Genomic DNA, 57,671 nt, shown 5'->3' with positions numbered 1-57,671 from the left:
GGCTAGTACCGCCTATACACGCAAGAGCGCGACGGGGTGGACCTACAACTTAGGGGGAACGGCCACTAACATGACCTTTGGGAAGAAGACCCATTACTTAAAAAATTATCCCAACACCACGTGGCACGCCACTAAAAAACGTTACATCATCAAAAAGAATGGGGTTAAATACCTCTACTACTATGTCACCAACGGCAGAAAGACTGCTGCTGGTTGGATCTGGCACGGGTATTTGCAAAAGAAGAGCTATGCCCACACGGCAACAACAACTTCATCTACAGGGACCGGAACCTATGATTCTATTTTAAAAGCTGCCAAGACACAACTAGGCAAACCTTATGCCTACGGCGGTAACGGACCAAGTGCCTTTGATTGCTCGGGCTTTACCAAATATGTCTTTAATCAAGCTATTGGGCAAACGCTGCCACGAACGGCGCAAGCACAATACGATAGCTACACCCACGTTAGTGCCGCTAATGCCAAGGCCGGCGACTTAATCTTCTTCGGTACCAGCGCTAGCAATATTACACACTGTGGGATCTACCTGGGTAACCACAAAATGATCGATGCCCAATTAAACGGTGTCATTACCGAAGCCACAAATGTTTCCTGGTGGCATACAGTCGGGTATTCCCGTCCGGCAACATTAAGCTAAATCCACTACAAAAAAGCCGTGCTACTACGTACGGCTTTTTTGTATACGTCTATATTTTCTCACGATTACGGCACAAAAAAACCGTGATCCACTGACCACGGTTAATCCTTAATCTTCTATTATGCTGGTGACACACCTAGACTGTTCTTGCTACCATTCAAAATCTTGAAGAAACTAGCCAATTCCTTTTTCCGGTAAGAAGCCGGCACGAATTCGCGAATCGTTTCGAGGTCGAAACCAGTGGCTAATTTGTTGCGATCAACCACAATCGGATTCTTCAAGATTCCGGGGTTCTTTTGCAGCAGATCAACCAATTCATTCATGCCCATGTCTTGCACAGAAGCTGGTAATGCTTTGTAGGCCTTAGAACGGGTCGAAATCAAGTCATCGGTTCCTTCTTCAGTTAAAGATAGCATGTACAGGATTTCATCCCGGGTTAATGGTTGTTTTTTAATATCACGAGCTGTAAATTTGGCATCATGGTTAGCCAACCATTTCATTGCCTTGGTAACAGCCGTCGTTTTTGCGTGAAAGTACATTTTAATCATAAAATCGCCCTCCATTTTAACTCTATTCGATGAGGTACTTGGTATTAGCACTCTTCTCTATGAGTGCTAACTATGGTAAGTATTGTACACCACAATCGGTAACGATGAAACCCATTACCCTCGATTTCAACCGACTTTTTAAAAAAACGCAAGCTTTCTCGTCTTTTTGTGGTCTAACCAACCCTGTAATCCTACTGTAACAAACGAATCCGAACGTTTTTCGCTGTAAATTTGAAGAAAACGTGAAATTATGCGCTTACATGACTTTATTTTACCAGAATTGTCGTTCTTTTTCTGCTTTGTGCATCTAATTTTCTTTTATATTTATCTAAATTGAAAGCCACCGCAACAATTACCAGACAAAAAGACACCGCCAACAGTCTGCTAGCGGTGTCTTTTTCAACTATTCATTATGAATCTAAATCAAACGCCAATGCTCGCGTCCATAACCCATTGTCCATTTGGTAATAGGTCGTTACCTGACCATTGGAATCGGTTCGTTTCGCTCGATGTGTAATCGTTACCCGCCGTTCCGAAATATCGGCGGTCGTTCCCTTAGCCTTGGCTAGTTGCGAATCATTAAATGGTAGGGAGTAGACCGGATAAACTTTCATCAAGTTTAAATCACGATTATATTCTTCAACCGTAATTTTATCAAAATCTAAAGCGCCCTTTCGAATCCAATACTTCGTTGTGGCATTCTTACTGAAGCGAATCCGGTACCATTGACCAGAATCAGCCGTCGCCCGCATATCAATGTAAACACGTTGACTCTTAATCTTCTTCCAGTCGAATTTCATAATGTTCCAGTTCTTATGACCGTGAATGTGATTATAGAGAGAATAAGTCTTGTAATTACTCTTCAACTGCGCGTGTTGCGTTGCCAAACCACTGACATACTTTTCCGTCTTATTGGTTTGTTTACGCTTCTTGAACTTTTGTGCATTTTTGTTAACCTTGGTCGTTGTAATCTTTTGCTTTGGCTTAACCGTAGTGGTCGTTGCCTTTTGCTTCTTAACTGAATTGCTGGCAATCTTGATACTATCGCCGGTCAAGTCAAAGTTACTATTAACAAATGGGACAATTGATCGCTGCGTTGTGGCTTTATTTCCATTAATTGTCACATCAGTCATCGGATTTTGCGCCGTACTGCTGTCCAGGTAAATATATTGTTTAGTCGGATTAACATTTGTAAATGTATTATTCGTGATGTTCAGGTTCGTCATTTGATAATCTGCTTCAGAATTGTATAAATAAATATAGTTTCCTGAACCTAAAACATGTTGGTTAATGAACTTGTTCCCCGTGATCCACAAGTTAGAAATTCCCTTGAAGTGGATCGTAGCCACACCATTCCCCAACAATGGTTTGGGATCAACAACCGTATTGTTCGTAAAGTGAACATCATGAATGATTCCAGCCGCACCATGCCCATAGATGACGTGCTCACCAATTGGGTTAGGGGCATATGATTGAACTTGACCAGACTTCTTAGAAACTGGTAAGAATTGGTTATTGTCAACCGTAACATCATAACTAGGTAAGTTATCGTACTGGTCGCCCGCGTTCTTGTAGGACATTGCCTTTTTATTCGAGTAATCTACTTGAATGGCTTCCTTATAGTCCTGTGAACCATTAAAGCCCGTGAATACTGAATTGGTAATGTTCACATTGTGGCTACCATCGATATCAATGTAGTGTCCAGTTGGTGATTCAGCATTATCGAACACACACTTATCAAAGTTGACGTTCTGGGCATGGTGAATGCTTTGTGTGAAGACACTTTGACCGGCACTGGTGTTATCACCTTGGAAGGTCGCATTTTGCCACGTCACATTACTAATTCCACCATCATAACCAGCTTCTGGACTTGGGTAAACAAAGTTAACCCGTTGACCGCCAGTGATCCGAAAAACGGCACCTTTATCAAACTTAAAGGTAATATTTGAATGTAATTTAATATTACCCGCATCAAATAAGTACGTCCCCTTAGGAACATGAATGGTCACATTATCTGACCACTTATCAATCATGGCCTGTAAGGCGGTATTATTACTGGTGGCACCATCACCCACCAAACCTTGATGCTTAGCATTAATCGTCGTCGCTGCATACGCAACACCAGTTGTTGATTGCTGCGATGTCACACTTATTGGATTCAGTCCCAACAGCGTTGCCCCCATAGCAACGGTTGCTATTAGACCTAGTTTAACCCGTAATTTCAAAAAATCCCCTCCACTTCCAAATTCTTCCTTCATAACCATTATAGCTAAGACATCTAACCGTTGGGTCGTCTTAACCTAATTGTTACACGATTGAAAGATTTCGGTTGTGGCGGGGCTTATTTTTTAAGAGTAACTTAAGTCGCTTTGCTTACATTAATTTGGCAATATCATCATGCAAGCCGTTCAACCGGTCAACCACTTGACCCCGAACTTGCGTGTATACTTTGACACCATCTGGCGTCAGCTTCAGGTTGTGTTGCCGACGATCAATCGTAGAAGCAATGCTTTCGATTAACCCTGCCCGCAACAACCGGGAAATTTGACCAGAGATCATTGATTTAGATACCCCAATTTGGCCAGCAAATTTAGTTGGCGTAAAATCATCCTTTTGGTCAGTGATTGCATGCAACAAGTTAAACTGTTCTAACGAGATCGTGATATCCTCCGTTTTGATAGTCGTCACTGGCCGCATAATCTTTTGAAGTTGGGAGAACCATTCTAAGGATTGATTCAAATCATTTGTTTGCGTCATTAAGTAAGTCTTCCTTTCTGCCTTATAATTACGGTTAAAGTTACTATTCTTACCCGCTAATCATTTATTATAGCCCTTATTTTCCGCCTGTATGTTACTGATTTATTAATAGTTTATAGCATACCAAATAAAAAAACCAGCAATTTGCAACTTTTTTGTCATATTTCTCATTAACTCCCCCATTGAATTCCCACTACGAAGCCTTTATCATTAATGTTAAGAAATTTTAAAACTAAGGGAGAACTTTATGACACGTATTAAATTGATTGCTACAGACGTCGATGGTACCTTTCTGAATCAACAACGCACCTACAATCACAATCGGTTCGCTGCTCAGCTGAATCGCCTATCGTCCGCCGGCATTCGCTTTGTCGTTGCCAGTGGCAACCACCTCGGCCATCTAAAAGATGTGTTTGCCCCGACACCCCAGGTGCAAACCTTTGTTGCCGAAAACGGTGGCTTGATCGTTGATCATAACCGTACCCTTGCCGAAGCCCAATTACCACTACCCGTGGTCCGCGAGGTGGTTCAGGCTATTTTAGCCGATCAGACGCTTCGTCCGCAACTTTTACGCCTCTCGGGTGCTCACGGCACCTACCTTAATCGCCAAGACCGCTCTCTCGACGAGGCTAGTCAGGACTATTTCTTTAATAATTTAGTCCGCGTTGACGATCTAACTCAGGTCAACGATACCATTTATAAAATTAACGGTGAGTGGCCCAACGACAGTATTCAGACTATCGCAGCCAAACTCAACGCCCACTTTCCTGGTTTAATCAATGCCACTGCCAGCGGATTTGGTAGCATCGATATCGTCGCCCCTCATATGAACAAAGCTGTGGGATTAACCCAACTAGCGGCCACTTGGCACATTACACCGGCGGAAATTGCGGCATTTGGTGATAACGACAACGATCGGGAAATGCTTGCCCACGTTGGTTTGGGCGTTGCCATGCGCAACGGGACTGACTCTGTTAAAGAAGTCGCCGACCTCATTACTCCCCATGATAACAACCACGAAGGTGTATTAGACATCATTGATACTATCTTAGCAGATCAAGGTTAACGTTAATTAAAACCCTGATCTGGTGACCACAATAGATGGGCAATCAATTGCCACATTTGTGGGGCCGAATGCAAACGACCATGGCCAATTCCTGGCACTGGATGTTCGCGGTACTGCAAGGGACTATCGCGGACAACGGCACGTAATGCTGTAATCTGGTGAACCGGTACTTCCCCATCCGTTAATCGACCAGCTAATAGGCCATACACGTTGTGGATGATGCCCGGTGTAATGGCTGTCAGATTTTGTTTAGTTGCCGTTAGACGCTCGTACATGGCATCTGGCTTGGTCGGTGTGGCTTCGTTAACCGGTGCCCCCAGCAAGACCAGTCGATTCAAACGCGGTAAATCTGTTGTGCTCCCTTGCCGAACCAATTGATTAACTGCTGCACTGCCACCCCAAGAGTGGGCGACCATATTATAAGTCGCCACTTGGGTGTGGCTTTTTAATTCTCGTAAAACAGTCGTCAACCACGCAATCTGCTGTTGATAGTCCCGCGTGAACGGGTGCGCAAATAGAACTTGAATCAACGGATTGTCAGCTTGCATTGACCAATCCCCTTGAACCCGCAATTGGCCCCGCCGGTCAACCACTATGGTCATGACCTGATGACCATAGCCGTGACGGGCTAACCAACGTAAAAGACCATTGTAGGTCCAAGCATTACCACCCCATCCGGGAATAAATAAGGTCGGGGTAGTTGTATAAGGTACGTCAGTCCGTCGATGATTTAGGGGAACCTTGACGGCAGTTCGTTGACTTAGCCACCGATAGCTCCACCATGCACCCACACCAATCAAACCACTTTTCAGCAAAAACTTTCTCATTACGCCGCCTTCTTTAACTTATTCATTATGCCAGTTTCCTCAATTGTACACAAGTGAAATTATCTTCACCGTTGCATTTGTTATTTCACTATCAATATGTTATTAAATTCATCCGAATAATTTTTAGGTCTTAAAATAGCTTGTATCAAAGCAAATATAAAACTTCTCTATTTAATTTGCTAGAATTAAAGTTGACAATTGTCCGGATGAAAATATATGATAGAACTAAATTGAAAACGCTTTAAATTAAAAGAATCGAGGATTATTCTATGCAAACGACAACAAATCATTGGGATACTTATCAGGACCAGGCTGTCACTGAATACACGATTGAAAATGACAACGGTGTTAAATTATCCATTCTCAGTTGGGGCGCCACCCTTCATAAATTAACGGTACCGACGGGAAACGGCGACCATAATTTGGTGCTATCTTACCACAAAATGGCTGATTACCTCGACAATCCGTTTTACGTTTGCATGGGCATCGGTCGGACTGGCGGCCGAATTACTCGAGGGCAAGTCACTTTAGATGGAACGACGACACAATTAGATACCAATGAAGGCCACAATACGTTGCATGGTGGCCCGCATGGATTCAACACGGTCAACTGGGCTGGTGCGCTCGACACAAGCGATCCCCAGCAAGCTAAGATCATCCTAACCCATACGTTTAAGCATACTGATGACTCATTTCCTGGCGATTTAACCGCCAAAATGATCTATGCTTTAGACAACCAGGATCGTGTTACCTTAACGTTTGAAGCTAATTCAACGGCCCTCACGCTCTTCAATCCAACGCTTCACGTTTACTTCAACCTCAGCGACGACCAGCTGATCTCGGGGCAGACGTTGCAAGTCAACAGCCAAGAACATTTAGCACTTGATGATGAAAAACTACCAACTGGTAAAATGATTGCCAATGCAGGAACTCCCTATGATTTCGCTGATGGGCAAAATCTTGGGCAAGCCATCCGGGGCCTACAAGACATCCCCGAAAAAGGATTTGATGATGTCTACCACGTTGTTCCTGGTACTGATGGCACAATTGCCAAGCTAAGTGATCCCCAAACCAACCGCGCTGTAACAATTAAATCACAACGCGATGGTCTGGTGGTCTTCACGGCTAATTCCTTTACGTCAGATATGAAATTAACCACTGGTGCTGGTCAGCCCTACATGGGAATCGCTCTAGAAGCCCAAAGTCTCCCTGATTCACCCAATCACCCTGAATTCGGTGACGTCTCACTTCCAGCTGGTGAAACCAAACGTTATGACATCACTTATGAATTAACCTATTAAGCGTCGATTTAGTGAGTCCTGGACAGGTGTTCAGGACTTTTTGTAACTCTTGAAACGTGTCTCAACGGAAGGCTAGCAACACACACGCGTTATTGAAGACACATTAATTGACTGGACAAATCAGCTATGCTAAATTGGTAAAGCGTAATAATTACTATCAAAGGAGATTCATTTATTGGCTAAGAAATCCAAGATTGCGAAAGCAAAACGTATTGAAGCAACTGTTGAGAAGTTTGCCGATCGTCGTGCAGAGTTAAAGGCCGCTGGTGACTACGCCGCGTTAGCCCTTTTACCACGCGATGCTTCCCCTACTCGTATCCATCGCCGTGACCATCTTGATGGCCGACCACACGCGTACATGCGGAAGTTTGGCCTCTCACGGTTGAACTTCCGGCAACTTGCCCACGAGGGTAAAATCCCCGGGGTTCAAAAGGCCAGCTGGTAATCTAACGTTAAACCAAACTCAGCCACATCAGTCGCTTAACCGCGTTTGACGTGGCTTTTTTCATGCCGTACACTAACACTAATTAACAGCAGCACGGCTGCGAAAAACAAAGGACTGATCATCAATGACCGAAGTTTATACCATTCTCCGTGAATTTCCAATTTTTGGTTACGCCAAAAACACCCCTGAAAGCTTGGACGAGCCGACAATCAATGCCCAATTTGTTGGAGTTGCAAGTGCCATCGCCTTTGACGCCAACAATCAACCCAAGTTGACGCGCCAGCACGAACGTCAGCTTAAAGCGATTGAACATGCGATTCGTGAACAATTTGAAGATGAGCTTATGGACTTAGGTGGCGACAACTTGCAGGCTAACTTAACAATTATTGGTGACCTGTTAGCGGCATTTAAGCACCGCCTCGAAAGTGACCTTTTGATTCAAGATCAGCTGGATCTCGAAAGCTTAACCATTTCCGGGGAATGGCTTACTTACTGGCAAGCGGATGCGCCGCTACCTCGGGCTAAAGCTTTCCAACAAGATGTTTTGCCTAATGACTTCTAAATACCACACAAAAAGGACGACCGAGATTAATTTCTCAGTCGTCCCTTTTTTAGATTAAGCTGTCACGTTTTGGGTTAATTCAACCTTTTCACCAGCCACGTCAATCGTCAGTGGTTCGCCACTGAGTAGCTTGAAGTGAGGGCCATCTGCGTGAACGCTGACTTCAATCAGCCGATCACGGAAGACTTGCCGGAAGGTGTAGCTTGTCCACGTCTTTGGCAAGAATGGGGCATAATGCAACTGCCCATCGCGAACCCGCATGCCCGCGAAGCCTTGAACTACCGCAATCCAGCCACCAGTCATGGCCGTAATGTGTAAGCCATCTGTCGTGTCATTATTGTAGTTATCCAAATCCAGTCGTGCCGTCCGTGAGTACAATTCTACGGCCTTATCCTCGTAATGCAAGTCAGCAGCTAATACCGAGTGGATTGCTGGGGACAAACTAGATTCGTGCACCGTCAGTGGTTCGTAGAAGTCAAAGTTGGCCTTCTTTTGTTCTGGCGTGTAATCATCAATAAAGTCCCAGATTCCTTGCAAGACATCCCCTTGCTTAATGTAAGGCGACCGCAAGATCTTATCCCACGACCAGTTTTGGTTAATTGGCCGTTGGTCAGCTGGAATCGAGCTGACGGGTTCGATATCCTTATCCAAGAACCCATCGTGTTGAACAAAAATGTTCAGATCCTTATCGTAAGGCAGATACATCCGATCGACAATGTCTTGCCACTTCGTCTTTTCCTCATTGGAAACATTCAATTGCTTGGCGGTATCCTGATCAACCTTACCCAAGATTTCTAGTGTGTACTTCAACGTCCACTGAGCCAACATGTTGGTATCCCAGTTGTTATCAACGTTGTTTTCATACTCATCAGCGCCCGTAACCCCATGAATCATATACTGGTTATTACGCTTACTGAAGTGAACCCGGTCGGCCCAGAACCGAGAAATTTCGGTCAGCACCTTGGCCCCTTCATGCAAGACATAACTGTCGTCACCGGTGTAACGTGTGTAGTTGTAGATGGCAAAGGCAATGTCACCATTTCGGTGAATTTCTTCGAAGGTGATTTCCCATTCATTATGGCATTCAATCCCATCGAAGGTCACCATTGGGAACAAGGCCCCTTTGAGCCCTTGTTCTTGTGCGTTGATGTAAGCACCATCTAATTGCTTGTAACGGTACATCAAGAGGTTACGCGTGACCTTAGGATCAGTAATCCCAAGATAAACAGGGAAAGCAAAGGCTTCGGTATCCCAGTAAGTTGCACCACCATACTTCTCGCCCGTAAAGCCTTTAGGTCCGATATTCAAGCGTGCATCGTCACCGTAGTACGTGGAGAACAACTGGAACAGGTTAAAGCGAATCCCTTGTTGTGACTCATCGTCACCTTGGATCACAACGTCAGATTTTTCCCACCGTTGGGCCCAGATGGCCGTATGTGCGTTCAACAAGTCTTCATATGAAGATTGGGCCACTTTGTCGCTCAACTGATGCATGGCTGCCGTTAAGCTTTCTTGTGTGTCGTAATCCCGTGACGTTACCACAATCACGCGCTTTTCTAATTCAGCGCTTGCCTGTGGGGCCAGCTTACCGGTATACGCCGTCGTAACTTCTTTTTCATTTGGTTGCGTGATGACAACGTTCTTTAAGTCCGTTACCAACCGCATTTCCATCCCGGAAGTAAACCGGGGTGTCCCAAATGGATTAGGCGTGGTCTTGGCAACGATGCTCCCCCGATCTGCCTGTTGGTCAGTGGCCAAGACATCCCAGAAGCGTTCATCGTAATTAGCTTCTTCGTTCATCACAGCGGCATCGATACTTGGCTTTAGGGTCACGTCAACCTCAGCATCGCTCAGGTTCTTGACCGTTACTTTTTGTACGGACAATTCTGGCTGAGCAACACTTAAGAAACGTTGGAAATTCAAGGCTACGCGAACAGCACCGCGTTCAACGACAAAAGACCGGTTCAAGACACCCTGATGCATATCAAGGTCTAAGGTAAAGTCACTAATCTTATCTTTTGCCAAATCAACGGGTTCACCGTTAATTTCAATCGGTAACTTGATAAAGTTGACGGCATTGACGACCTTACCAAAGTACTTCGGATAGCCATTCTTCCACCAACCAACCCGGGTTTTGTCTGGATACCAGACACCACCCAAGTAAATGCCTTGGAGGGAATCGCCACTATAGCCTTCTTCAAAGTCACCCCGCATCCCCATGTAGCCATTACCTAAACTGGTCATGGATTCTTGGAGACGTTTGTCTTTGGGGTCAAAAGTATGCGTAATTACGTTCCATGGTTGGACCTCAAAAATTCGTTTCATGGTTGACATTACTCCTTTTCATTCATTTCTAATTGTTCAATCAATACTCAGACTAAGCACGGAATGTTTCTTTAATCGTTCCAACGGACAAGGCACCGATTGCCATGATGATCCCAGCTAACAAGAACATGTTGGCTTGAGCACCGCCCAATAATGGGAACAAAGCAAAGCTGGCCAGGGAAGCCACAATCTGTGGTAAGCAGATAGAACCGTTGAACAGCCCTAAGTAAGTCCCCATGTGGGCACCTGACAAGGCGTTGGTTACCATCGTCAATGGGTAAGTGTTCATCGCAGCCCAAGCAATACCGACTAAGATAAAGGAAACAATCAAGGCGTATTGGTTGTGTAAGAAGAAGACGGATAAGAACCCAAGAGCACCTAAACCAAGACTCCCAGCATAACCCAACTTGTGCATGCTGTTTGGCAACTTAGCCAAAACGTAAGACCAAACCACCGCGGCAATTGATTGAACGGCAGCTAAGACACCGTACCAGTTACCAGCTGCTTGGTAGCCAGCTGAAGCAGCGTTGGTCGTGTGCCAAACGTTGGCCGCAATCGCACCAGCAGAGTAAGTCCACAAGTACTGGAAAGCAACCCAGCAGAAGAATTGAACCAAGGTTACCGTCCAGAAGACCTTTGGTGCGGACTTCAACAATGTCCACCAGTTACCACCTTGGGCGTTATCTTCTTTGGTAATCCCATGGTATTTGGCATAAGTATCTGGATCATATTCTTTAACACGGAAAATCGTAAACAAACTTGTAATAACTAACAGTGCGGCACCAACATAAAAGGCTACCTTAACTGTTGCCGGGACAACCCCTTTAGCAGCAGTGTTGGCAATCCCAATCATTGCAAACAGGAATGGGAGGATCGCAGCAACCACAGCACCCGTGTTGGATAAGAAACTTTGGATCCCGTAAGCATAACTCTTTTGGTCATCATTGACCATGTCCCCAACCATCATCTTGAAGGGTTGCATGGCGACATTGGAAGAAAGGTCCAAGAACGCCACTGTAATTGCACCAAATAACAGCGCTGCTAATGACGCATAACCAAAGCCTAGACTCCCAGAGTTAGGCAACAGACACATAACAATCACCGCAACAATCGTTCCTAGTAACAGGTACGGTAACCGGCGACCTCCTAATTTAGGCGCCCATGTTCGATCAGAGTAATATCCAACAATCGGTTGGACAATCAAGCCAGCTAATGGTGGCAAAATGAAGAACCACCCCAAGCTATTCGGATCGGCCCCAATGGTTTGGAAGATCCGGCTCATTTGTGAACTTTGCAGGGTAAAGGCGGTTTGCACCCCTAAGAACCCAAAGTTAATCATCCAAATGGTGCTGGCAGGAAGCGTCGGCAACCCGTTTTTCTTTTTGGCTGCTGCCGCAGACGTATCTTCAGTCACAACATCTGACATACGAAAACCTCCTCAAGGTTTATAAATAATTGCTAATATAAAGTACCCCACTATTATGGCACCGCTTTCATTTCAATGCAACCGCTTGCGCAAACTTTTTTTAAAATTTATTGGATCGTTCCAGTTCAAAATAAGAACCACTGACAATTAAAAAAGCCCACCACCGGCGATTGGCGTCGATGATATGGGCTGTTAATAACCTATTTAATTTCAAATGGAATTTTTATTTGTCCCGGTGTCGGTGTCTCTAACGGCTCCTTGTCACTAAATAATAGGGCCACTGTCGCCGATCCCATCTTCTCAGGAAATAAGTTCACGGAATGTAGATCCGCATCCGTTAGCCCATTGGGTAACGACTGGTTGAAACTAACCATTGGAAAATGATTAATTCCATACTGTTCGCGCATCAATCGATAGAATTCGATACCGTTAAAATCGTCAGTCGCCATAATCCCATCAATCTCAGGGTGCCGCTTGATAAATGCCCGCACGCGGTTCAACTCGCCTAGCCGACACGTCAACGGTTCGACATTAAAGGTTGCCGCCACCCGTTCATATCCCTGTCGCCGTTGTTGCTCGTAAGCCCAATCATGGGCTGATTCGACAAATACGGGATGCTTCACCTGCAATTGATTGAGTAGAAAGGTCGCCCCACCAATCCCCGCTTCTAAGTTGTCATTATCTACAAAATAGTCATTGGCATTGTCATCCGGCTGACCAATCGTTACGAAGCGGAGATGATGCTGCCGTAAAAAAGCTGCGATCGGATCATCCTGGTGGGCATATAACAACACAAACCGCTTAATTTTCCCCTGAGCAACCATGGCCTTAACATTCTTCAAAAGTTCATCAGCCGTTTTGCTAATGGCAACTGACAGGACATAGTCTCGTTGCACCAGCTGCGCGTTGATTCCTCGGAGAATATCAATAAAAAAAGGATTTTCTGGTTGACTGCGATCAGCCGTAGCAAAAACAACCCCCACGGCATTGGACTCTCCGGCAGTCAGATTTTTCGCATTATAATTTGGTAAATATCCCTCGGCTTCAGCCAATGCTTGAATCCGCTCACGGGTTGCCTGACTGATACGGGGATTATTATTTAAAGCCCGCGACGCGGTGGATACGGACACACCAGCCTTCGCAGCAATATCACGGATAGTTAACATCTTTATTTACAAGCTCCTTATGCACTAACACTTCTCAATGACTCAAATCTTACCATACAACCGCAATCTTTGAAACTTTTTCCCATAATGTCAACCTTAGCCACACCAAAAACGGGTCAGCCTATGGCTAGCCCGTGTCAGGAAGCTATCTCACTGTTTCTTGTCCCGTCGTCCGGTCAGACTCGCACTGGGATTCAGTGGAAAAGTCGCCACAAATTGTGTCCCTTGAGGTAAATTGTCTTTGACAACAATTGTGCCATGATGCAGGCCCACAATCCACTGGGCAATCGACAATCCCAGCCCATTGCCACCAGTTTGCCGACTCCGTGACGTATCTACCCGATAGAACCGATCAAAAATCCGTCGACGATCGCCTGCTTGAATCCCAATTCCCTGATCTGCAACGATCAACTGCCATTTTCGGCCAACCAGTCGCGCAGAAATGGTGATCGCGCGCCCCTGTGGCGAGTATTTAAGCGCATTATCAATCAGGATATTCATCAGCTGGTGAATAAGGTTTTGATCCAGCGTCGCCTTAAAGTCAGTCACCGGCGTTAATGACAGAGATTTCCCCTGACTTGCGGCAATCTCACTGTAAGGTTCCACTATATCCGTCATAAATTGAGCCAATCGCGTCACTTCAAAATTGGTTTGCAACGTATTAGAATCCGAACGCGCTAATGCCAGTAAATCTTGCGTTAATTTTTGCAATCGTTGGCTTTCACTATTGGCAATGGCGATATTTTCCGCCTGGTCAATGATCTTATCGTTGGGTTTGGTCAATAATAACTCCAATTTATTTTGGATAATCGTTAGTGGCGTTCGCAGTTCATGGGCCGCATTCCCCACAAATTCAGTTTGCCGCTCCCACGAACGTAAAATAGGTCGCATCGTCAGCCGTGACATCCACACGCTCATCAAAATTGACAATAGCCAAAATATCCCCATCGTTATCAACATCACCCGGGTAAAGCTGCTCATCGCCGCTTTTTGCGGATCAATATTTTCTAAGATCATCAGGTAATGGCCAGCAACCGTTTTGTCTCCATTATCCTTGGGGATTTTGACTAATAACGTTCGAAAATTATACTTGCCATTCACCACAACCGACCGAATTTTTCCGGTTTCTGACTTATTCAACGTCAGGGTTTTCAGGGTGTCATATCGCGAACCCAGCTGTGATCGATTAAGAATTTTGCCATTTCGATTAAAGACCACCGTGGTCGTCATAAACGGATGGGTCGTCTGCTGCTGACCACGTTGTAGATCCCGGGTGGCCTGCCCAAACGGTTTTTGAAGCCGTTGCTTCTTCGGTGGCCCCGCCAACCGGGCACTCCGTTCGACTCGTAAAGCCTGATCCGTGCTTGTTAGAATCGCTCGCCGAAATAGCACAAACACGATGACCCCTAATAAGATAAAAATAATCGTAAAACCAATGAAGCTACTTAAAAACAAGCGCCGTCGTTGGGCCCGGTTAACCTTATTGCTCATCTGGGGCCTCCACAATGTAACCCGCATTACGAATCGTTCGTAATGACAGATCACTGCCAGCGTGTTTGAGCTCCTTTCTCAGGTTACTCATATACACTTCAACCACGGAAAGACTGGTCTCGGAATCAAATCCCCAGAGCCGATTGAAGATTTGTTCCTTGGTAATAATGGTCCCTGGATTCGCTACTAAGTAAGCTAGCAAATCAAATTCCCGCCCCTTTAACGTCAGTGGTGCGCCATTAAAGGTGGCCAGATGTTTACTGGTGTTAATTTCCAGTTGTCCCAGCGCAATCGTATCACTACTATTCAGATGACCAGTCCGTTTTAACAGAGCCTTCATTCGCGCTAATAATTCTTCTCGGTGAAAAGGCTTAGTCACATAGTCATCCGCACCGTCATTAAAGCCGCGTAACTTATCAGCAATGGTGTCTTTAGCGGTTAGAATCAACACCGGTGTCTTGACCCCCTGGTTGCGGATGTGGAGCAAGAGATCCAACCCACTTTCACCTGGTAACATCAGGTCCAAAATAATGGCGTCAAAGACGCCCTGACTTGCCAAAAATTCTCCTTGCTCACCATCGAAAGCTGTTGTTGTTTCACAAATCGGTTCGATTAACTCAACAATGTCCGCGGATAATGCCTTCTCATCTTCCACGACTAATACCTTGGCGGTCGTACGCAACGGGCATGCCTCCCTTTCTTTTTCACCAACTATCACGTTTTCTAGTACCAGTGACGTCGGACTCTCATTATAAAAGTATAGTCTACCTGATTAACGATAACGCAACCTTAAGTTAATTTCCTTACGAAAGGCTAAGTTTTTGCGAAGTTTAACGAGTTATTCACGGAACTATCAGGATAAAGGGGTAAACTTTGAACAAAGTCGTCCATATGATATCCTAATAGGGTTAGACATCATGTGGGTTTTACAACGGAGGGATTTTTCATGAAACAGCAACAATCCACCCAACGACTGGCCGCATTGCGCGTTAGTCGCTGGGTGTATGGGGGCGCATTTTTAATACCGCTTATCATTATGTGTCTGGCTTTTTGGCATCTCAGGATCACGCCTTTTGGTAACCGGAACTTACTTTTAAGTGACATGGGGACACAATATATCCCTATCTTAGAAAATCTACGGGCAACCATATTACATGGTCAGTTCCATCTTTTTTCGTTTTCGTTAGGTTCAGGGAGCGCCGTCGTGCCTCTTCTGACCTACTATGCGATTAGTCCATTTAATCTGCTGATTTTTGCCTTCTCGGCGGCCAATTTACCCATTGCGGTAAGTTGGATCATCATGTTAAAGATCAGCGCAATGGGCCTCACAATGGCCATCTTCTTGCGGCATGCTTTTCTTAAGAGTGGGTGGTCTATGCTCCTATTCACCACCGCCTACAGTCTATGTGGGTTTGTCGCCATGTACTTTTATGACATGATGTGGCTGGATGCGTTAATTTGGTTACCATTGGTGGCCTTGGGCCTACATCGATTGGTCAGTCAGCACCATTATGGCTTATACACCATTAGTTTAACCATTACGATTTTTTGCAATTATTATTTAGGCTATATGACCTGCCTGTTTTCGGTCTTGTACTTTATCTACTTAATCATCGAACATCAACCCACGCCAACACCATTCAAAGATGTCTGGCGGATGCACCGCGCGGCCATTCGGCAATTTATCATCGGTTCCTTACTGGCTGGTGGGATGTCAATGGTGGTGCTCATCCCAACGGCATTGGGCATGTTACTAACGGGTAAAAGTAATGTCTTTGTGAACAACTACCTACCAACTGGACAATTCGGAACAGAAGTATTGGCCCAATTTGCCCCAGGCACCAGCACCTATGTTTCTCACCTTTATCATGCCCCCTCACTCTTCATGGGTACCTTAATGTTTTTGCTACTCATCGTCTACTTTGTTTCGCCACAGATTCATGCGGTCGAAAAGCGCCGCACCATGTGGTTATTAATTGCCATGGGCTTGAGTCTGTTTGTGACTGTCCTCAATACCATTTGGCACATGTTCCAGCAACCGGCCGGATTCCCGTTCCGTAACGTCTACTTCTTCACTTTCTTGGCGTTAGTGACGGCCTACCGGGCTTGGCAAACGCATCCGGCTCAAACAATGAATGATCCACAAAAGGTCTTGGCCTTGGTTTGGGGAATTGGCTTTTTAGTCGTTGGGTTCATCTCAGCACAAGCCATTCCTAAGCTCTTCTTGCGCTTACGCCCCAGCTTTAATCATGAGCTGTATGCAGCCAGCCAGCCGTCCTTTCACTTACTTTGGTTAGCGCTCGGACTCCTGTTACTCAACACCATGCTTCTGTTCATCAGTGAATGGCGACCCGTCCGAATTAGTCTACTGGCCCTCATTCTTTTCGGTGAACTGGGCGGGAACTTTGTGGTTGCCACTCAGGGCATGGAATTTGGTAATCAGGCTAAATTTGCCAAATATTACCGGCAAGATGCTACCCTACTGGATCAAGTAACAGCGACGAAGACCAAAACTAATCTACATCGGGTTGAATTTCTACATGCTAACATCGCCAAAGCCTACGATGGCGCTTATAACCATTACAACGATCCCGTTATGTTCAACTACGCGGGCATTAGTTCCTACAGCTCAACGCTCATAGAACAATCGCGGGTCTTCCAACACGACCTCGGCTACTTTAGCCCCAATGTCCGCCGGATTAGTGCCCAAGGATATACACACCTGACAGACACGCTAATGGGCGTTAAATACCGGCTGAATGTCAACCAAACACCAGCAGTTACTCGCCTCAATTCGTATGCAGGTATCGGCTTTGCAGTTCCTAATCAATTAGCCAAGCTCCAGCTTAAAGATCAAGCGGCTTTGACAAACCAGCAACAAATTTTGACCGCCTTAGGGGCTAAACCGGACACATTGGCACCCGTTTCTGTACTCAAAGTCAACACGCGGGCGGCTAAGGCCCATGATCTCGCGACTATTCCCACCAAAACTCGCCACCAAATGCGTGGTGACCATACGTCAGTCCAAACCTTCACGGTTCGCGTTAATGCGACAGGCCTATTGCACGGCTACTCACCATCCAATTCTATTATCTATTCTAGCTTACGTCTCAATGGCCGGTCGATGAAGCCCTTGATTAATGCGGACGGCTTCCGCTACGTCATCAATTTAGGGCAGCACCAAAAAGGTCAAATTCTCAAGATTAGTTATGTCACCCAAACACCAACGACGGGGTATGATAATCAGTTTGTCTCGTTGAATCAGAAACGCTACGTAGCCTTGGTTAACCGTCTGAAGCAACAGCGATTCAAGCTCAAAGCTGACAGTCGTCTGAACCGACTCTCAGGCAACGTGACCGGTACTAGTCAACGGTCATTATTATACCTGGCTGTCCCCGATGTTCCTGGCTGGACAGCCACAGTCAATGGTCGATCAGTTAAAATCAAGTCCCTCATGCGGGCCCAATCACTCATTCCCGTTAAGCAAACTTATAACGGCATGATTGGGGTACCACTTCAAGTCGGCCAGAACCATGTCATTTTGTCCTATCAGACACCCGGGTTAAAACTAGGCGCCATCATTAGTCTCGCTTGTCTGGCATTGTTCATCTTACTTTGGTTTACGGTTGAATGGCAACGACCACTAACCAAGAAACACCGTCATTAAATCATAAAAAGCGTGACCGAGATTATTTTCGGCCACGCTTTTCCTTTACTCTTGATTACGTAAAAGCCCTGTAACGACTAATACCACACCAATGACTAATACACCAAGCATCCCCCACCACATTACCTTCGCTTCTTGAACGGGCCAGCCCAACCAAACATTTAGGCCAATGAATCCCCATCCTAGCCAAAAGGCAATACTCCGATAAAAATGTCGATTGAAGATCATGTGTGCCACCTCCCCATTTACTTTTAGTATAGGAGGCCCACCCATCGTCAGTTACAAATTCACTTCAATCACAACCACTTCGTTAAGCCACTAACTATTCCGCGGTTTTTCGGACACGATCCATCGTCCAGCGCAACAGGAATGGGGCTAGCAATGTCGCTAAGATGATTGCCGTCACGATCGCTGAATACCGCGAGGCTGACATCAACTTCGCCTGATAACCGATTTGGGCAATGATTAACGCCATCTCTCCTCGCGAAACCATTCCAGCCCCAACGGCTAAGGAACTGGCACCAGTAAACCCGGCTAGTTTAGCCCCAGCCCCGGCACCCAGTTGTTTACTCAACACGGCGACGACCGTCAAGACAGCGATAAATCCCAGTTGCTTACCCAGTCCGTTAAAGCTCATATTCAGCCCAATGCTGACAAAAAAGACCGGAATAAACAAGGCATAGCCTACTGGTTCGATATGGTGATCCACCGTTTCCTTGGCACTCGTTTGTGAAATGGCAATTCCGGCAAAGAACGCACCGACCACATCACTCAAACCCACAAGTTCAGCGACATAAGCCATTCCAAAACATAAAATAATCGCCATCAATGTTGAGCCCATTGGGATCATCAGTCGCTGACCAATCTGGACCATGTAAGATGCTAGCCAACGAACCACAAAATAAATGGCAGCAAAGTAGACCAATTGTTCCAAGGTTGTCAACAATAGATTAGAAGACGCTGCGGTCGTACCAACGGCGGTTCCAGTCGTGCTAATCAACACGCTCAAAATAATCACCGCCAACACATCATCAACGACCGCCGCCCCCAGAATTGTCGTCCCTTCACGGCTATTCAGTGCATTCATTTCCTTCAACACTTCCACCGAAATTGACACCGACGTCGCGGCAAAGATAACACTGATGAACAGACTTTCAACTGTATTTAACTGATAGGCCATCCCCACTAGATAGACCCCGGCAACCGGGATCAAGACACCGAGTAAGGCCACCAACACGCTAGGTTTCAAGTAGCGTTTCAATAACTGTAAGTCACTCTCTAATCCAGCAATAAACATTAAAATAATGACACCAATTTCGGCAAAACTTTCCAGCGAATGGGTTAACGACAGCCAACCAAGCATCGCCGGCCCCACAATCACGCCGACTAGTAACTGACCAATCACGGCGGGAATCCCAATTCGCGTGCAGTAATGTCCAACCACCGTTGTCGCCAATAAAATCAAGGTTAAGTCTCGTAATAACTCCACAAGTAGCCTCCTTAAATTAAAAAAGCGCCCACTTCAAAATAGTCCACCCAACCCAAGGCGGAACTTATTCTTGAAAGCAGTCGCTTCAACCAGTTCGTATTCGTATGGTCATTATTATACCTGATACCCACAGTCACCGCAACGACCATGCCCCATTTCAGATATTTAAATCACTAACAAACTTAGCTCCCCATTTGTCCGCAATCGTGGTAAACTAATAACGATTGTGAGGTGACACGTGTGAAGTGGCTTGAATCTAATTTAGTCGTGATCTTTTGGTCCGTCATCTTTGGCGAAGTTGTCGGTTACATTGGTGGGACGCTGGAACAAATGACTTGGAAGCCCCTACAATTGGGCATCTTAATGGCAGTTGTTGCGGTGGTCGCGGTCAATGGGATCGCGCTACTTAGCCGTGACGACCAAGCTTCGAGTGAAAAATAATTTCACATTAAGCATGATCGATAAACCGGAGCCTTGGCGTATGCTAAGGCTTTTTTGGTGCCTTCAATCACCACCTCAAGACATGGAATTAGACTCTTCTGAGCGAATCTGATTCTTGATGTCATTCATATCCTGGTCTAATTGATGGACCAGTTGGGCTTTCTCTACGAGTTCTTGCCGCAACTCCGTCTGATGCTGCACGTTTTTCTTATAACTCAGTTCATGTTCGAGTGACGCCCAGAAGTTCATGGCAATCGTCCGGATCTGCACCTCAACTGTCACAGCCTTGACCCCAGCAGCCAAGTACACCGGCACTGCCAAGATCAGATGCAAACTGCGGTAACCATTTGACTTAGGACGCGTCACATAATCCTTACGTTGAAGAACCTTAATATCAGGTTGCTTCTCCAATCGTCGCTCCATCGCCACAATATCATCTTCGAAACGAACGATGATCCGAATCCCCGCAATATCATGCATCTGTTGCGGTAACGTCTCAAAATTAAAATCCAAGTGCTTACGTTGTACTTTTTCTAAGATGCTTTCCGGTGACTTAATGCGTGACTGTAAACTATCGACTAACGTATGCCCGTTTTGAATTTGATATTCTTGGTCTAAGTAATGAATCTTGGTTCGCACCACTTGAACAGCGCTACGATAGTTTAACATCAGCGAACGAAACCGATCGATGGCCTCAAGTGATGTGGGATCATTGGGAAATTGTGCTGGTAAATTATCAGTGGTCATTTAGACGCCTCCTTGGATGCGGGTCCCCGCCATTGGCGAATCTCTGGTACCAACCACCATAATAGAAGGAAGTTCAACAAGAGACTGAATGCCGTAAAGATAAAGACACCATTGTAGTTAAACCAGTTGGCTACAAAACCTCCCAACATCGAGCCTAACATGCTTCCTAAGGCCTGAAATGACTGGTTCCAACTAAAGACCGTTCCCGTTAATGTGTGTGGCACATTTTTCGTTAGCATCGTCTGCACCGCTGGAAATAGTGCCCCATCAGAGATCCCAATCATGAAGCGAAACAGGCCTAGTAGCCAAACGCTAGTTACGAATCCCTGGGGAAAGTACATCAAAACGGCAAACGCGTAGCCAAAAATCAAGACGCGTTGGGTTCCCTTGCGATCCCCATACTCACCTAATTTGGGTGCTGCCATTAACGTCGAAATACCGGGTAACGCCGCAACAATTCCGGCCACTAACGTGATGGGGCCTTGGTTGCCCATCAGCTGACGTACATAGAGACTGATAATCGGCGTGATCGAATTATTTCCCATCTGAATAAACATGGTTGAGACCAATAAGACGATAATCAACGTCGGATTCTTCACTTGCCCCAACCAGAAACCAGCCTGGGCTTGCTTTTCTTTACTGATTGGCGTGAAATGCTCATGCACTAATGTCGCACTTAGAATGAAAACAATGACGAGAAAAATGCCTGTCAAAATGAACGTCCAGCGAATTGAGAAGACTTGTGCTAAAATACCACCCAACACCGGGCCAATCAAATTACCACTAACGTAGCCCGTCGTTAAGATCCCCAGTGCGTTGCCACTCTTCGCTTGGGGCGTTTCTGCCGCAATCAGTGCACTGGCATTAGGAATATAACCTGCGAAAAAACCTTGTAAGAAACGTAGGCCAATTAATTGCCAAACATTGGTAACAAAACCCATTAGGCCAATAACGACGGCCATTCCCAACGATGACCGTAACAGCATTAACTTGCGGCCTTTCCGATCAGCTAACTTGCCCCATAAAGGCGATACCAGTGCGATCACCAGAAACGTTACCGCATAGGTCAGCCCACTGTAAATGGTTAACTGTCCCTTGGTAAAGTGGCCCAAGTCGTCAACATATAACGAAATAAACGGCATGACTTCACTAAAGCCCATGCCAGCAATGAATGTTCCTAACCATAAAACCGCCAGATTACGGCGCCATTGTTCTGGTTGACGTGTCCCCACGGTGATTCGCCTCACTTATCATCTTCTTCGATAAGTGTAGCATATTCCACCCCATTGGTCGCTACCCTGACAAACGTGAAAATAATTTACAAAAAACTTGGCAAAGCGAAAAAAAAGGTGCATAATAGCAGCATCGTATGTGATTATTTTCACTAAATAAATGGAGGTCGTTCAAATGTCAAACCGGTTAGATGGAAAAGTAGCAATCGTTACAGGTGGTACGTTGGGTATCGGTTTAGCTATCGCCACGAAGTTCGTTGAAGAAGGGGCTAAGGTCATGATTACCGGCCGGCACAGCGATGTTGGTGAAAAAGCAGCTAAGAGTGTCGGCACTCCTGATCAGATTCAATTTTTCCAACATGATTCTTCCGATGAAGACGGCTGGACGAAATTATTCGATGCAACGGAAAAAGCCTTTGGCCCAGTTTCTACATTAGTTAATAACGCTGGGATCGCGGTTAACAAGAGTGTCGAAGAAACCACGACTGCTGAATGGCGTAAATTATTAGCCGTCAACCTTGATGGTGTCTTCTTCGGTACCCGATTAGGGATTCAACGGATGAAGAACAAAGGCTTAGGGGCTTCCATCATCAACATGTCTTCGATCGAAGGCTTTGTGGGTGATCCTAGCTTAGGGGCTTACAACGCATCTAAAGGGGCCGTACGGATTATGTCCAAGTCAGCTGCCTTAGATTGTGCCCTAAAGGACTACGATGTTCGGGTAAACACTGTTCACCCTGGCTACATCAAGACACCATTGGTTGATGACCTACCAGGGGCCGAAGAAGCGATGTCACAACGGACCAAGACGCCAATGGGCCATATCGGTGAACCTAACGATATTGCCTACATCTGTGTTTACTTGGCTTCTAACGAATCTAAATTTGCAACGGGTTCTGAATTTGTAGTTGATGGTGGTTATACCGCTCAATAACTTATATACAAAAAGGAACGAGAGCTGATCTCGTTCCTTTTTTTAGGTGCTTTTACCCTGTAACCCCAATGGCTAAAGCTACTAATAAGATTGCTAAGACTAGTGTCGTTATTGCCACGTATAAATGATCATGTTCCTTATAAAAAGCGTAGATTGAAACGACGACTCGCAATACTGGCGTTAAAATCAGACAATAAACGCCCAGCATCATGATGGCATACGGCTTTAACTGCCAAGTTCCTTGGAGAATTAAGCCCATTCGTCGCGGCACATATGACCCACTATAGCCCGACTGGCCACTCACCAAAAATAACACCAGGCCAATTAACATCACAATTGCGGAAAAAATGACCCCCACTTGGAGAATACGACCAATGATCGTTTGCACTTGCGCCATTTCTTTGGCGGTGGTTGGTTCTTTTGCAGCCATTAGAAATGAACCCCCAATCCTTTAAATAACATTTCCAATCCAATGTAGAGAATGATCGGAATAAAGACGATGCGAATCCAGCGCGCCGGTAGGACCTGCATGATACGCGAACCGATCACGGCACCCCCTAAAATCCCCAGCGCCATCGGTACCGCAATGCTCGGTAAAATCGCCCCATTGAAGAAATAAACGGTGGCACTAGCGGCAGCCGTCACGCCCATCATCAGATTAGATGTTGAACTAGAAGGTTTAAGGGGCATCTTCATGAACGTATCCATCGCCATAACCTTGAACGCACCAGACCCAATTCCCAGTAGACCACTGGCAACTCCGGCACCAAACATCACAGAAAAACCAGCGGGCACATGTTCCACTTGGTAATCAACGTTTTTCATTTCAGCCTTGTCGAAGTATGAGCCATTCAGCTTCAACTTCGCGGCAATCTTGTCCGGCTCAACCCGTTGCAAAACCTCTTGTCCGCGCCGTAACTTGCGGTACATGTTCCACCCTGAAAAGACGAGTAAGCACCCAAAGAGTAAGTATAGATACTTGGGGTCTAATACACCCGTCAACAATGGCGCCGGTTGTCGTCGCAATTTCCAAGAACATGGCGACCCGTAAGTTTAGTACGTTATCTCTAAGATAGGCGATCGTGGACCCTGAACTGGTCGCAATCACGGCAATAATACTGGCACCGATCGCATATTTTATATTTAATCCCATCCCTAAAGTTAAAATTGGGGTGATAATCATCCCCCCACCAATGCCGAGAATAGCCCCGGCAATGCCTGCAAAAACACCTACAGCAAGCATCAGTATCGCTGTTTGAATCATCGCAATTATTCCTCCAATCAATTGAACTTACGCTATCAATTATCAACCTTTCCTCCGTGAGCGGCAAGCCAGTCACACTGCGTCGTCCATACCGATTGAATTTTCATTCACAATAAAAAGAAGCTTTAAGTCAGCATACTCGTAGATTAATTTCACTATTTTGATCAATGATTTTCAAATATAACCTACTGCTCCTTACTCTTAATCCCCCGCAACCATGTAGGCAGCATTGGCGCTAGAGTCACCACTTAATCGCTTACAAAAATAGACCAGCTCGCCATATAAAAATAATATGGTAAGCTGGTCTATTTTGTATTTAGCATATATCTAGTAACTGTCAATGAAGCGCTGCACCAACGGGCTCGGCGTAATATCTGCCGGCCACACAATCTTTAGTGTGGTCCGCCACGGCTGATAACGAATTGGCCGCACATGAGTCGTCACTCCTGTTGCTTGCTCGGCAACGGAACGGGGGACGATCGCCACTCCCATTCGCGCCTCCGCCCACTGCACAGCTGTCCGGGCATCATCACACGTACACGCAATAAATGGCGAAATTTGCTTTTCCGTAAAGGTCGTTTGAAACAAATGCTCAAATCGTCGATAAACAATCAGTGGCACCGTAGCCAAATCCTCAACCTTAAGTGTCGCCGCTTGAAAATGATCGTATTTTTGTGGGACAACGGCCACCATTGATTCTGTCTGTAACGTTTTGCTGGCTAGTCCTGGCGCCGTGAAAGGCGTGCGAACAATCGCCACATCAATGAGATGCTTAGCCAGCCGGTCAATCAAGCCATACGTATTATCCTCGAATAGTCGAATTTGAACCTTGGGATAATGTCGCGTCAGAGTCCGTAATTTTGCATTGGGCGTGGCACCCATCGAAGATGAAATCACCCCAACTGATAAAACACCGGCTAAGCCTTGACCCAGCGATCGTACTTGACCATCAGCACGGTCCCGTAAATCCACCAGTTGTTGAGCATAGTCTCGCAATAACTGTCCTGCTGGTGTCAGGGTTATTCCCGTTGTCGCCCGATTTAACAAGGTGACACCTAGCTCGGCCTCCAATTGCTTAATCTGATAACTTAATGGCGGCTGGGCCATATGCAGTTGTTGGGCTGCCGCTGTGATTTGACCGGCATTGGCTACTGCTAGGAAATATTCTAACTGTCGAAAATTCACGTTGCCACCTCACTTCATCTAACGTTAAGGAAGACCCGCCTCACCCGTAATTGAACGACGAACAATACCAGAGCGATTATTGGCCCGTTCCTTAGCAGGCAACTCTTCTTGGAGCAGATATTGCCGAATCAATAGAACAATTTGTTTATTTTGTGGTAAATCCGAATGCGTTGTATTATCACCGGTCACCGTAATTTGGGTGTAATGGGCCACCTGATTTTGAAAGACGTATTTTCCTTGATTCACACTGTTGGCAGGAACGGTCCCGTCACTGGAATAGTTTTCCGTCCCCGCAACCGAATAAACTGTCAGCTTCTTTGGTAGCTGTTCACGTCCCGCAATCAATTCTTTCAGGATAGCCGTGCGTGTGGTCGTACTATCAGATTCCATATTATACGGCGTCGCAATCGTCATTAGGCGATCAATGTTGACGTGCTTCGTTTCACTAAAATACTTTTCTAAAAATAAACTTAGAATTAAGCCACCATTGGAATGGCCCAAAGCCGAGAAATGGTTAAAATGATACGTTTTGACGAGATCCTTAAATGCAATATTTAGCCACTGGGCCTGTTTGTTAATATTCGTATAGCCATCTTGATTATTTTCAAAAGCAATCACGATAAACGGTTGGTTGTCTCCGCGCCGAATTGATCCCGTATAAGACACTTGACCATTCGTGGCGACCTTGACCTTTAGAACACTATGTCCCACTTTAGTTTCCTTACGCAACTCCGAAATTAACGCATCAAACCGGTTTTGACTGGCACTCGACCCCGGCACCATAATCGTGGGATTCAGCGGTGTTTTATAGTTCGATTTATAATGCGTCACGCGATGCTGCATCCACGCTAGACTGGGAATAAAGACCACTAAAATCAGCCCAATCCCTAGTAGCCAGCGCCACCAATTATGCCGCATGGTCAGACCCCCCTTCCTGATTTAACACCTGAATAAATGGCAAGTAAATCAAGACGGACACTACCAGACACACCAGGCTCAAGATGAAGGCCCGCCAGTCACCACCAGTCCCTAAAAAGGCCATTAATGGTCCTGGCGTCGTCCGAGGGACCGGATAAACGATTGGTGGCACCAACTTCCACGTAATCGCGCACCAAGCTAAACCAATATTAACAGCTGGTGCCACAATAAATGGAATCAATAAAATGGGATTAAACAAGACGGGTAACCCCAATAAAATGGGCTCATTTAAATTCACCAAATTCGGTAAAAAGGTTTGGTTGGCTATCCGACGATAGCTAACTTGCTTGGACCCTATCCAAATCGCAATCACTAACGCCAGTGTCATCCCCGCACCACCAAAGTTTGCATAGGCATCGCCTAACGTATGTAGCGTAATCGGATTAGGAGCGCCCCAACCAGAACCATGCTGCACGGCGTACGCTAAATTCTGTAGCGACGTCACGGCACTATTACCAGCTAAAGACACTGGACCAATCAGCCCTAACCACCAGAAAAGATTATTCAACGCCGTCACTGCCAAGATGACAAGTCCACGATGCCCCGGATTGGTTACTAGGTTGCTGAGGCCCTGATAGACGAGGCCATTTAGCCCGCCATGGTTTAACCAACTTAATCCTAGACCAATCGCGCCGTTCATAATTAAAACACTCATCAGTGGAATCGCAATCCGTCCGGTCCATCCGAGCTGCCCCAGTCGTGGATGGCGTAAATACCAAGTGGCCAACCCCCGCATCAGATGGCTAGCCAGCCAGCCCACGGTCAGCCCAATCACAATTGCCAGAAAAATTCCTTGCGGCCCCAGATTGGTCGTCACAAATGGTGGGACACCACTCACTCCCGCATGAGCCGCACCTAGCGCCCCGTAGTTTAAGTTCAACGTTAAAAAGGCTAATGCGCTCATAATACCGACCGTTAACGCGTCCCCGTGATAACTCCGCGCTAAATAGTAACCCGTCGCAAACGCAATCATCACGGCTACGACTCCATTAATCACCAGTCCCAACGCCGTAAACCCTTGCTGCCAAATGGTAATACCGGGTAACCAGTGTCCAATGTGATAAATCTGATAAAAGAAACCGGTCTTCATTAAAAAGCCTTGACCAATCACGTCAATGAAGGTCATAACCAGTACAAACGGATAAACCAACCGCAACGCAGCTGTAATAGCTTGCATCATTCGCCGTTGACTTAGTCGCTGATTCAACTGCCATAATCCGCGCAACAAATGTGGTTGCTTCATTTCTACTCCCCCTTGAAACTTTCGATTATTCCCATTATACAAGTCTTCATCTGAAATAATACGACAATGTTTTATAAATTTTATTATGCTAATTTCACCAGCTAGCGCCCAATAAAAAACGCTAAATCTCCGTAGAAATTTAGCATTTGCTCTTAATGACCGGTTTGATTGTTCATTTAGCTACAGCCCAACATACATTTACCAAGCCGTTCGATTACCCATCAATACTTCGGGGTTATGATTACTTAACACGATCGCACGGCCCTGCTTGGTAAAGGTTAATCCCTCAAATTCCCGTTTTGAGGCCAGCCGGGTCCAACGAACTTGCCGTGACGTCAGATGTCCCTTCCCAGCCAACTTGCTAATCGGCAAACTAGCTATAGAACCATCTGCGACCAAATACAACCGATTCGTGTGTGGGTTATACCCCATACTTTGAACGTGACTACCGGGTCCATGCTTCAAGACCTGATGGGTTAACCGAAAGTGAACGTGGTGCCGACTAACCGATCCTTGATAGATGTAAACTGTCTGGGATGTTGGTCGACTCCAAAAGTACGCCCGTCCTCGCCGATCAAAGGCTAACACGTGTCCACCAGGTACGGCAAAATGCCGCGTCTTTAATCGAAATCGAATCTGGTAGCGCGTTTTTAACGTTTTTGGATTAATTTGGTTAATATAACCATATTGATTAATCGGCGTTGCTGCCTTCTTTTCCCGATCGCACCACAGATATAATTGATGATTGTGCCCATTATAGGCCAAAGATTGGCCGTGTCCCGTCACAAACGCCGGACCGACTTTGACAGCGGCCTGCGCAGCCAATTTAGCTCCCACATGGGCCAAGTAGATGGTCTGCAGTTGCGTCGCCGATAAGCCGGTTTGCTTGAGCTTTTGCAAATCATACCGCACAATCCGACCGCGATTATGCCATGCCGTCGGACAATACAAGACGTATAGGTAACGCCCTGAAGTTGCGACACTTTGTGGATTTCCCCATGCCTGACCGTGATACCCTGGTAATGGCAGTTGGTACCACGTCTTAAATGTCACCGCCGCACCCCGGGATGATTTCATGATATTTCGTCCGTGTGGATGCGCCGCATGGGCATATTTTTTAGGTGCCGTCACATAATGCACCTGTCGATCATTGAGTGTCCACTTGCGGCCAACACTGAGGGCCGACGACTTCTGATGATAAGTTTTAGCGGTCGCCACACTCAATGGACTGACGGTTAAGCACACCGTAGCTAACACAATCAACCACCGCTGTAACCTGAACATAACAGTCCCCTTCTTATCCTAACCTAGTTATCTTTAGTGTAACGCAAAATAAAAGCCACGCACCAAATAATCCGGTACGTGGCTCATCATTAATTCACTTAAATAACTTCTCGGGTAAATGGGTCCTTGGAAATACCTTCATCCAAAATCGCTTTACACCATTCCTTAGCGGAGAATAAGCTGTGGTCGCGGTAATTACCACAACTGTACTTATCTGTGCCTTGAACGTCCTTCCATTCCGTATCGTAAGCAATCCGATGCAAGGAAGCCTTCAATGCTTTAGCCACTTCTTCTGTCGATTGTTCACCCCAAGTAATCAAATGGAAGCCCGTCCGACAGCCAAACGGTGAACAGTCAATGACACCGCTCATTTCATCACGGAGATATCCCGCTAATAAATGCTCGATGGTATGTAATCCGGCCGTCGGAATCGCGTTTTCATTTGGTTGGACGAGTCGTAAATCAAAATTCGAGATCACGTCACCCTTCGTCCCAGTTTCTCGCGTAATTAACCGAACATATGGTGCTTTAACGGCGGTATGGTCTAACGTAAAACTTTCAACTTTTGCCATTATTGCCAACTCCTTTGTTATGATAGATGCTCATGGACCGCTAAGTTAGCGATTACATCTTTACTTTACACCTAAACGCCCCATCACGGCTACTATTCCCTCAGATAGCCAACTGGCGCCGTAGAAAATCAACAATCAACGTCACAATCTCTGGCTGCATAAATTGTTCATCCATGTGTTGGGCATGCTCAAGTTCAATTAAATCGGCCGTTACCCCTTTTGCCGTTAAGCACTGGTAAAATTGGCGGCTATCTTCAATAGGGACCACTTCATCATCCGTACCATGTAACAGTAAAAAGGGCACCGTCGTCGCCGTTACAAAGTGTTGGGGATCAGCCTGGGTCACCAAGTCAGCATGTGTCTCTGGATCGGCGCCTAAAATATTTCGATAAACGAAATCAAAATCGTTCGTGCGACTCCCCTGTTTAGCCGATAATAAATTGACAACCCCATACCACGTTACTGCCGCTTGAACCTCACTGGTATAATCCAGATACTGGCCTTCGTCAAACTGAGACAAACCATTCGTCACCGCCACCATACTAGCCAAGTGACCGCCAGCGGATTCGCCCATGACCACTATCCGATTCGGATCAATCTGATACGTGGCGGCATGCGCCTTCATATACCGAATGGCACTCTTCGCATCCACTAACGGTGCTGGCCAAATCGCCTGGTTACTATTGCGGTAGGCTACACTGACCACCACAAAACCCGCTCGCACAAAATCAACTAGGTTCGGCAAATGGACGTTGTGGTCGACCGCCATCCAGCCACCACCACCAAACCAAAAGATCACGGGTAACGCCTGATTAGCGTGTTCAAACGGCCGCATGACGGTTAACTTGAGATCTAACGTGGCGTGTCCTAGCCATCCCGGAACCTGAGCATAGGTCACATCGGTATCCTGCCAGAGGCCACTACGCGTTGGTGTAACTTGAATCGTCTTTTTCAACTGAAACATCCTCCCCAAAAACAACTTATTCGACCGATAAAGAAACCGGTTACGAAATTAATCTCAGTGTACCATGCCGCCAAAGCGGCACCAAACACTTGGCCTAAAAAAGCACTGATGACCGCGTCATCAGTGCTCGTCAGTTGCCTTTTGGGCAAGTGTTTGCCGTAGTTGCCAAATGTGCCAACCGATAATTAAGATACTAACGTCACCTAAAATTGTCCCAACCCCAATTAATAAATTACCGGTAGTCGTGACCATCAAGCCAGCGGTCCCAGTGAATCGCGCCAGTAATGCCAATAACGTAGTAATCCACAAGCTCCCCAATACCGCCGGGAACCAGGACGTGACATGCCGTCGGTGATGCCACCACGTGAAACCCGTCACCACTAAGGCAAACCCCACTAATACTAGACTGCCACCGCCACGCGGAAAGTACACGAGTCCACGCGCTGGGACGGTCTTAGCAGCAATGCCCATCGCAACCAGTAGCACAACCACAATGGCAAGCCAGCTTAAGACCCGCCGTCTCAGCGTTGCCTGCCGGGTAACGCCCAGACCAACCACCATAGCAATGACAAACAGACCAAATTGCACGGCCACCAACAACCCTTGTAATGGTATTGCCGGTAAGATAATGGCTGGCAGAATGCCGCTAGAAATGAAGATCAACACGGGCACCAGTAAATCCCAAGTCAACCATTGCGGCTTGGTTCGCGCCGGTTGTCCCATCTTGGCAGCCACTGTCTCCGGATCACCGCCATAGAATTGGGCCGCAGTCTGTTGGGCCGATTGCGCCACGATTAGACTTGGCAATAATTCCCGTAAGTGTTGTTGTAGCGTCGCCTCATCTTTAAATTTAGGTTGTTGTCGTAGCGCCACCACTAACGCATCCCAGTAGGCTTGGTTTTGTGGTGATAATTGTTGCCGTAAAGCGGCATTTTGCGCCGTCACGGTCAGATGTTCTGTCACACTCATCGCGCCTTTCTCTTTCCTTGTTAACTTCATCATAGAAAATTGCTGACTAAAACGCCACTAATTTCTTTAATCAATCATCGAATGACCATACCCAGACTAAAACCGCCAAAGGCCAATAAGAGACCACCAATAACGCTAGCACTCAGGTAGCCCAGCATCGCTAGATATCGCCGTTGATCAGCTAACATCACTAATTCATGGCTAAAGGTCGAATACGTGGTAAACCCACCCAAGACGCCAGTACCAACTAATACCATCGTTGTTTGATCCCAATGCCATCCCGTAATTAATCCTAGAATCAAACAGCCCAACCAATTAATCAAGAGCGTTGCTAATGGCCACTGATTGCCATACAGTGACTGAACTAAGCGCGTCAGTCCATAACGGCCTAATGCCCCCACAGCCGCGCCTAACCCAGCCACCACAACCATCACTCTTCCTCCACGCGGAAGGTCCACCACCGCCGCGCTGTCCAGACACCTAACCAACTACACAATAAGCCTCCCAGTAAAGTGGCTGACAGATAGGCAGCAGCTATCCCCCAATGCTGCCCATTAAGTAAGCGAACTGTCTCGACGCTAAAGGTTGAGAAGGTCGTAAATGCACCAACGCCACCAACCCCTAGACCAATCGTTACTGCTTCTGGCCAGTGTGCCGTGAGGCGCTTGGCATGGGATAGCCACGCTAACACGCCACACCCCACTAAATTAATCAGTAAGGTTGCCCACGGAAACCCAGTGGTTGCTGGCATGGCCTGCCCCACTAAATAACGACTACTGCCGCCAATAAATGCAAAAATCATAATCGAAAATCCCTTTGCCACAGTATACGCTCCTCTCAAAAATGCCTATTTATTATACCAAAAAAGCCGCCATTTCGGCGACTTTTCATAATAATCAGTGGGTTTTAACAACTAAGTCTAAAGCTGATTGCAGCCGGGCTTGCTGTTCAGCAGTCAACGACTCATCGACCACACACTGCTTGACGTTTTCGGCCACAACTACCCCCATCATCCGCTCAACGCCTGATCGGACGGCGGCCAATTGCGTTAGGATTTCTTGACAATCGCGACCTTCATCAACCATTTTTAGAATCCCTTGCAGTTGACCATCGGCCCGACGCAAGCGATTCTTTAATTGATTCGCCGTGGTTTGAACCATTACGCCGTTACCTCGGTAAGCTTCTCATCCAGATACTTCTTCAGTGCAGCCTTGGGGTGAAAACCAACGACCTTCTCCGTTGGCATCCCGTTTTTAAAAATCACTAACGATGGAATGCTCATAATTCCCAGTGATTGTGCCAGTTCTTGGTTCTGGTCAACATCAAGCGAGGCAAACTTAACTTGATCACCATACGCCTGATCTAAATCTTCTAAGACCGGGGTCTGCATCTTACATGGCCCACACCAATCGGCCCAAAAGTCGACAACCGTAACGGCTGTATCGTCACCAATATGTTCAAATTCCTTGCTTGTAATTGCTTGCATTTGGCTAAATCCCCCTAAAAAGATATTCAATACTCGTAGTATACCCCAAGGGGTATTCACTGTCACTCTTTTTAACCTAAAAAAAAGCCGGCGTTCGCACGCCAGCCGACTTTATTCATTTTAATCCGTTTCCGTTGCTTCTGGATCTGGATCAATCCCAGCCGTTAAGCGTGGGTGGTTATTCCCTCGCTTAACTTCCTTTTCAACTGCCTGTTGTGCAACTAAATTCAAGTAGTTAAATGGATCATCAAAGTTTGGGTTGAATAGCATATCAACGAATGCTAAATCATCAATCGTATTGCGATTTTGAATCGCAATCGAAATCGCATTAGCCGATTGTGCCACTTCATGCTCACTGAAGAGTTGAGCGCCTAGAATCCGACGATTTTGCCGGTTATAAACCAAATTAATCGTCAAGTCATCTGTCGTTGGCATATAAGTTGGCCGCCAAGTTCCTTCAAACGTGACTTGGTCGGCATCCATTCCGGCTTCTTTGGCATGATCAATCGTGAGTCCCGTTGAAGCCAACGTGTGGCCGAAGATGTTCATCGCCGAAGTCGCTTGGGTCCCCATATACCGTTGAATGTTGCCAAAAACATTGATCCCGGCTAACATTCCTTGCCGAACCGCATTGGTTGCCAAAGGTGTGTAAGCTGGCTTGCCAGTTGGGTTAAAGTTAACAACACTCGCATCCCCACAAGCAAAAATATCTGGATTAGACGTTTGGACATAATCGTTGATAATGATGGCCCCGTGACGGTCCATTTCAACTTGTCCTCGCAGTAATTCCGTGTTAGGAACAAAGCCCGTGCAGACAACTGCTAAATCAGCTACGTAGTCGCCGCCATTCGTTTCAATCACCAATTCGCCATTATCATTACCCGTAAATGAAGTGACTCGGTGATTCAACGACACCTGAACGCCCTGTTTTTTAAGCATATCTACAATCCGATCAGATAAGCTCTTATCAACATAATGGTTCAGGATAATATCGCGGGATTGGAATAATTGGACGTCGTGACCCGTCCGAGCATAACTTTCTGCCAATTCCGTTCCAATATATCCTGCACCAATAATGGCAATTCGTTTGTTCCCTTTAGCAGCTTCATTAATCGCTACTGCTTGTTCATAGTTCTTGCATAGCATGACCTTATCTTCATCAATACCGAAGATTGGGGGAACCGTCACCGTTGACCCCGTTGCCATAATCAGTTTGTCGTAAGTGTCCGTTGAAACGTCACCGTTTTCCATATTTACGACATCAACCGTCTTCTCTGCCGAATCGATCTTGATGACATTGCGCCGGGTTAATACCTTCGCACCGGCCGCTTCCAACTGCTCAGGTGAAGAATAGAACATGTCCTCGAGATGCTTAACCTGACCATCCAAGAATAGAGAAATCCCACAAGACAAGAACGACACGTTATCATGTCGCTCATAAATAGTCACGTCGGTTTCCGGATGATCGCGTAAAATTTGTAACGCTGCATTAGTACCAGCGTGTGTACTACCAACAATGATGACTTTCATGTTTACCCTCCTACATGAAAAACAATTCTATGGTTAGTCTACTTGAAAGTTAGCGAAAGATAAATGACTTTGTCTTAAAAAATAGCGCAATACAGCCGTTTTACTCACACTTTTATTAAAATGGCTATAATTCGTGCAATTGGCACTAATGTTTTTGTGTATATTTGATCATGTTAATCGTCAGCCCAATTGTGACAGATTGCATCAGTCTAGCGAATTGGGCCCTGCCACTTGAATGGTTTAATTCCGTTAGTGCACAACTGTCTAAGCCTATAACTTATATGAGTTATGTTTTTTCTCGTGATCTTAGCTTAATTATCTGCAAGTGATTTTCCTTGGTAAATCCCGATTTAGCCCCATTTTCACGTATTTGACCTTAGGTTCATTGGTAGCCGAACTCACCAGCTAATTCCTCTAGCCATTTTTAGTAAAGAGTTACAATTTGCTTGTGCATTAGAAGGGAAGCGACTATGATACCGATAGTTAGTTCGTGATACGTTCTGACCTTAAGCACTGTGATAGATGATAGGAATCACTGTCTATAGATGCACTCCCCCCAAAACAAGTGATTTATTAACAGATTCCTAATAAGGCCCTGAGTAATCCGCATGTTACTCAGGGCCCTTTCTATGTCAAAAAAACGCATGACTGCTCTCAAGAAAGCTAGCTGTCATGCGTTTTATACTGATTACTCATTGTCCGTCAATCGGCTGTTTGTGTCACCAGCTGCTTAACTTTTATGCAACCATCTGCTGAGTCCTAACTTGCAGATGATCCAGGTAACTGGCTAAGCACCAGGCCCGGTTTTGTAGCTATTTTTGCGCTCACTAATGTCCATACTTAGTTGCTTTAATGGTCAGATAATCACACGATTACGGGCCATGTTTATTATCATTAAATTTATAAAACCAATCAATTGCACCTAATTCGGTTAGGAGGTACACTACAAGCAAGTTAGTGGTAACCAACGCTTGCCATTAGCGATGTTGACTCAATTCATAATACACTTATTTACGAGCAGTCTAATGCACTCCCCCAAAGTACTTGATTCCTGCTCGTAACCCCCTCAAGCCACGACCTTATCGTGGCTTTTTTATTAGTCCAGTATCTGAATACCAACGCCAATCAACCCAGGACCGGTGTGCACCCCTAGGGCCGGAGAAACATCACCTGCGTACCACTTTAAGACATTGGGGTGGGCCGCTTGGAGCTTTTCTAGGACTGTCTGGCGTAACTCAGGGTCCGCACCGTCACAGACAGCAACATTCACCCGCTTAGCCGTTCCAATTGTTGTCGCCACTAGATCAAGTAGTTTGCTAATCGTCCGCTTCTCTCCCCGGACCTTCGCAATTGGGTAATAAACGCCTTCAGGATCGCAAGAAATGATGGGCTTAACATTCAACAATGTCCCAGCCATACCAGCCACACGCCCAATTCGACCACCAGCTTGCAGATACTTCAGGCTAGGGACATAGAAGAACACCTTCGTTTGCGCTGTCACCCGCTCAATCTCCGCCACAATCTGTTCAAAGGTTTTCCCCTGTTCGCGCAATTCAGCCGCATAAATAGCCGCAAATCCACTGCCGATCCCGACACTACGCGTATTCACCACGTGCACAGTAAGTGGTGAATCCTCAGCTAAGAGTTGCGTCTCCTGATACGTTCCCGACAATGCAGCCGAGATACAGACCGCAATCACATGTGTATACCCCGACGCCTGAATCCGTTCTAGGGCATCTAAAATCCGTTTGCCAGTTGGACTCGCCGTTGTGGCCTTCTCTGTTGCCTGTCGCCGGTAAAATTCGGTTGGGGTAATCGTCACCCGGTCTTCATATACGCGATCACGAAAGACCACATTCATGGGCATCAGAGCCATGTCGGCTGCCTCAAGAACCTCAGCGGGAACGTCTGAACACGAATCCACTAGGATAGCGATTCTTTCTGTTTTCATAGTAGTTACCTCATTTCTCCTAGTATCGGTTTTTGATGTTGAGGATATTATAACGCAATCATCTGGTTTTGAAAACTAGATGATCTATTGTTCATACTAGAAAATAATTCTTTGATTAGCGTCTAAGCCATGAGCGACCGCCCCCTAGCGATCCCTAATCATCTAAAAATTTTTATTATCCCCATTTTAGCGGAATCGAATTGAATCATAACGTTAAAGCAATGAATTTGTTTAGTAACTATCTTTAAGGCGTAGCCGGGTTCCAAATACTAAAGTTGATCTACCAAACATGGAAACGGCACCACACTTTTCTCAAATACTAGCCTAAACCTCACTAGCCAATCTAAGAGATCATCTTTTCATATAAAAATATTTTTGGTGAGCCAAAAATTATTACCAGTGTGGTTGACTTTACGGCAAAATAGCCTATACTTACGGGTGGAATTAAAACGCGCACTGAGCGTTGGTCACGGTTTTTTTGGCATTATTCGCACTAACAATGCCAACGTTGACTCGCGTTTACCCGGAAAGGCAGATGTCACTCGACAACCTGAATTTCTAAGCCAATAGAAAAGAGGGATTTTATGAAAAATCATGAAACCGATACGAAAACCAAGCACCATATGATCGAATCAACCGGTAGCGGTCAAAAGAGTTTAGATGAAGTCAATGGGACTGTAGAGGTCCCCCAAAACGCCGGATTTTGGCGCACACTGATGGCCTACACTGGACCCGGTGCTTTAATTGCCGTGGGTTATATGGACCCTGGTAACTGGATTACGTCAATTGCCGGTGGGGCTCAGTATAAATACACTTTGCTGACCGTGGTCCTGCTCTCTAGTTTAGTTGCCATGCTACTACAAGCCATGTCTGCCCGACTGGGGATTGTCACTGGTAAGGATTTGGCGCAACTCACCCGGGAACATACGGGTAAGCGCACCGGCTTTGCATTATGGATTATTACTGAACTGGCAATTATGGCCACCGATATTGCTGAAATTATTGGGTCGGCCATCGCGTTAAAGCTCCTGTTCGGGTTCCCGTTAATTGTCGGGATTATCATTACCGCGATGGATGTCTTAGTCCTATTGGTCTTAATGAAACTCGGTTTCCGCAAAATTGAAGCCATTGTGGCAACATTAGTCGCCGTGATTCTCTTCGTCTTCTTATATGAAGTCATTCTAGCTCAGCCACACATGGGCGAAGTGCTTAAGGGCTACTTGCCATCCAGCACGGTAGTTACCAACCACGGTATGCTCTACCTGTCACTCGGGATTGTTGGGGCGACCGTCATGCCGCATGACTTGTACTTGGGGTCTTCAATTTCACAAACACGAAGCTTCGACCGCAAGAACCGCAAGAGTGTGGCCCAAGCAATTAAATTCACGACGATTGATTCAAACATTCAACTAACACTAGCTTTCGTCGTTAATAGCTTGCTATTAATCTTAGGGGCAGCCCTATTCTTCGGTACCAACAGTGACTTAGGTCGATTCGTCGACTTGTTCAACGCCTTAAGCGACAGTCAAATTGTCGGTGCCATTGCCAGTCCCATGCTGAGTATGCTGTTCGCGTTAGCCTTGCTATCGTCTGGGCAAAGCTCAACCATCACGGGAACTCTGGCTGGTCAAATCATCATGGAAGGGTTCATTAACCTGAAGATGCCACTATGGGCTCAACGGTTAATCACCCGGCTACTCTCCGTAACCCCCGTGATTATCTTTGCCATTATTTACCACGGTAATGAAGCCAAGATTGAAGACCTACTGACCTTCTCTCAAGTGTTCTTGAGTATCGCGTTACCATTTGCGATGATTCCACTCGTTATCTTTACCAGCAGTAAGAAGCTGATGGGTGAGTTTGCAAACCGAACTTGGAGTAAGATCCTCGGTTGGATTATTGCGGTCATCTTAATTATCCTAAATATCTATCTGATTCTAAATACCTTACACATCGTTCAATAGCTTATGAGTCCGGCCATTCTGGTTGGACTTTTTTATACCATCCAGGGTATGACAAATGGGATGATCTAGCCGACTATCGACTAAATCATCCCATTTTTTAGATATTTAATTAAGCGCGTTGACCACCGTCAACCGTAAATTCGGCACCGTTGGCAAATCGTGATTCATCGCTACCAAGGTAAACACAAACTTCACCGATATCTTGTGGTTGCCCCATGTGACCAACTGGAATCGTCGCAATAATCTGTTGACGAGCGGCTTCCGGTACAATCGAAGTATCAATCCACCCCGGATGAACCGAGTTAACCCGAATGTCAATGCCCCGTTGCGCCAGGTTCAGGGCCGTCGCATGAGTTAACAAGCGACTCCCCCCTTTACTAGCAGAGTACGCTGGGGCCATCGGCAAACCAACTAAGCCCGCGACAGAAGACACATTGATGATGGAACCTTTAGCATCTGCCGTCTGCTTCATTGCCTTAATGGCGGCCTTTTCGCCCAAGAAGTTAGCCGTCAAGTTGACGTCAATGACCTTCTGCCAATCAGCTAAGTCCAAGTCCTCGATAGCCGTATTAACGCCACCGATTCCGGCATTGTTCACGAGAATATCCACCCGGCCAAATTTGGCAATGGTGGCATCAATCACCTTTTGCCAGTCAGCTTCTTTGGACACATCCTGTTGAACAAACAGACTGACATCGTCACCAAACTTAGCAACGGCTGCATGCCCGCCATCCACATTATGGTTAGCGGTTACCACAACTTTAGCGCCTTCACGCACGTAACATTCAGCGATGCCTAACCCAATACCAGCAACGCCGCCGGTAATAATTGCCACTTTATCTTTCAAACGATCTGTCATCATCCATCACCCTTTCAATTCATTCTTGTTCAGGGTATCACATTGCGGTGAGAAAATGAAAGAATTTGCCTTGATTGTCGAATATAGCAGGTTTCACTCCAATAGGATTGAACAGCCCGTTCGCTAACCGTCCCTTGCTAAGCAATTGCAGTCAACTAAGCGTTATCTACCTATCCCACCGTAAAATGATATTATTGATAAAAACACTATTAACCAGCTGTTAAGGGAGGCCACCCTCATGGACATAGAGGAGATATATACACCATTAAACCGAACACTTCTAATCTCATTACACCCAGAGTACGTCAGCGCCATTATGAATCAGACCAAAATAATCGAGTACCGAAAACGTTTTTTCAAAGACGCATTCCAGGCATTTGTCTGCACAACAGGCCCCAACGGCGGCATCGAACTTTTCATCGACTGTGACGCCCCAATTATTTCAAATGCTAGCAATTTAGCAACTATTGGTAGCTTGCTTCAAAATGATGACTATACCGAAATACACGATTACTTTAGCGACAATAATTCTGGCTTTATTATTCCAATAAAGTCTGCCGTATCTTTCCCAAAGATACCACGTAAGCACTTACTAAATGAATTTTCAAATTTCGTTGTCCCACAATCCTATCTCTTCTTAGACGATCCTAAAAAGGCCGATCTGCTCAAATTTCTCCTATCTATTTCATACAAAGATCATTGGACTTTGAACTGGGAAGACAAGTACAACAGTATCTCCCAGATCATTCAGTAGTGCTTCAATCGGTAATCATAGAAAAAAGCACACGACTGCCCGTGTGCTTCTTACCTAGACCAGTTGTACCGATTTAATTCGGTTGTACTCATCCATATATTCTTTGGCATTTCTGGTGACACCAGCAAAGTCATCATCGGCCGCTGGGGCAGTGAGGCCCCCGCCAGCACCAACCACTGCGGCCCCCGCAGCAAACCAATCTTCCATATTTTGGACATTGACGCCACCCGATGGCATCACATTCAAGTATGGGAATGGCCCGTGGTACTCTTTAATCGCCATCGTGCCAGCCATGGCACCTGGGAATAATTTCACCACTTCAGACCCAAACTTCAAAGCCGTTTGAGCTTCCGTAATCGTATACGTTCCGGGAACATATGGCACTTGGTAAAGATTGCACATCAGGGCCACATCTTTGTCAAACGTGGGACTAACAATGAATTGCGCACCAGCAATAATCGCTAACCGGGCGGAGGTGGCATCTAACACCGTCCCGGCACCAACAACGACTGCGCTTCCAGCATACTTGTCGACCAACTCACCAATAACGGTATCAGCATGGGGCACACTATACGTTAACTCCAATCCCGTAACGCCACCGGCAATGACTGCATCCGCCACTTTCACGGCCTTAGTGGGGGTCTCTGCACGAATAACCGCAATCACACCGGTATCAATCATTTTATTTAATAATTCCGCTCGTTTCATTAGATAATCTCCTTCTGCTAACTTAATGCCGCCTGGGCTGCATAAAATTGGGCCAATTCACTCGGCGTTGGATACCCATCGTTATCTCCTGGTGACGTAACCGCCAAGGCGCCAATGGCACAACCACGTTTCACGGACTCGGACAGTGTGTGACCTTCAATCAAACTAGAAATTAGTCCCACGGCAAAGCCATCCCCGGCCCCAACCGTATCGACGACGGAAGCCACATGGAAGCCCGTAACCACTTCTTGGTGGCCATCACGTTGCTTAATCAACGCACCGTCAGGCCCCAGCTTCACAATCACGGCTTGAGTCACGTCACTCTGTTGCAGATAAAAGTCCGCAATTTCGTTAGGATCACGCGACCCCATCAAGACCTCACCTTCACCAATTCCCGGCATAACGATATTCGCTTGTCGGGCCAACTCATTGGTTGTATCAATCATTTGTTGGCGACTGACCCATAATGCCGGTCGTAAGTTGGGATCAAACGTGACCAAGATCTGTCGTGCCAGCAATCGTTGCGTTAAGTCCTTCAAAACGGTCAAGTCATTGGCTGATAATGCCGCAAAGATGCCCGATAGATGAGCCACCTTGACGCCGGTAAAATCAATGCGATCCAAGTTCTTTTTATCAAAGTTAGCTGCGGCCGAATTTTTACGAAAATAATATGTTGCTGGATCGCCTTGACTGACCCGTTGTTTCAAGTAAAATCCCGTCCAAAAATGGTTACTCTGGCTGAGATACCGCGTGTTGATACCTGCTTTGGCAATCGCCTTCGTAATATATTGGCCAAATGGATCAGCCCCCACCGCAGAAATGTAATCGGCGGAATGGCCTAACCGGGAAACGCCAATGGCCACGTTCAACTCAGCACCCGCTAAGAACTTATGAAAGCACTGGGCGTCAACTAGGTTAGCATCTAGGTCCTCAGCCGCGAAGACGGCCATTGGTTCACCAATCGTTAAAAATTCAGCCATAATTCATCACTTTCCTTACCTCAAATTTACTATTTAGCTGGGGTTGGGGTCTGCGCCGCTGCTGAGTGCGCCACGGTAACCTTGCCCTTTTTGACTAATCGACGGTAATACCACATGGTCACAATTGGTGTCAGAATAGCTGAAACTAACACGCTGGTCGCAACAATAGCCGTTGCGGAACCCGCCGTTGATTTAAACGCCGGATTCATCTGGGCAATCACGATAGGAACCGACACAGCGGCGCCAGCAGTCGATGAGGCTGCCCATCCAGCCAAACCATCTGATCGAACGACGTAACGATCGAGTAAGTATAAAACGTATCCGGAAACAAAGACGACCAAGACCCCTACAAGAATGCCCACTAAACCTGATTGTAAAATCATGTCTAAGTTCAAACTATACCCAATGGTGAAGGCAAAGAATGGCACCAGTCCGCCTTGGAGGGGACTAAACAGGTCGCGCATGTCGTGATCTAACCCACCAACAATCATGCCTAACACAAATGGGACTAACGTTGAGACCAATGCCGGCCAGGGAAATGCGCCAATACCAGCTAGCCCCAAAGTAATCATCGTAAAGAAAGGCCCCGATTGAATGCTGAAGAAGGGATAAGCCGCGACATCAACATCTCGATTAGGAATTGTCGTCATTAAAGCGACATACAGCCCACCATTAGAAGCGTTGAAAGCGGCCAAGACCGCCAGCACTGACAATCCGGTAAAGACCCCGGTAGTCACCCCTTCCTTAGGCAAAATCATATTTAATCCCACCGCAATTAAAGCGGCTAGAATGACTTTACCAAGAAGAAGCGTGACCCCTTTGGCCGCAATTTTCCCAGAAGATTTCAAGTTAATATTTGTGCCAACTGCAAAGAAGAAAATAAAGAGAATGACCGACGTGCCAACCATATACGATCCGGTCACCCCAGTTAGGGCAACATCTGCTTTTGGCCAGATAGTGTGAATAATTGCGCCAATGACCAGCGGAACAACCATCATGCCACCAGGTATTTTTTCAATATTCTTTTTGATTTTCATCATATCTACCTGCACATTTCATTTTTTGAAAGATTTTTCACAAATTTGGCAAAAATAAATACAGAGTCAATGCTCTGCATCCATTTTTTAGTTGTTAACGAACCAAGTAGCCCCCATCAACCGGGATAATGGCACCATTGATATAGTTAGCTGCGTTGCTTGCCAGATAAACTGAAATACCCATTAGTTCGTAAGGTTCACCCCAGTGACCGGCAGCAATCCGACCTAAAATTTCATCATTACGGGCCTTATCTGCACGAATTGGTGCCGTATTTGCGGTTTTAATATAACCGGGGGCAATCGCATTAACCTGAACGTTATAGGCTGCCATTTCGCTCGCAAACGCCTTAGTCAGACCAGCAACACCATGCTTAGCCGCTGTATAAGATGGAATGAATTTCCCACCTTGGAACGATAACATGGACCCAATATTGATAATCTTGCCGGATTTTTGCTTCGCGAACTCTTTAGAAGCCGCCAATGACATGTGATAAACCGCCGATAAGTTAATTGCAATCACTTGATCCCAATCCTTATCCTTAGACTCCAGGATCGGATTACGTTTGATCATGCCCGCATTGTTAACCAGGATATCAATATGACCGAAGACGTCCATCGCCTTGGCGACAACCTTTTCAGCAATGCCATCTTCCGTCAAATCCGCTTGCATGAATTCAACCTTACGCCCACGCTTCTCAATTAATGCCCGCGTATCATCCCAACCTTCTTTACCAAAAGTCGGGATAAATATGTCAGCACCAGCTTCAGCCATCGCAACCGCATAACCTTGGCCCAGACCAGTGTTCCCACCGGAAATAATCGCCACTTTACCAGCCAAGCTAAACCAATCCATTTTGAACTGATTCAATGATTCTTGATTATGTTCAATCTCTTCACGGGACTGTGCCATAACGTCATTCCTCCTATATTAACGTAATTGATGCATGTCAACTGCATCCATATCATCGTAAGTCTGATTCTCACCACACATTGCCCAGATGAAAGCGTAGTTCGTTGTCCCAACCCCACAGTGAATCGAGTAACTTGGGTTAACAACTGCTTGTTCTGGCTCCAACCAAATGTGCTTCGTATTTTCTGGTGTTCCCATAAAGTGGGCAACTCGGGTATCGTCAGCACCAAATTCAATGTAAAGGTAGGTTTCCATCCGCCGGGCATGGGTGTGCGCTGGCATGGTATTCCAAGAGTTCCCTGGTTCCAATACCGTGTACCCCATTTGTAACTGGCAGGTATCCATGATGGAAGCATCGATGTACTTATGAATGGTCCGCTTGTTCATATGTTCTTGATCGCCCATTGGCATCGCAATCGAATCTTTATACGCCAACTTCTTCGTTGGGTAAGCTCGGTGTGCTGGTGTCGATACGACATAAAACTTGGCTGGATTCTTAGCATCCACGGACTCAAACTTAATTTCCTTAGTTCCCATACTAATGTAATAGCCATCGTGCGGTGCAATTGTATCTTCATGACCATCGATCGTAACTTTACCTTCACCACCAATGTTGATGAAGCCCAATTCACGACGTTCCAAGAAGTACTTAACCCCTAGCTCTTTATCTAATTTAATTTCAAGTGGTTGATCAGTTGGCGTCACACCACCAAAGATCATCCGGTCGTTATAAGTATAGGTCAGTAAGATATCACCCGGATTAAAAATCTTTTCCATTAAGAACTGATCACGTAATTCATCCGTATTGTAATGATCAATATCCTTAGGACTATGTGCATATTTCGTTACCATATTAAATGCCATGTGTGTTCCCTCCGGTTTTCTTATTTGGAAATTATATTTCCCTTTTGACAATTTCAATATATGCCCCTTCAGTAAAAAAATCAAGGGCCAACTAGCATGTTTTTAGAAAACGTTTTCAGGAACCCCGCTGCAGCAGGGTTTAGTCCATACTTTATTTTTTCTTTATTGGACATATCATTTCCTATCGCTCAACACATTACAAATTAATTTTTTTGAGTCACTCCAAACAATTGAAAGCCGCCAAGCACGGCATTAATAATGCGATGGCATTTTGTGCACCATCTGGCAATATTGACCTAGCCGATAATTGCTGTAATACTTACAGAGCTAAGACGTTAGGAGATAATACGATGAATTCAAAAAAGATTCACATTGACCCGCAGGAATTTGCCTATCACTTTGTTGACTCAATCAGTAAAGGTGACGTATCCAAGGCAAATATGCAGACTAAGGCAAAAGAACAGCTATTCGCATACTTAACTGCCTATGTTTTAATTGAACAATTCAATACATCTGAAGCTAGCGAATTCCTCGATGATGCCAGTAAGAAAGTCGAAGACCTGTCGATGAAAGAATTTCTACGGTTGGTTTCACAACGCTCGGACTTTAGTCCCTTAAAAAAATAATTTTTCCGACACAAAAACACTGATCTCATCAATGATTGGCTTCACAATTGATGGTTAATCAGTGCTTTTTTAATTTGACAGATTGAATTGTAAGCGATTACGATAAGCGTGCTTTTAAAAAAGTGGAGGTGTTTTTTCATGAATAAACAACAGATTGTTCTCAATACACTCGTTTTTAACCAACAGCACCTGGCCGGCGAATCACAACTTAACATGCTACAACGGATCGTTCATTTGGGAATTGCCCAAGCAGAGGTTCGCCGCGAATTTTTCTCTGATCCACTCAAAGAGGCACCTGCAATTAAGGACTTTGTCCGCGAAAACCACTTAACGTTATTTTATAGTGTTCCGGAAAAAATCTTTGATTCCGCTGGGACACTTAACCCCAATCTCCCTACATATTTTGCTGAGGCCCAAGCCATGGGGGTTCACGCCCTCAAAATGAACATTGGTCATTTTGCAGCATTTACCGGTGATCTGGCAACGGCTTTATCCCCCTATGCTAACTCAGAAGTTGAATTTAACGTTGAAAATGACCAGACAATTGCTAACGGGAGTTCTCAAAATATTCTCACTTTCCTAACTGCCGTCAACGCCGCTGGTGTTAATATTCAATTTGTTTTTGACTTAGGTAACTGGCGATTCGTTAATGAAGACGAGTTGGTCGTGGCCGATAAGCTCAGCGAATTTACCCGCTATATCCACGTTAAAAATGTTCAACTTAAATCATCGGGTGCAGCCACGGTGGTTGCCTTAAACCGTGGTATTATCGACTGGCAGCAGGCACTTCAAAAGCTACCAAATGATGTTCCTGTCGCCTTAGAGTATCCGGCTACAACTACTGAAATTCAACATGGTATTGCGCTTCTGAGCGATTTTCACTAGCGCTCGGCTCACCAATTTTGGCACTTCTAGCGTCTTCATAACGCTTCCGTTTACTTTTAATCGCAAAATGCGTAATATTAGGTCATAAGCATTTCTTATTCGGAAATTATGGAGTGAACCAGTATGCCAGAAACCAAATTATATGGTACGGTCCTTGTACGGGCAAAAGAAATCATGGACTTTATTGCACAATCAGAAACTAATCCCACTTTGAAAGAAATCAGTCAGGGGATCGATATGACCAGCTCGACGGTGTTAAAGATTTTAACGACCCTGGATGTTCTCGGGTTCGTTACCCGAACTGGCGATGGTAAAAACTATCAGTTAGGCATGGAACTTTTTCGCTATGGTCAACGGGTTGCCGAAGATTTCGATATTCGTGATATGGCTCGTGGTCCCCTTTCAAAATTACGCGATCAGACTTCAGAAACCATTAACTTGGGTGTCATTGCCCATCATCAAGTAACGCTAGTGGAAAAGTACGAAAGCCCCCAAAGTGTCAATCTCAAATCACATATCGGCGGTAGTATGAACCTTTATTCTTCTTCCATGGGTAAAGCGATGCTTGCAACTCTGGATGACAGCGCGCTCGCAGATTATTTAGATCAGGTACGACCACTGCAACAGATTGGTCCCAATACGATTACGTCAGAGACTGCTTTGAAACAAGATCTCACGCGTATTCGTCAACGCGGTTACTCGATTGATAATGAGGAAAACGAACCCGACGTGTATTGTATTGGATTTGCCTTAGTCAAGGCTAATCACCTATATGGCGCCTTTTCAATTACCACACCGAAATATCGCATGTCGCCAGAGCGGCAAGCCACTTTTATTGACCTCGCTAAAATCGCGCAGGCCAGTATTGTGCAATCCCTATAACGTCAAAAAAGCCGCCAGCACTTTTATGCTAGCGGCTTTTTTACTCGCTAAAATTTATGTGGCAGAACTAATCCGCCGGCTTCATTATCATTAGGGTGCTCACGTTTAACCACTAACTCTTGGTTAACAAAGCTGGAGATCCCCGTCTGACCCAATTCGCGGCCAAAACCAGATCTCTTCACACCGCCAAATTCTAGTTCTGGCAAGGAACTGAAGAACGTATTGACGAAGACCATGCCTGTTTCAATTCGTGAAGCCAATTCAGCACCAGCTTCTGCACTACCCGCAAAGACAATGCCACCTAAGCCGTAGTCCGCATCATTTGCCAAAGCCACTGCTTCGTCATCATCAGCGACCTTGTAGACCTGGGCGACCGGTCCAAACATTTCTTTACCATAGGCGGGGTTATCTTTGGTGATATCCGTCAAAATCGTTGGCATAAAGAATTGCCCGTCACTGTCAATCGGTTCATGAACGTAATAGGCGGTTGCACCGTTCGTCAATGCCTCATCAACTTGCTTCTGTAACTTTTCTTTTGCCTTACGTGAATTCATCGGCGCCAAGGTTGTTTTGGGATCCATCGGGTCACCCATCTTAACGGAAGCAAAGGCTGCCTTTAAGGACTCTAGGAATTCATCATAGTGGTTAGCAGTAACGATAAAGCGCTTGGATGACGTGCAGACTTGCCCAGCATTATATAACCGTGCCCGAGGCGCAATTGCCTTAACATCGTCCATATTGGCATCGTGAGCGACGATGAACGCATCTACCCCACCAAGCTCCATTGTCGTCTTTTTCAAATGCTTACCAGCCTCTTCGGCTACGGCAACACCACCACGTTCTGAACCGGTTAAAGCGACACCCTGAACCCGTTTATCAGCCACCACCGTTGATACTTGATCATAGGATAAGAACAAGTTCTTTAGCGCACCGGCCGGCGCACCAGCGCGCTTGACTGCATCTTCAAACGCCAAAGCCGCAGCTGGCGTGATTGCCGCATGCTTATACACAATCGGATCGCCAACCGCAAAGTTAGGCGCGAAGATCCGCATCATTTGGTAGTATGGGAAATTCCATGGCTCAACGGCCATCAATACACCCAACGGATGATTCTCAAGCTGTGCGTCACCGGAAATTGACTCAATTTTCCGTGGTTTTAATAAGTCTTCAGCGTGCTCTGCGTAGTAGTCCGCAATCATCGCACATAATTGGACTTCACCCTGCGCTTCAACGAATAGTTTGCCCATCTCTGTGGTCAACACTTTCGCCAGATCGTCCGTTTCATCGCGGAAAATTTGTGCTAATTTCCGCAACACGGGAATCCGACTGCTAACTGGATCATTACGCCATTGTTTATAAAGTTTTTGTGCTTGTGCCAGACTCGCTTCAATCTCGTCAGCGGTCGCATTTTCATAGGTCTTTACCACTTCATTCGTATAAGGATTGGTCGTTTGATATGCCATCGTTTATTTCCTCCTTAATGGGGCCCGCCAGTTTCACAAGATGCCCCTTACAGACATGACTATACTAGTCAAATCGCCCAAATACCACCGTTTTGTTTGTGATAATTAGTTCAAATAATTAGTGAAACTAGCTTATTTAACCGTTTTCAACCGGTTGCATTTTGGCAAAAATAAACCACAAAAAAAGTTGTCAGTTTCCTGACAACTCGTTTTGACTAACTTAACTTCCAACGGTCCAAAATACCATTGAATAATCGATTAGCGGTGGTAATTTGGTCCAAGACCGTCCGCGGACTCGCCGTGAAGTTATCATTGGCCCATTTATTAATGATGCCTAACGCCCCAGCAGCAATAAACTCTGCCGACGTTTCAATCACATCTTCTTTTAAATAACGATACTCTGGCATTGCGTGAAGCAAAATGGATAATCGTGCTGCCACAAATTCATTCGTTGATTGCCGCCAAACCCCATCATCAAAGGGTAAGCATTTAAGAAAATCTTTGAATTATCAGCGATCCGTTCCAGTAATTGAATTACTGCTGGACGCCAATTCTCTAAGGTCAAGGCAACTGGTTGTTCGTGTCGAGGTGACTCCACTATGAAGTGCTCGTATACAAATGCCAGTAGTTCATACTTATCGGCGAAATAGTAATAAAACGTCTTTCGATGAACTTCCGCCTCGTCCGCAATTTCACGAACCGTGATCTTATCAAACGTATTGTGGTTCAGCAACGAAGCCAAGGCCTCCGCAATCCGCTCCTTAGTTTCTGATGCAGCCATCGTGATACCTCCAATCATTCATACACCATCGTATATTTAGCGTTAAAAACCACTAGTTTCCCCCCAGAAGCTAGTAATCTTAACTAACGTCCTAAGCTGACTAAAATTATACGCGTTTCAGCGAGAGAAGAAACCCCTTTTGTGAAAAAACTCGTTTAATCATTGACCGATTATGTATGTTGATAATCGTCTTTATCGGCCCTTGAACAGCCTTGATTATAGCACAATTAGCCCCAAAATTGTGCCATAGTTTTGCACACAATTAATTATTATTTCCCAAACTTAATATTTTTCCTTAAGCCAGCGGAACTTGCTCATAACCAGCCGCTAAGCTGCCTTCTAATTGCAACAGCGCTCGCTTACGGTCCAAGCCGCCGGCATACCCCGTTAATGCCCCATCGCTCGCCACTACCCGATGACAGGGAATCACTAGACTAATCGGATTATGTCCAACTGCCCCGCCAATAGCTTGGCCCCCGACAAAGTGGCCTAACTGCTCGCTAAGTTGGGTCGCTAACTGACCATAAGTCAGCACCGTACCATAAGGAATTTCCCGTAATTGCTGCCAGACCGCTTGGCGAAACGGCGTTCCCTGTGGACGGACTGGAAAATCAATGGCTGGCTGATCACCCGCAAAATAGGCATCCAGCCACATTTGCACCCGGGTAAAAATCGGTCGGTCACTAATAACCGTTAGTTTAGGCAAGGTGCTACCATAATACTTTTGATCGGTAAACCACAGGCCCATCAAGGATAGCCCATCTGACATCGCGGTAACTGGCCCTAGTGGCGTCGTTAATTGCTTTTGTAGCATCCCGCTCCCCCCCTTTTTCTCTGTATTTTACCATTAAACCGCCACTGGAACAAAATCAAACCGTAAGCGTAAATTAATCTCAACTACGCGTAATAACCCTGTTTGCCGACCGTGTACAGATTATAAACTGCCCGACCATCATTAATTATTGAGTTCAGTATCCCCCACTATCGGTGCCAAAGGCCATCACAAGTCTCCTCCTAACTAAACACCAAAAAGCCCCTCGAAAATCTGTTTGATTTCGAGGGGCTGATCTTTACAATTAATCGTATCGATATTGCTTCTATTCTGTTAGTTTTTTTAGTGATACAGATCGAAACGGCCTTTAGCTAACGTCGTGCTCAAATGCGCACTTTCCATCAGTGAACGGTCGGTAATGACCTTCTTCAAGGCTGAGGCTAGGTAACCGTGCACCTTTTTATTGCTACTGAAGATTTCACCAATCCCGTCACGATCGCTCAAGGAAGCAACCGTACCGCTGGATTTGTAAACAAATGGACGGGTCTCATGACCACGTAACATCAGGCCAATGTTCTTGGCCGCATGCGCCCCACAAGCCAGTGCAATCTGGGCAGTCGTTGGATATGGTCGATTACTTTGCGGGTCCATCACTGCGGCAACGTCACCAATCACGTAAACTTCTGGATGGCCTTCTAGACTCAAATCGTCCTTGACCACTACCCGGTTTCGTCGTTGTTCAAAACCAGAATCCGCCATCACGTGTGAGCCACTGACCCCCACCGTCCAGACAATGGTATTAGCAGCAACTTCATGCTCCTGTTCATCATCCGTGTTCTTGTCCTTGTAGACCACTGCCCCCGGTTTGATTTCCGTAATGGCTGCGCCTAACTTCATTTCGATATTGTGCTTTGCCATAAATTTCATGGCGTAATCTGCCAAGGATTTATCAAACATTGGCAAAATGGTCTTACCCATTTCTAAGCAGATAACTTTAAATGCCGGCGTATTGTACCGCGTTTGGAGCTTTGGTAACGATTGGCTTAATTCACCCAACAGTTCAATTCCCGTAAAGCCGGCCCCACACACTGCGATCGTTAAGTCATTCGGATCTTGACTTTCAGCATAACCCTTAGCCTTGGCTTCAATATGTTGATAAACCGCCTCTGACGTCTGCAAGTCATCCATTGGCAAGGCATTTTCAACCGCACCCTTTAAGCCAAAGGTTTCGGATTGAAAGCCTAACGCCAGGATTAGATAATCATACGTGATTGGATCATGATCGACCAGTGTAACCTGCTTGCTGTCCACGTCCACATTGGTCACTTCATCTTGAATAAATGTGACCCGCTTACCAATAACATCATTAATTTCATAAGTGATCCGATCAGGTGCAATTGTTCCTGCGGCCACCTCGTGTAAATTGGTTTTTTCCGTGTGCGTGCTCGTCTTGTCGACCAGAATAATCTGATCGTCACTCGGAACCTCCCGCTGTAAGAACTTGATGGCCCGCATGCCTGCATAACCGCCACCGAGAACTAAAATCGTTGCCATAATAAACGACCCCTTTTCTAATAAAGTTCTTCTCACGTTCAATTAGTTCGCAACCGTTTAACCAGTTAACCGGTTACAATTTCGGCTAAGCACCACCACTCCCCCCATCGGAACTAGTGGGTGAACTAATTGCTAGAGATGATTTACTTCTATTATACGGCTTATCGGGTGAAAAACCAGTCTGAAAGCATCGTAATCTTTTTCACAAGACAACTGTACACAATTTAATTGCCGATTTAACAACGTCTCAGGCTGATTAAGTCACAATAGCTGACTTTATTTTTAAAAACCGTTATCGTATGGGTTAGTAAAGTTATTTTTGTATAGGAGGTTTTTTGGATGACAACATTAATTATTGGCGCCCATGGTCAAGTTGGCCAACACATCGTTAAGCAACTCGCAGCAACTGGGGAAGCCGTCTATGGCGGTATTCGCAACGCTGAACAAGCCGATACGATCACGCAACTTGGTGGTCAACCAAGGACCATTGATCTGTTAGGGACCGCTGAAGATATGGTGCCCGCTATGGCCGGTGTTGATACGGTCGTTTTTGCTGCTGGCTCTGGTGGCAGTACCGGTGATGACATGACGCTCAATATTGATTTGGATGGCGCTGTCAAAGCTATGCACGCCACTGAATTGGCTGATATCAAACGCTTCATTCTCATTAGTGCACTTGGAACGGACGATCGTGCTTTCTGGAATCAATCCGGTATTCGACCATACTACGTTGCCAAATACTATGCCGACCAGTGGTTACGCCACCGAACAGACTTAGATTACACTATTTTGCGGCCAGGCGCTTTAACCAACGATGCCCCAACCGGTCAGATCTCATTAGATCCCGCCACCAGTGACACGAAAAAGATCACCCGTCGTGATGTCGCCGCTGCCGTGGTTGCCGTGGTCAAGCATCCCCAACCTAAACAAATTATTGAACTGGTCAATGGTAACACGCCTGTTGCCGAGGCCTTACGTTAGTCGCTTATTCGCATATAAACGTGTATGACTGACAGGAAAAATGGTACTCTCAGAAAGTTAATTTCTGAGGGTACCATTTTTAATAGTCCGTTAACAGCACTACCATTATGCTAAAATAAATCTAACTAAAAAATCAGTAGCGGTCTCGCCACTACTGGTCAATTAGCTTCTGTTCTGTTTGGTTGCCGTTAAGCTTGATTCGGTATGCTTACTTTAGTTGCCGATCGCGATGCTGTTGATCCAAATTCAACGCACTTGCGTCTACGGCCGTTTGTACTTGGTTAGAAATGGCTTTGGTAGTTACCCGCTTCAAATGAATCTTAGTCGGTTGAATCTCGGTATTAGCGTGTGTGTCCAGCTTAACCGTCGTTGCTACCGCCATTTCTGGCGCCGTTACATTAGACGTCACTGTTGCGGCGGAAGCCCCTGCGGAGGTCGCCATCAACGTTGCTACCGTCATCGCGCCTAACATCATTTTGGTTACCATTGCTTTCACTTTAGTCATTTTAACCACTCCTCAAATTTTGGGTTAGTTGTTGTCATTCGATAATCTAGTTATACCATCACAACGCCAAACAATCTTGAAATGACATTAAGCTTTATCTATGAATTTCTTATTTTTCACTTGCCGAATTATGGTATCATGCCAACAAATCACGTCACACTAAGGAGCAACCTACATGAAGAACACCATTCTATTAGTTGAAGACGAAGAGGGTCTCGCTAGTTATGTAGCCAAAGAATTAACGTTTGAAGACTTTGACGTTCTAACAGCCACTGACGGTGCTGCCGCCTGGGAAATCTATCAGCAGAAAAAAGATCGCCTATTATTGGTTTTACTCGACTGGATGCTGCCTAAAATGGATGGGATGGAAGTCTTACGCCGGATTCGCAAACACGATGAGTTACCTGTCATTATGATGACTGCTCGAGATTACCTGGGCGATAAGGTGACCGGCCTCGACAATGGTGCCGATGACTACATTACTAAGCCCTTTGAAATCGAAGAACTACTAGCCCGTATTCGCGTGATTCAACGACGAACGGCCCACCAAAGTGGCCTCGATCAAACCTATCATTTGGGTGATTTAACCTTAGTGACCAAAACGCGCCAAGTCGATCGTGCCGGGGACACCATTCAACTCACTCAGCGTGAATACGATCTACTGTTATTTCTCATGCAACATCCCGGTCAGGTCTTCACCCGTGACGAGTTGCTCGATAACGTCTGGGGCGTCGACTTTCTCGGCCAACAAAATGTTGTTGACGTTTATATTGGTTATTTAAGAAATAAAATTGACGTAGCTGCCGCCCCACATTTATTTCACACCGTTCGCGGTGTTGGCTACAGCCTGAAAGAAGATGAGGCCCATGAGCACTAAAACCCCACCGCGAACTTATGCCGACATTATCCGTCATTCTATCACTAGTCTGTTACTAACGATTGGGGTCATCATCGTCATCACCGTCAGTATCACCTTAACTATCGACCAGCTTGTGCGGGCACAGGACCAGGCGGCCAAGCTTAGTGCTAGTCTTCAGACGACCCAAGTGAGCAACTTTAAAGATTGGCTAACCATTAACCGGAGCAGTGGTCTAAATTCCCATAATACGTTTGTGTTGATTAAGAACGCCAACGGCACCACGACTTCATTACTCCCCCATGCGCAACAACTAGCCAAAGCTAACACGTGGTCCGTTCCCTTTACCCATTTAGTCTATATTAAAGGCTGGGGCCTGTTCTTCTCGGAAACTTTAAGAACTGGTAGCCGGACTTACGCCTTGTTTATCGGCATGCACGTTTTAATCGGCAACCTTCACGTCTTAATTTCTGTCTTGATTATCGCGATCGGACTCAGTTTGCTGATTGGCCTACTCTACGTTCGCCGACTGGCCAAGCGCTTGAGTGCCCCGACACTCACACTAGCCCAAGCAGCCAAACAAGCCGCGGCTAATTCCGAAGCTACCCAGCCAGAACTGCCACAGCCAAGTGAACCCGTGGAGATTGGTCAACTGGCTAGCGACTTCAATCAGCTCCTCGCCGCACAAAATGGCCGGCTACAACGTGAACGTCAATTCATTTCAGACGCTTCCCATGAACTCCGGACCCCCATCGCCACGATTCGGGGTAACCTTAAATTAATTGAACGTCGCGGAAAACAACATCCCGAAATTATTCCCGAATCGCTGGGATTTATCGATCAGGAGTCATTACGCATGCAACACTTGATCGAAAACCTCCTACACTTGTCACGGGCAGACCGAGCGGAGATCAGCCTGCATCCCGTCGATATTGATCCTCTGGTCCAATCCGTTATCGCCCATTATCAGCCGTTGATTGACCAGCCCATCACCTATGATGGACCCGCAACCCCGACGATGGTCTTAGCCGATACTGACATGCTCCATCAAGTACTGACAGCCCTGCTCGACAATGCCCACAAGTATGGTGCTCCCGACCAATCCATTGACGTCACGGTTGCAAAACAAGCCCAGCACGTCACACTCAGTGTTGCTGACCACGGCCCAGGAATCTCAACTGCCGATCGCCCCCATATCTTTGAACGCTTTTATCGCGTCGATGAATCCCGTTCCAATAAGATCGAAGGCAGTGGCTTAGGCTTAGCCATCGTTGCACAGCTCGTTCGGCTTAATAAGGGGACAATTACCATCACGGATAATCCGCCACATGGTGCTTGTTTTATCATTAGTTTACCCAGCGCTAACGAAAACTAAGAATTTCTCAGTTAATCCTTAACTAAAACCACTGGTTGTCTGAGCATTTCCCCGGTATACTGAATTCATCAAGTGAAAGGAAGCGTTCAATATGCTGATTGATGACAACCCGCAAATTCATACCATTACTCCCGCCCGGATTACGAAGGTATTTTATCCCTACGTTATCGCCAAAACGGAAGCTGGGAAGTACGTCAACATTAACTTAAGTGACCAAGAACGGCATGACCCCTTGTTTTGGGAATCGATTACTAACATTGCCAAGGCCAAGCTCTGGGTCCCAATCGGTGAACGATTCCACCAACTTCTCTCATACGATTGGACTTATGCCGCCGAATAACCGTATAAAAATTAATAAACCACGAGTTATAGCGACTGCTATGACTCGTTTTTTGTTTGCTAATACGCAAAAAGAGTCCGAGACGTTTGTCCCAGACTCCCCACAATTTCACCTAATGTGTGGAATTTCGCAAAATTTCAGCCTTCTTGCGTAAGTCACCGCGGGTTTGGTGAACCAGGACTCTAGTGGGTCGTGCCAAATAGCCATCCAGCGTCCCGCCAATACTAGCCAGCCAAAAACTCATAAACCCCCAAACACTCGCAGACCACGCCGTTTTGAGAGCTAACGTAAAGGCCGCAATCACCACAAACAAACCTAAGTTAATCAGCGCGGTCACCCCTTGACGGTCTAACCGATTGAAGTACGGATACTGCCACGTCCACAAACTATCTACAATCAGGAACCCCAGAATTACACCTAGCGCAATTCGCACGCCATGAACTTGATCAACAGCCGTTGTCAAACTCAACAACACCATGAGTACCATCAAAAACCAAAAAGAATGAAACGCATATCGCCAGTCAAATTTCATGTGAGTCGCCTCGTTTCTTTGCTTAAGTGACCTTGCTTGGTCATGAAGTTTAGCACGAGTCGATTTAAAATAAAATAACGCTGCTTCCTAAGGTTAGGATAGTAGCGCTACCAACGCGGTCAACCAGCGACCGTTAATTTTTGATTAAACGTGACAGACAAAAGCAAGGAGGCATTCTCAAGATCCGAGAGTGCCTCCTTACTTTTAGCTAAGTGCCGTTTAGACTCTTTAAAATTTATAACGCCTGTTTCATCTTTAACGTTTAAAGCGTGTCGCCTTGTGCCCGGAGAAGCTCTCCCAATGCTGGTTGCTGCTGCCGATCAATATGATTTTCCTTAGCATAGGCAGCGACCGTCTCTTCACCATAGAGTTGTGGATCGAGTGGCATAAAGGCCGTTCCAATAGGGTCATCATTTTTAATGACCGCGTTAACCACAATTGGCTTGCGGTTTCCTTGGGCTTGCAACTTCTTAATCTGGTCAAAGACTTGGGCCACTTCTTGGTTGTTCGTAACGGTGAAGCCAATACCACCTAAGCCTTCAGCAACCTTAGCCCAATCAGCATCTGTTAGATCGACCCCATACAGGTGTTGTTTCGTATCCACTTGTTCACGGTAGATAAAGCCAAACCGCTGGTTACTGAAGACCACGTTGATAACTGGCAAGCCATAACGGGCTTCGGTAATAATATCCGGTGCCACCATTGCAAAGCCCCCATCACCAGATAGTGACCAAGCTTGGGCATCCGGAACGCTTAACGCACCGGCCATTCCAGCCGGTAAGCCATAGCCCATCGTGGCAAAGAGTCCCGAGATGGCAAACCGCTGTTCTTGATCCATCGGTAGCCCCCGGACAGCCCATTCAGAGACGTTCCCGGTATCAACACCATAGGTATCCTTAGGACCTGCTAGTTCAGCAATCTTCTTTGTGACGGCTTCTGGTGCCAATCCCTGACTATCATCAGCAGCCAATTGAGCCAACCACGTCTGCCAGTTTTGCTTATTTTGCCGATTAGCGGTTAACCAAGTGGTTTCGGGTAACGTTTCACCAGTCGCAATCATGGCTTGCAAGTAACTCTTCGCATCGCTAATAACTGCATAATCAATCGGTACCACTTTGCCAATATCAAAGGCACTGTTATTAACTTGAATAATTTTAATATCTTTTGGCCAGAACTGGGCGAAAGGAAATTCGGACCCGAGGAATAAGATTAAATCCGTGTGCTGTAGGGCCTCAAAGCCTGACTTGGAGCCCAAGCGGCCAAACGTTCCCAACGCATTCGGATGATTGGTTGGAATCACACCAGTTGCAGGAACCGTATTAATGACGGGAATATTAAATTGTTCACTGAACTTAACCAGTTCAGCCCGGGCACCTAATAACCCTCGACCAGCATAGATTAGCGGATGCTTAGCCGCTTTTAGTAACTCAAGTGTTGCCTTAATCGCTTGTGGGTCAACGACTTGAGTAAAGGTATTCGCCACCACATTAGGCGTCTTAACGGGTTCATAATCAATCTCTGTGGCCGACAAGTCTTCC

At 46.0% G+C, this 57,671-nt stretch carries 58 protein-coding genes and 1 pseudogene (2 of these 59 cut by a window edge); 17 read left to right on the top strand and 42 right to left on the bottom strand.

Features of this window, described 5'->3' with window-relative positions:
• Positions 1–655, top strand: the 3' portion of a protein-coding gene (locus tag FC61_RS09455) for a C40 family peptidase (protein ID WP_011667159.1). Its footprint begins 122 nt before the window's first position; 655 of the gene's 777 nt are visible here — the last part of the coding sequence; the start codon falls outside the window, past its left edge; the stop codon is at positions 653–655.
• A gap of 119 nt (positions 656–774) precedes the next feature.
• Here FC61_RS09455 and FC61_RS09450 read toward each other — a convergent pair whose 3' ends face one another.
• The 3 genes from FC61_RS09450 to FC61_RS09440 all read right to left on the bottom strand — a co-directional run bounded on the left by FC61_RS09450 (position 775) and on the right by FC61_RS09440 (position 3,960).
• On the bottom strand, positions 775–1,203 hold the full coding sequence (locus tag FC61_RS09450; protein ID WP_011667158.1) for a Spx/MgsR family RNA polymerase-binding regulatory protein: 429 nt from the start codon (positions 1,201–1,203) through the stop codon (positions 775–777).
• Positions 1,204–1,613: 410 nt separating this feature from the next.
• Complete coding sequence (locus FC61_RS09445; protein ID WP_035464945.1) at positions 1,614–3,428, bottom strand: glycoside hydrolase family protein; 1,815 nt, start codon at positions 3,426–3,428, stop codon at positions 1,614–1,616.
• 148 nt (positions 3,429–3,576) lie between these two features.
• Positions 3,577–3,960: a MarR family winged helix-turn-helix transcriptional regulator gene (locus FC61_RS09440; protein WP_011667156.1), complete on the bottom strand. Its 384-nt coding sequence runs from the start codon at positions 3,958–3,960 to the stop codon at positions 3,577–3,579.
• Between the two features lie 247 nt (positions 3,961–4,207).
• Between FC61_RS09440 and FC61_RS09435 the strand changes: the two genes are divergently transcribed.
• Entirely contained in the window at positions 4,208–5,026 is an 819-nt protein-coding gene (locus tag FC61_RS09435) for a Cof-type HAD-IIB family hydrolase (RefSeq protein ID WP_021742431.1), read from the top strand.
• A 2-nt stretch (positions 5,027–5,028) separates the two neighbouring features.
• Here FC61_RS09435 and FC61_RS09430 read toward each other — a convergent pair whose 3' ends face one another.
• On the bottom strand, positions 5,029–5,853 hold the full coding sequence (locus tag FC61_RS09430) for an alpha/beta fold hydrolase (protein WP_021742432.1): 825 nt from the start codon (positions 5,851–5,853) through the stop codon (positions 5,029–5,031).
• Between the two features lie 269 nt (positions 5,854–6,122).
• Here FC61_RS09430 and FC61_RS09425 point away from each other — a divergent pair, with 269 nt between their 5' ends.
• The 3 genes from FC61_RS09425 to FC61_RS09415 all read left to right on the top strand — a co-directional run bounded on the left by FC61_RS09425 (position 6,123) and on the right by FC61_RS09415 (position 8,161).
• Positions 6,123–7,154: an aldose epimerase family protein gene (locus FC61_RS09425; RefSeq protein ID WP_021742433.1), complete on the top strand. Its 1,032-nt coding sequence runs from the start codon at positions 6,123–6,125 to the stop codon at positions 7,152–7,154.
• A gap of 175 nt (positions 7,155–7,329) precedes the next feature.
• Positions 7,330–7,599: a 30S ribosomal protein S14 gene (gene rpsN / locus FC61_RS09420; RefSeq protein WP_021742434.1), complete on the top strand. Its 270-nt coding sequence runs from the start codon at positions 7,330–7,332 to the stop codon at positions 7,597–7,599.
• 124 nt (positions 7,600–7,723) lie between these two features.
• Positions 7,724–8,161, top strand: a complete 438-nt coding sequence (locus tag FC61_RS09415; RefSeq protein ID WP_011667152.1) for a hypothetical protein — start codon at positions 7,724–7,726, stop codon at positions 8,159–8,161.
• Between the two features lie 54 nt (positions 8,162–8,215).
• On the opposite strand, the gene FC61_RS09410 is transcribed toward FC61_RS09415, so the two are convergent.
• The 5 genes from FC61_RS09410 to FC61_RS09390 form a co-directional block, all read right to left on the bottom strand.
• Entirely contained in the window at positions 8,216–10,486 is a 2,271-nt protein-coding gene (locus FC61_RS09410) for a maltose phosphorylase (RefSeq protein WP_021742435.1), read from the bottom strand.
• A 52-nt stretch (positions 10,487–10,538) separates the two neighbouring features.
• Entirely contained in the window at positions 10,539–11,912 is a 1,374-nt protein-coding gene (locus FC61_RS09405) for an SLC45 family MFS transporter (protein WP_021742436.1), read from the bottom strand.
• A gap of 200 nt (positions 11,913–12,112) precedes the next feature.
• On the bottom strand, positions 12,113–13,078 hold the full coding sequence (locus FC61_RS09400; protein WP_021742437.1) for a LacI family DNA-binding transcriptional regulator: 966 nt from the start codon (positions 13,076–13,078) through the stop codon (positions 12,113–12,115).
• Between the two features lie 150 nt (positions 13,079–13,228).
• Positions 13,229–14,569: a HAMP domain-containing sensor histidine kinase gene (locus FC61_RS09395; RefSeq protein WP_021742438.1), complete on the bottom strand. Its 1,341-nt coding sequence runs from the start codon at positions 14,567–14,569 to the stop codon at positions 13,229–13,231.
• Positions 14,559–15,251 (bottom strand): response regulator transcription factor, encoded by a 693-nt coding sequence (locus FC61_RS09390; RefSeq protein ID WP_035464946.1) that lies wholly within the window; start codon positions 15,249–15,251, stop codon positions 14,559–14,561. Before FC61_RS09390 ends, FC61_RS09395 begins: the two co-directional genes overlap by 11 nt.
• Before the next feature lie 264 nt (positions 15,252–15,515).
• Between FC61_RS09390 and FC61_RS09385 the strand changes: the two genes are divergently transcribed.
• The gene (locus FC61_RS09385; RefSeq protein WP_021742441.1) at positions 15,516–18,236 is read left to right on the top strand and encodes a YfhO family protein; all 2,721 of its coding nucleotides are present in this window, start codon (positions 15,516–15,518) and stop codon (positions 18,234–18,236) included.
• A 45-nt stretch (positions 18,237–18,281) separates the two neighbouring features.
• Here the strand turns inward: FC61_RS09385 and FC61_RS09380 are convergent, their stop codons facing one another.
• Together FC61_RS09380 and FC61_RS09375 are read right to left on the bottom strand one after the other, a co-directional pair.
• Positions 18,282–18,464, bottom strand: a complete 183-nt coding sequence (locus FC61_RS09380) for a hypothetical protein (RefSeq protein ID WP_035464947.1) — start codon at positions 18,462–18,464, stop codon at positions 18,282–18,284.
• Between the two features lie 94 nt (positions 18,465–18,558).
• Positions 18,559–19,725, bottom strand: a complete 1,167-nt coding sequence (locus tag FC61_RS09375) for a cation:proton antiporter (RefSeq protein ID WP_035464948.1) — start codon at positions 19,723–19,725, stop codon at positions 18,559–18,561.
• Between the two features lie 240 nt (positions 19,726–19,965).
• Between FC61_RS09375 and FC61_RS09370 the strand changes: the two genes are divergently transcribed.
• Positions 19,966–20,166 (top strand): YjzD family protein, encoded by a 201-nt coding sequence (locus FC61_RS09370; protein ID WP_011667143.1) that lies wholly within the window; start codon positions 19,966–19,968, stop codon positions 20,164–20,166.
• Between the two features lie 75 nt (positions 20,167–20,241).
• On the opposite strand, the gene FC61_RS09365 is transcribed toward FC61_RS09370, so the two are convergent.
• Positions 20,242–20,913: a GTP pyrophosphokinase gene (locus FC61_RS09365; protein WP_021742445.1), complete on the bottom strand. Its 672-nt coding sequence runs from the start codon at positions 20,911–20,913 to the stop codon at positions 20,242–20,244.
• The gene (locus tag FC61_RS09360) at positions 20,910–22,145 is read right to left on the bottom strand and encodes a multidrug efflux MFS transporter (RefSeq protein ID WP_011667142.1); all 1,236 of its coding nucleotides are present in this window, start codon (positions 22,143–22,145) and stop codon (positions 20,910–20,912) included. The genes FC61_RS09365 and FC61_RS09360 overlap by 4 nt, the downstream gene beginning before the upstream one ends.
• A 175-nt stretch (positions 22,146–22,320) precedes the next feature.
• Between FC61_RS09360 and FC61_RS09355 the strand changes: the two genes are divergently transcribed.
• Entirely contained in the window at positions 22,321–23,079 is a 759-nt protein-coding gene (locus FC61_RS09355; RefSeq protein WP_011667141.1) for an NADP-dependent (R)-specific alcohol dehydrogenase, read from the top strand.
• Positions 23,080–23,131: 52 nt separating this feature from the next.
• Here FC61_RS09355 and FC61_RS09350 read toward each other — a convergent pair whose 3' ends face one another.
• The 15 genes and pseudogenes from FC61_RS09350 to FC61_RS09280 form a co-directional block, all read right to left on the bottom strand.
• The gene (locus tag FC61_RS09350) at positions 23,132–23,509 is read right to left on the bottom strand and encodes a DUF1634 domain-containing protein (protein ID WP_021742447.1); all 378 of its coding nucleotides are present in this window, start codon (positions 23,507–23,509) and stop codon (positions 23,132–23,134) included.
• Positions 23,509–24,343: pseudogene (locus FC61_RS09345) on the bottom strand (sulfite exporter TauE/SafE family protein). The gene FC61_RS09350 and the pseudogene FC61_RS09345 overlap by 1 nt, the downstream one beginning before the upstream one ends.
• A gap of 327 nt (positions 24,344–24,670) precedes the next feature.
• Complete coding sequence (locus tag FC61_RS09340; RefSeq protein WP_021742450.1) at positions 24,671–25,528, bottom strand: LysR family transcriptional regulator; 858 nt, start codon at positions 25,526–25,528, stop codon at positions 24,671–24,673.
• 24 nt (positions 25,529–25,552) lie between these two features.
• A complete protein-coding gene (locus FC61_RS09335; protein ID WP_011667137.1) occupies positions 25,553–26,446 on the bottom strand; it encodes an alpha/beta hydrolase in 894 nt (297 codons plus the stop codon).
• Positions 26,436–27,749 carry a PTS transporter subunit EIIC gene (locus tag FC61_RS09330; protein WP_042516674.1) on the bottom strand — a complete coding sequence of 438 codons (1,314 nt, stop codon included), beginning with the start codon at positions 27,747–27,749 and terminating at the stop codon, positions 26,436–26,438. Before FC61_RS09330 ends, FC61_RS09335 begins: the two co-directional genes overlap by 11 nt.
• A 198-nt stretch (positions 27,750–27,947) precedes the next feature.
• Entirely contained in the window at positions 27,948–29,033 is a 1,086-nt protein-coding gene (locus FC61_RS09325; protein WP_021742452.1) for a ferredoxin reductase domain-containing protein, read from the bottom strand.
• A gap of 98 nt (positions 29,034–29,131) precedes the next feature.
• Positions 29,132–29,605, bottom strand: a complete 474-nt coding sequence (locus FC61_RS09320) for an S-ribosylhomocysteine lyase (RefSeq protein ID WP_021742453.1) — start codon at positions 29,603–29,605, stop codon at positions 29,132–29,134.
• A 100-nt stretch (positions 29,606–29,705) separates the two neighbouring features.
• The gene (locus tag FC61_RS09315; protein ID WP_035464949.1) at positions 29,706–30,560 is read right to left on the bottom strand and encodes an alpha/beta hydrolase; all 855 of its coding nucleotides are present in this window, start codon (positions 30,558–30,560) and stop codon (positions 29,706–29,708) included.
• Between the two features lie 129 nt (positions 30,561–30,689).
• A complete protein-coding gene (locus FC61_RS09310) occupies positions 30,690–31,538 on the bottom strand; it encodes a DUF1129 domain-containing protein (RefSeq protein WP_011667132.1) in 849 nt (282 codons plus the stop codon).
• A gap of 74 nt (positions 31,539–31,612) precedes the next feature.
• Complete coding sequence (locus FC61_RS09305) at positions 31,613–31,969, bottom strand: fluoride efflux transporter FluC (protein ID WP_011667131.1); 357 nt, start codon at positions 31,967–31,969, stop codon at positions 31,613–31,615.
• On the bottom strand, positions 31,969–32,361 hold the full coding sequence (locus FC61_RS09300) for a fluoride efflux transporter FluC (RefSeq protein WP_011667130.1): 393 nt from the start codon (positions 32,359–32,361) through the stop codon (positions 31,969–31,971). Before FC61_RS09300 ends, FC61_RS09305 begins: the two co-directional genes overlap by 1 nt.
• A gap of 73 nt (positions 32,362–32,434) precedes the next feature.
• The gene (locus FC61_RS09295) at positions 32,435–32,698 is read right to left on the bottom strand and encodes a metal-sensitive transcriptional regulator (RefSeq protein WP_011667129.1); all 264 of its coding nucleotides are present in this window, start codon (positions 32,696–32,698) and stop codon (positions 32,435–32,437) included.
• Positions 32,698–33,024 (bottom strand): thioredoxin, encoded by a 327-nt coding sequence (gene trxA, locus FC61_RS09290; RefSeq protein ID WP_011667128.1) that lies wholly within the window; start codon positions 33,022–33,024, stop codon positions 32,698–32,700. Before trxA ends, FC61_RS09295 begins: the two co-directional genes overlap by 1 nt.
• 120 nt (positions 33,025–33,144) lie before the next feature.
• Positions 33,145–34,554: an FAD-dependent oxidoreductase gene (locus tag FC61_RS09285; RefSeq protein WP_021742457.1), complete on the bottom strand. Its 1,410-nt coding sequence runs from the start codon at positions 34,552–34,554 to the stop codon at positions 33,145–33,147.
• A gap of 1,096 nt (positions 34,555–35,650) precedes the next feature.
• Entirely contained in the window at positions 35,651–36,505 is an 855-nt protein-coding gene (locus FC61_RS09280) for a DegV family protein (RefSeq protein WP_021742459.1), read from the bottom strand.
• 584 nt (positions 36,506–37,089) lie between these two features.
• On the opposite strand from FC61_RS09280, the gene FC61_RS09270 reads away from it, so the two are divergent.
• Positions 37,090–38,469, top strand: coding sequence for an Nramp family divalent metal transporter (locus tag FC61_RS09270; protein ID WP_011667125.1), 1,380 nt, complete (start codon positions 37,090–37,092; stop codon positions 38,467–38,469).
• Between the two features lie 109 nt (positions 38,470–38,578).
• On the opposite strand, the gene FC61_RS09265 is transcribed toward FC61_RS09270, so the two are convergent.
• Positions 38,579–39,328: a glucose 1-dehydrogenase gene (locus tag FC61_RS09265; protein WP_024525804.1), complete on the bottom strand. Its 750-nt coding sequence runs from the start codon at positions 39,326–39,328 to the stop codon at positions 38,579–38,581.
• Positions 39,329–39,566: 238 nt separating this feature from the next.
• On the opposite strand from FC61_RS09265, the gene FC61_RS09260 reads away from it, so the two are divergent.
• Entirely contained in the window at positions 39,567–40,082 is a 516-nt protein-coding gene (locus tag FC61_RS09260) for a hypothetical protein (protein WP_021742461.1), read from the top strand.
• 54 nt (positions 40,083–40,136) lie between these two features.
• Here the strand turns inward: FC61_RS09260 and FC61_RS09255 are convergent, their stop codons facing one another.
• The 5 genes from FC61_RS09255 to kduI all read right to left on the bottom strand — a co-directional run bounded on the left by FC61_RS09255 (position 40,137) and on the right by kduI (position 44,581).
• Positions 40,137–40,790, bottom strand: a complete 654-nt coding sequence (locus FC61_RS09255; RefSeq protein ID WP_015473211.1) for a bifunctional 2-keto-4-hydroxyglutarate aldolase/2-keto-3-deoxy-6-phosphogluconate aldolase — start codon at positions 40,788–40,790, stop codon at positions 40,137–40,139.
• Between the two features lie 17 nt (positions 40,791–40,807).
• A complete protein-coding gene (locus tag FC61_RS09250; protein ID WP_021742462.1) occupies positions 40,808–41,770 on the bottom strand; it encodes a sugar kinase in 963 nt (320 codons plus the stop codon).
• Between the two features lie 29 nt (positions 41,771–41,799).
• The gene (locus FC61_RS09245) at positions 41,800–42,810 is read right to left on the bottom strand and encodes a 2-keto-3-deoxygluconate permease (protein WP_021742463.1); all 1,011 of its coding nucleotides are present in this window, start codon (positions 42,808–42,810) and stop codon (positions 41,800–41,802) included.
• A gap of 91 nt (positions 42,811–42,901) precedes the next feature.
• Positions 42,902–43,717: a 2-dehydro-3-deoxy-D-gluconate 5-dehydrogenase KduD gene (gene kduD, locus FC61_RS09240; RefSeq protein ID WP_021742464.1), complete on the bottom strand. Its 816-nt coding sequence runs from the start codon at positions 43,715–43,717 to the stop codon at positions 42,902–42,904.
• Between the two features lie 18 nt (positions 43,718–43,735).
• Positions 43,736–44,581, bottom strand: a complete 846-nt coding sequence (gene kduI / locus FC61_RS09235; protein ID WP_024525808.1) for a 5-dehydro-4-deoxy-D-glucuronate isomerase — start codon at positions 44,579–44,581, stop codon at positions 43,736–43,738.
• A 350-nt stretch (positions 44,582–44,931) separates the two neighbouring features.
• Here kduI and FC61_RS09230 point away from each other — a divergent pair, with 350 nt between their 5' ends.
• The 3 genes from FC61_RS09230 (at position 44,932) to FC61_RS09220 (ending at position 46,974) form a co-directional block, all read left to right on the top strand.
• Positions 44,932–45,207 (top strand): hypothetical protein, encoded by a 276-nt coding sequence (locus tag FC61_RS09230; RefSeq protein WP_024525809.1) that lies wholly within the window; start codon positions 44,932–44,934, stop codon positions 45,205–45,207.
• A gap of 138 nt (positions 45,208–45,345) precedes the next feature.
• Positions 45,346–46,092 carry a sugar phosphate isomerase/epimerase family protein gene (locus FC61_RS09225; RefSeq protein ID WP_021742467.1) on the top strand — a complete coding sequence of 249 codons (747 nt, stop codon included), beginning with the start codon at positions 45,346–45,348 and terminating at the stop codon, positions 46,090–46,092.
• Positions 46,093–46,215: 123 nt separating this feature from the next.
• Positions 46,216–46,974 carry an IclR family transcriptional regulator gene (locus FC61_RS09220; RefSeq protein ID WP_015473204.1) on the top strand — a complete coding sequence of 253 codons (759 nt, stop codon included), beginning with the start codon at positions 46,216–46,218 and terminating at the stop codon, positions 46,972–46,974.
• 47 nt (positions 46,975–47,021) lie between these two features.
• Here the strand turns inward: FC61_RS09220 and FC61_RS09215 are convergent, their stop codons facing one another.
• The 5 genes from FC61_RS09215 to FC61_RS09200 form a co-directional block, all read right to left on the bottom strand.
• Entirely contained in the window at positions 47,022–48,437 is a 1,416-nt protein-coding gene (locus FC61_RS09215; RefSeq protein ID WP_021742468.1) for an NAD-dependent succinate-semialdehyde dehydrogenase, read from the bottom strand.
• Between the two features lie 215 nt (positions 48,438–48,652).
• Positions 48,653–48,844 (bottom strand): TetR-like C-terminal domain-containing protein, encoded by a 192-nt coding sequence (locus tag FC61_RS12550; RefSeq protein ID WP_021742469.1) that lies wholly within the window; start codon positions 48,842–48,844, stop codon positions 48,653–48,655.
• A complete protein-coding gene (locus FC61_RS09210) occupies positions 48,823–49,218 on the bottom strand; it encodes a TetR/AcrR family transcriptional regulator (protein WP_233995609.1) in 396 nt (131 codons plus the stop codon). Before FC61_RS09210 ends, FC61_RS12550 begins: the two co-directional genes overlap by 22 nt.
• Positions 49,219–49,513: 295 nt before the next feature.
• On the bottom strand, positions 49,514–50,032 hold the full coding sequence (locus FC61_RS09205) for a methylated-DNA--[protein]-cysteine S-methyltransferase (protein ID WP_021742471.1): 519 nt from the start codon (positions 50,030–50,032) through the stop codon (positions 49,514–49,516).
• A 300-nt stretch (positions 50,033–50,332) separates the two neighbouring features.
• Positions 50,333–51,544 carry an NAD(P)/FAD-dependent oxidoreductase gene (locus tag FC61_RS09200; RefSeq protein ID WP_011667114.1) on the bottom strand — a complete coding sequence of 404 codons (1,212 nt, stop codon included), beginning with the start codon at positions 51,542–51,544 and terminating at the stop codon, positions 50,333–50,335.
• A gap of 339 nt (positions 51,545–51,883) precedes the next feature.
• Here FC61_RS09200 and FC61_RS09195 point away from each other — a divergent pair, with 339 nt between their 5' ends.
• Positions 51,884–52,525 carry an SDR family oxidoreductase gene (locus FC61_RS09195; RefSeq protein WP_021742472.1) on the top strand — a complete coding sequence of 214 codons (642 nt, stop codon included), beginning with the start codon at positions 51,884–51,886 and terminating at the stop codon, positions 52,523–52,525.
• A gap of 208 nt (positions 52,526–52,733) precedes the next feature.
• Here FC61_RS09195 and FC61_RS09190 read toward each other — a convergent pair whose 3' ends face one another.
• Positions 52,734–53,030, bottom strand: coding sequence for a hypothetical protein (locus FC61_RS09190; protein WP_021742473.1), 297 nt, complete (start codon positions 53,028–53,030; stop codon positions 52,734–52,736).
• Positions 53,031–53,205: 175 nt separating this feature from the next.
• On the opposite strand from FC61_RS09190, the gene FC61_RS09185 reads away from it, so the two are divergent.
• The 3 genes from FC61_RS09185 (at position 53,206) to FC61_RS09175 (ending at position 55,601) form a co-directional block, all read left to right on the top strand.
• The gene (locus tag FC61_RS09185; RefSeq protein WP_011667111.1) at positions 53,206–53,907 is read left to right on the top strand and encodes a response regulator transcription factor; all 702 of its coding nucleotides are present in this window, start codon (positions 53,206–53,208) and stop codon (positions 53,905–53,907) included.
• The gene (locus FC61_RS09180) at positions 53,897–55,261 is read left to right on the top strand and encodes a sensor histidine kinase (RefSeq protein ID WP_021742474.1); all 1,365 of its coding nucleotides are present in this window, start codon (positions 53,897–53,899) and stop codon (positions 55,259–55,261) included. The genes FC61_RS09185 and FC61_RS09180 overlap by 11 nt, the downstream gene beginning before the upstream one ends.
• Positions 55,262–55,352: 91 nt before the next feature.
• Positions 55,353–55,601, top strand: coding sequence for a hypothetical protein (locus FC61_RS09175; protein WP_011667109.1), 249 nt, complete (start codon positions 55,353–55,355; stop codon positions 55,599–55,601).
• A gap of 112 nt (positions 55,602–55,713) precedes the next feature.
• On the opposite strand, the gene FC61_RS09170 is transcribed toward FC61_RS09175, so the two are convergent.
• On the bottom strand, positions 55,714–56,133 hold the full coding sequence (locus FC61_RS09170) for a hypothetical protein (RefSeq protein WP_042516675.1): 420 nt from the start codon (positions 56,131–56,133) through the stop codon (positions 55,714–55,716).
• A gap of 262 nt (positions 56,134–56,395) precedes the next feature.
• Positions 56,396–57,671, bottom strand: partial view of a pyruvate oxidase gene (spxB, locus tag FC61_RS09165; RefSeq protein WP_021742514.1) — the 3' portion only. Its footprint extends 485 nt past the window's final position; only the last 1,276 of its 1,761 coding nucleotides appear in the window; its start codon lies beyond the right edge, outside the window; the stop codon is at positions 56,396–56,398.

Origin of the sequence: Levilactobacillus brevis ATCC 14869 = DSM 20054, assembly GCF_001433855.1 — a bacterium.
GTDB classification, from domain to species: domain Bacteria; phylum Bacillota; class Bacilli; order Lactobacillales; family Lactobacillaceae; genus Levilactobacillus; species Levilactobacillus brevis.
This window is presented reverse-complemented; position numbering and strand designations above follow the sequence as displayed.

Excerpts from the sequence above, each read along its gene's own strand:
- FC61_RS09450 (WP_011667158.1), bottom strand. The coding sequence starts at position 1,203 with ATGATTAAAATGTACTTTCACGCAAAAACGACGGCTGTTACCAAGGCA.
- FC61_RS09440 (WP_011667156.1), bottom strand. The coding sequence starts at position 3,960 with ATGACGCAAACAAATGATTTGAATCAATCCTTAGAATGGTTCTCCCAA.
- FC61_RS09435 (WP_021742431.1), top strand. The coding sequence starts at position 4,208 with ATGACACGTATTAAATTGATTGCTACAGACGTCGATGGTACCTTTCTG.
- FC61_RS09430 (WP_021742432.1), bottom strand. The coding sequence starts at position 5,853 with ATGAGAAAGTTTTTGCTGAAAAGTGGTTTGATTGGTGTGGGTGCATGG.
- FC61_RS09425 (WP_021742433.1), top strand. The coding sequence starts at position 6,123 with ATGCAAACGACAACAAATCATTGGGATACTTATCAGGACCAGGCTGTC.
- FC61_RS09415 (WP_011667152.1), top strand. The coding sequence starts at position 7,724 with ATGACCGAAGTTTATACCATTCTCCGTGAATTTCCAATTTTTGGTTAC.
- FC61_RS09410 (WP_021742435.1), bottom strand. The coding sequence starts at position 10,486 with ATGAAACGAATTTTTGAGGTCCAACCATGGAACGTAATTACGCATACT.
- FC61_RS09405 (WP_021742436.1), bottom strand. The coding sequence starts at position 11,912 with ATGTCAGATGTTGTGACTGAAGATACGTCTGCGGCAGCAGCCAAAAAG.
- FC61_RS09400 (WP_021742437.1), bottom strand. The coding sequence starts at position 13,078 with ATGTTAACTATCCGTGATATTGCTGCGAAGGCTGGTGTGTCCGTATCC.
- FC61_RS09395 (WP_021742438.1), bottom strand. The coding sequence starts at position 14,569 with ATGAGCAATAAGGTTAACCGGGCCCAACGACGGCGCTTGTTTTTAAGT.
- FC61_RS09385 (WP_021742441.1), top strand. The coding sequence starts at position 15,516 with ATGAAACAGCAACAATCCACCCAACGACTGGCCGCATTGCGCGTTAGT.
- FC61_RS09380 (WP_035464947.1), bottom strand. The coding sequence starts at position 18,464 with ATGATCTTCAATCGACATTTTTATCGGAGTATTGCCTTTTGGCTAGGA.
- FC61_RS09365 (WP_021742445.1), bottom strand. The coding sequence starts at position 20,913 with ATGACCACTGATAATTTACCAGCACAATTTCCCAATGATCCCACATCA.
- FC61_RS09355 (WP_011667141.1), top strand. The coding sequence starts at position 22,321 with ATGTCAAACCGGTTAGATGGAAAAGTAGCAATCGTTACAGGTGGTACG.
- FC61_RS09350 (WP_021742447.1), bottom strand. The coding sequence starts at position 23,509 with ATGGCTGCAAAAGAACCAACCACCGCCAAAGAAATGGCGCAAGTGCAA.
- FC61_RS09335 (WP_011667137.1), bottom strand. The coding sequence starts at position 26,446 with ATGCGGCATAATTGGTGGCGCTGGCTACTAGGGATTGGGCTGATTTTA.
- FC61_RS09330 (WP_042516674.1), bottom strand. The coding sequence starts at position 27,749 with ATGAAGCAACCACATTTGTTGCGCGGATTATGGCAGTTGAATCAGCGA.
- FC61_RS09325 (WP_021742452.1), bottom strand. The coding sequence starts at position 29,033 with ATGTTCAGGTTACAGCGGTGGTTGATTGTGTTAGCTACGGTGTGCTTA.
- FC61_RS09320 (WP_021742453.1), bottom strand. The coding sequence starts at position 29,605 with ATGGCAAAAGTTGAAAGTTTTACGTTAGACCATACCGCCGTTAAAGCA.
- FC61_RS09310 (WP_011667132.1), bottom strand. The coding sequence starts at position 31,538 with ATGAGTGTGACAGAACATCTGACCGTGACGGCGCAAAATGCCGCTTTA.
- FC61_RS09305 (WP_011667131.1), bottom strand. The coding sequence starts at position 31,969 with ATGGTTGTGGTGGCTGGGTTAGGCGCGGCTGTGGGGGCATTAGGCCGT.
- FC61_RS09295 (WP_011667129.1), bottom strand. The coding sequence starts at position 32,698 with ATGGTTCAAACCACGGCGAATCAATTAAAGAATCGCTTGCGTCGGGCC.
- trxA (WP_011667128.1), bottom strand. The coding sequence starts at position 33,024 with ATGCAAGCAATTACAAGCAAGGAATTTGAACATATTGGTGACGATACA.
- FC61_RS09285 (WP_021742457.1), bottom strand. The coding sequence starts at position 34,554 with ATGAAAGTCATCATTGTTGGTAGTACACACGCTGGTACTAATGCAGCG.
- FC61_RS09280 (WP_021742459.1), bottom strand. The coding sequence starts at position 36,505 with ATGAAAACAGAAAGAATCGCTATCCTAGTGGATTCGTGTTCAGACGTT.
- FC61_RS09270 (WP_011667125.1), top strand. The coding sequence starts at position 37,090 with ATGAAAAATCATGAAACCGATACGAAAACCAAGCACCATATGATCGAA.
- FC61_RS09265 (WP_024525804.1), bottom strand. The coding sequence starts at position 39,328 with ATGACAGATCGTTTGAAAGATAAAGTGGCAATTATTACCGGCGGCGTT.
- FC61_RS09260 (WP_021742461.1), top strand. The coding sequence starts at position 39,567 with ATGGACATAGAGGAGATATATACACCATTAAACCGAACACTTCTAATC.
- FC61_RS09255 (WP_015473211.1), bottom strand. The coding sequence starts at position 40,790 with ATGAAACGAGCGGAATTATTAAATAAAATGATTGATACCGGTGTGATT.
- FC61_RS09250 (WP_021742462.1), bottom strand. The coding sequence starts at position 41,770 with ATGGCTGAATTTTTAACGATTGGTGAACCAATGGCCGTCTTCGCGGCT.
- FC61_RS09245 (WP_021742463.1), bottom strand. The coding sequence starts at position 42,810 with ATGATGAAAATCAAAAAGAATATTGAAAAAATACCTGGTGGCATGATG.
- kduD (WP_021742464.1), bottom strand. The coding sequence starts at position 43,717 with ATGGCACAGTCCCGTGAAGAGATTGAACATAATCAAGAATCATTGAAT.
- kduI (WP_024525808.1), bottom strand. The coding sequence starts at position 44,581 with ATGGCATTTAATATGGTAACGAAATATGCACATAGTCCTAAGGATATT.
- FC61_RS09230 (WP_024525809.1), top strand. The coding sequence starts at position 44,932 with ATGAATTCAAAAAAGATTCACATTGACCCGCAGGAATTTGCCTATCAC.
- FC61_RS09225 (WP_021742467.1), top strand. The coding sequence starts at position 45,346 with ATGAATAAACAACAGATTGTTCTCAATACACTCGTTTTTAACCAACAG.
- FC61_RS09220 (WP_015473204.1), top strand. The coding sequence starts at position 46,216 with ATGCCAGAAACCAAATTATATGGTACGGTCCTTGTACGGGCAAAAGAA.
- FC61_RS09215 (WP_021742468.1), bottom strand. The coding sequence starts at position 48,437 with ATGGCATATCAAACGACCAATCCTTATACGAATGAAGTGGTAAAGACC.
- FC61_RS12550 (WP_021742469.1), bottom strand. The coding sequence starts at position 48,844 with ATGCCAGAGTATCGTTATTTAAAAGAAGATGTGATTGAAACGTCGGCA.
- FC61_RS09210 (WP_233995609.1), bottom strand. The coding sequence starts at position 49,218 with ATGGCTGCATCAGAAACTAAGGAGCGGATTGCGGAGGCCTTGGCTTCG.
- FC61_RS09205 (WP_021742471.1), bottom strand. The coding sequence starts at position 50,032 with ATGCTACAAAAGCAATTAACGACGCCACTAGGGCCAGTTACCGCGATG.
- FC61_RS09200 (WP_011667114.1), bottom strand. The coding sequence starts at position 51,544 with ATGGCAACGATTTTAGTTCTCGGTGGCGGTTATGCAGGCATGCGGGCC.
- FC61_RS09195 (WP_021742472.1), top strand. The coding sequence starts at position 51,884 with ATGACAACATTAATTATTGGCGCCCATGGTCAAGTTGGCCAACACATC.
- FC61_RS09190 (WP_021742473.1), bottom strand. The coding sequence starts at position 53,030 with ATGACTAAAGTGAAAGCAATGGTAACCAAAATGATGTTAGGCGCGATG.
- FC61_RS09185 (WP_011667111.1), top strand. The coding sequence starts at position 53,206 with ATGAAGAACACCATTCTATTAGTTGAAGACGAAGAGGGTCTCGCTAGT.
- FC61_RS09180 (WP_021742474.1), top strand. The coding sequence starts at position 53,897 with ATGAGCACTAAAACCCCACCGCGAACTTATGCCGACATTATCCGTCAT.
- FC61_RS09175 (WP_011667109.1), top strand. The coding sequence starts at position 55,353 with ATGCTGATTGATGACAACCCGCAAATTCATACCATTACTCCCGCCCGG.
- FC61_RS09170 (WP_042516675.1), bottom strand. The coding sequence starts at position 56,133 with ATGAAATTTGACTGGCGATATGCGTTTCATTCTTTTTGGTTTTTGATG.